51 protein-coding genes, 1 tRNA gene and 1 pseudogene (2 of these 53 only partly in view) are annotated in these 56,322 nt (G+C 64.2%); 27 read left to right on the top strand and 26 right to left on the bottom strand.

The genetic code is table 11. The annotated features are described in order from the left end of the window. From ACNJX9_RS02160 to ACNJX9_RS02145, 4 genes are all read left to right on the top strand, one after another. Positions 1–677 carry the 3' portion of a Crp/Fnr family transcriptional regulator gene (locus ACNJX9_RS02160; protein WP_439407665.1) on the top strand. The gene continues 34 nt to the left of window position 1, outside the view, so only the last 677 of its 711 coding nucleotides appear in the window; its start codon lies beyond the left edge, outside the window; the stop codon is at positions 675–677. A 194-nt stretch (positions 678–871) separates the two neighbouring features. After that, the gene (locus ACNJX9_RS02155) at positions 872–1,567 is read left to right on the top strand and encodes a Crp/Fnr family transcriptional regulator (RefSeq protein WP_439410237.1); all 696 of its coding nucleotides are present in this window, start codon (positions 872–874) and stop codon (positions 1,565–1,567) included. Between the two features lie 133 nt (positions 1,568–1,700). Then, the gene (locus tag ACNJX9_RS02150) at positions 1,701–2,087 is read left to right on the top strand and encodes an Hpt domain-containing protein (RefSeq protein ID WP_057740841.1); all 387 of its coding nucleotides are present in this window, start codon (positions 1,701–1,703) and stop codon (positions 2,085–2,087) included. A gap of 95 nt (positions 2,088–2,182) precedes the next feature. Beyond that, positions 2,183–2,431: a hypothetical protein gene (locus ACNJX9_RS02145; RefSeq protein WP_057740838.1), complete on the top strand. Its 249-nt coding sequence runs from the start codon at positions 2,183–2,185 to the stop codon at positions 2,429–2,431. A gap of 41 nt (positions 2,432–2,472) precedes the next feature. Here ACNJX9_RS02145 and ACNJX9_RS02140 read toward each other — a convergent pair whose 3' ends face one another. Continuing rightward, positions 2,473–3,093: a LuxR C-terminal-related transcriptional regulator gene (locus ACNJX9_RS02140; RefSeq protein WP_439407664.1), complete on the bottom strand. Its 621-nt coding sequence runs from the start codon at positions 3,091–3,093 to the stop codon at positions 2,473–2,475. 336 nt (positions 3,094–3,429) lie between these two features. Here ACNJX9_RS02140 and ACNJX9_RS02135 point away from each other — a divergent pair, with 336 nt between their 5' ends. The 3 genes from ACNJX9_RS02135 (at position 3,430) to ACNJX9_RS02125 (ending at position 6,852) form a co-directional block, all read left to right on the top strand. After that, a complete protein-coding gene (locus tag ACNJX9_RS02135; RefSeq protein ID WP_439407663.1) occupies positions 3,430–4,593 on the top strand; it encodes a hypothetical protein in 1,164 nt (387 codons plus the stop codon). A 337-nt stretch (positions 4,594–4,930) separates the two neighbouring features. After that, positions 4,931–5,350 carry a hypothetical protein gene (locus ACNJX9_RS02130; RefSeq protein WP_439407662.1) on the top strand — a complete coding sequence of 140 codons (420 nt, stop codon included), beginning with the start codon at positions 4,931–4,933 and terminating at the stop codon, positions 5,348–5,350. Between the two features lie 287 nt (positions 5,351–5,637). Then, positions 5,638–6,852 carry an EAL domain-containing response regulator gene (locus ACNJX9_RS02125; RefSeq protein ID WP_271619424.1) on the top strand — a complete coding sequence of 405 codons (1,215 nt, stop codon included), beginning with the start codon at positions 5,638–5,640 and terminating at the stop codon, positions 6,850–6,852. A gap of 10 nt (positions 6,853–6,862) precedes the next feature. Here the strand turns inward: ACNJX9_RS02125 and ACNJX9_RS02120 are convergent, their stop codons facing one another. Then, positions 6,863–7,723: a DMT family transporter gene (locus ACNJX9_RS02120; RefSeq protein ID WP_439410236.1), complete on the bottom strand. Its 861-nt coding sequence runs from the start codon at positions 7,721–7,723 to the stop codon at positions 6,863–6,865. 162 nt (positions 7,724–7,885) lie between these two features. Here ACNJX9_RS02120 and ACNJX9_RS02115 point away from each other — a divergent pair, with 162 nt between their 5' ends. Further along, positions 7,886–9,250, top strand: coding sequence for a PLP-dependent aminotransferase family protein (locus ACNJX9_RS02115; protein ID WP_439407661.1), 1,365 nt, complete (start codon positions 7,886–7,888; stop codon positions 9,248–9,250). On the opposite strand, the gene ACNJX9_RS02110 is transcribed toward ACNJX9_RS02115, so the two are convergent. The 7 genes from ACNJX9_RS02110 to ACNJX9_RS02080 all read right to left on the bottom strand — a co-directional run bounded on the left by ACNJX9_RS02110 (position 9,247) and on the right by ACNJX9_RS02080 (position 18,206). Next, on the bottom strand, positions 9,247–9,840 hold the full coding sequence (locus ACNJX9_RS02110; protein ID WP_439407660.1) for a GDYXXLXY domain-containing protein: 594 nt from the start codon (positions 9,838–9,840) through the stop codon (positions 9,247–9,249). The genes ACNJX9_RS02115 and ACNJX9_RS02110 overlap by 4 nt on opposite strands. Next, positions 9,837–11,108, bottom strand: a complete 1,272-nt coding sequence (locus ACNJX9_RS02105) for a DUF2157 domain-containing protein (RefSeq protein ID WP_439407659.1) — start codon at positions 11,106–11,108, stop codon at positions 9,837–9,839. The genes ACNJX9_RS02110 and ACNJX9_RS02105 overlap by 4 nt, the downstream gene beginning before the upstream one ends. A 293-nt stretch (positions 11,109–11,401) precedes the next feature. After that, positions 11,402–12,541 carry an FAD-dependent oxidoreductase gene (locus tag ACNJX9_RS02100; RefSeq protein WP_439407658.1) on the bottom strand — a complete coding sequence of 380 codons (1,140 nt, stop codon included), beginning with the start codon at positions 12,539–12,541 and terminating at the stop codon, positions 11,402–11,404. 277 nt (positions 12,542–12,818) lie between these two features. After that, positions 12,819–15,278 carry a S8 family peptidase gene (locus ACNJX9_RS02095; RefSeq protein WP_439407657.1) on the bottom strand — a complete coding sequence of 820 codons (2,460 nt, stop codon included), beginning with the start codon at positions 15,276–15,278 and terminating at the stop codon, positions 12,819–12,821. A 14-nt stretch (positions 15,279–15,292) separates the two neighbouring features. Further along, the gene (locus tag ACNJX9_RS02090) at positions 15,293–16,276 is read right to left on the bottom strand and encodes an AAA family ATPase (RefSeq protein WP_439407656.1); all 984 of its coding nucleotides are present in this window, start codon (positions 16,274–16,276) and stop codon (positions 15,293–15,295) included. Positions 16,277–16,514: 238 nt separating this feature from the next. Further along, positions 16,515–16,604 (bottom strand) — tRNA-Ser (locus ACNJX9_RS02085). A 432-nt stretch (positions 16,605–17,036) separates the two neighbouring features. Further along, positions 17,037–18,206, bottom strand: coding sequence for an ROK family protein (locus ACNJX9_RS02080; protein ID WP_439407655.1), 1,170 nt, complete (start codon positions 18,204–18,206; stop codon positions 17,037–17,039). A 337-nt stretch (positions 18,207–18,543) separates the two neighbouring features. On the opposite strand from ACNJX9_RS02080, the gene rplU reads away from it, so the two are divergent. The 3 genes from rplU (at position 18,544) to ACNJX9_RS02065 (ending at position 20,054) form a co-directional block, all read left to right on the top strand. Beyond that, positions 18,544–18,930, top strand: coding sequence for a 50S ribosomal protein L21 (gene rplU, locus ACNJX9_RS02075; RefSeq protein WP_057740817.1), 387 nt, complete (start codon positions 18,544–18,546; stop codon positions 18,928–18,930). A gap of 105 nt (positions 18,931–19,035) precedes the next feature. Continuing rightward, positions 19,036–19,305, top strand: a complete 270-nt coding sequence (gene rpmA, locus ACNJX9_RS02070) for a 50S ribosomal protein L27 (protein WP_057740814.1) — start codon at positions 19,036–19,038, stop codon at positions 19,303–19,305. Positions 19,306–19,460: 155 nt separating this feature from the next. After that, a complete protein-coding gene (locus tag ACNJX9_RS02065) occupies positions 19,461–20,054 on the top strand; it encodes a GNAT family N-acetyltransferase (protein WP_439407654.1) in 594 nt (197 codons plus the stop codon). Between the two features lie 58 nt (positions 20,055–20,112). Here ACNJX9_RS02065 and ACNJX9_RS02060 read toward each other — a convergent pair whose 3' ends face one another. Then, positions 20,113–21,027 carry a DMT family transporter gene (locus ACNJX9_RS02060; RefSeq protein WP_439407653.1) on the bottom strand — a complete coding sequence of 305 codons (915 nt, stop codon included), beginning with the start codon at positions 21,025–21,027 and terminating at the stop codon, positions 20,113–20,115. Between the two features lie 268 nt (positions 21,028–21,295). Here ACNJX9_RS02060 and ACNJX9_RS02055 point away from each other — a divergent pair, with 268 nt between their 5' ends. The 3 genes from ACNJX9_RS02055 (at position 21,296) to ACNJX9_RS02045 (ending at position 24,681) form a co-directional block, all read left to right on the top strand. Beyond that, a complete protein-coding gene (locus tag ACNJX9_RS02055; protein ID WP_439407652.1) occupies positions 21,296–21,778 on the top strand; it encodes a MaoC family dehydratase in 483 nt (160 codons plus the stop codon). An 85-nt stretch (positions 21,779–21,863) separates the two neighbouring features. Continuing rightward, positions 21,864–22,904: a GTPase ObgE gene (gene obgE / locus ACNJX9_RS02050; RefSeq protein WP_057740805.1), complete on the top strand. Its 1,041-nt coding sequence runs from the start codon at positions 21,864–21,866 to the stop codon at positions 22,902–22,904. Positions 22,905–23,046: 142 nt separating this feature from the next. After that, positions 23,047–24,681 carry an alkaline phosphatase family protein gene (locus tag ACNJX9_RS02045; RefSeq protein WP_439407651.1) on the top strand — a complete coding sequence of 545 codons (1,635 nt, stop codon included), beginning with the start codon at positions 23,047–23,049 and terminating at the stop codon, positions 24,679–24,681. Between the two features lie 98 nt (positions 24,682–24,779). Here ACNJX9_RS02045 and ACNJX9_RS02040 read toward each other — a convergent pair whose 3' ends face one another. Further along, a complete protein-coding gene (locus tag ACNJX9_RS02040; protein ID WP_439407650.1) occupies positions 24,780–25,748 on the bottom strand; it encodes a Bug family tripartite tricarboxylate transporter substrate binding protein in 969 nt (322 codons plus the stop codon). A gap of 168 nt (positions 25,749–25,916) precedes the next feature. Between ACNJX9_RS02040 and proB the strand changes: the two genes are divergently transcribed. Then, positions 25,917–27,038: a glutamate 5-kinase gene (gene proB, locus ACNJX9_RS02035; protein ID WP_057740797.1), complete on the top strand. Its 1,122-nt coding sequence runs from the start codon at positions 25,917–25,919 to the stop codon at positions 27,036–27,038. A gap of 18 nt (positions 27,039–27,056) precedes the next feature. Here proB and ACNJX9_RS02030 read toward each other — a convergent pair whose 3' ends face one another. Next, positions 27,057–27,353, bottom strand: a complete 297-nt coding sequence (locus tag ACNJX9_RS02030; RefSeq protein WP_220004953.1) for a type II toxin-antitoxin system RelE/ParE family toxin — start codon at positions 27,351–27,353, stop codon at positions 27,057–27,059. Then, positions 27,334–27,612, bottom strand: coding sequence for a type II toxin-antitoxin system ParD family antitoxin (locus ACNJX9_RS02025; RefSeq protein WP_057740794.1), 279 nt, complete (start codon positions 27,610–27,612; stop codon positions 27,334–27,336). The genes ACNJX9_RS02030 and ACNJX9_RS02025 overlap by 20 nt, the downstream gene beginning before the upstream one ends. Before the next feature lie 193 nt (positions 27,613–27,805). Here ACNJX9_RS02025 and ACNJX9_RS02020 point away from each other — a divergent pair, with 193 nt between their 5' ends. The 9 genes from ACNJX9_RS02020 to ACNJX9_RS01980 all read left to right on the top strand — a co-directional run bounded on the left by ACNJX9_RS02020 (position 27,806) and on the right by ACNJX9_RS01980 (position 36,246). Further along, on the top strand, positions 27,806–29,101 hold the full coding sequence (locus ACNJX9_RS02020) for a glutamate-5-semialdehyde dehydrogenase (RefSeq protein ID WP_439407649.1): 1,296 nt from the start codon (positions 27,806–27,808) through the stop codon (positions 29,099–29,101). Positions 29,102–29,124: 23 nt separating this feature from the next. Further along, positions 29,125–29,769, top strand: a complete 645-nt coding sequence (locus tag ACNJX9_RS02015) for a nicotinate-nucleotide adenylyltransferase (protein WP_439407648.1) — start codon at positions 29,125–29,127, stop codon at positions 29,767–29,769. A 198-nt stretch (positions 29,770–29,967) separates the two neighbouring features. Then, a complete protein-coding gene (rsfS, locus tag ACNJX9_RS02010; protein WP_057740788.1) occupies positions 29,968–30,324 on the top strand; it encodes a ribosome silencing factor in 357 nt (118 codons plus the stop codon). Positions 30,325–30,431: 107 nt separating this feature from the next. Next, positions 30,432–30,914 (top strand): 23S rRNA (pseudouridine(1915)-N(3))-methyltransferase RlmH, encoded by a 483-nt coding sequence (gene rlmH, locus ACNJX9_RS02005; RefSeq protein WP_057740786.1) that lies wholly within the window; start codon positions 30,432–30,434, stop codon positions 30,912–30,914. Between the two features lie 31 nt (positions 30,915–30,945). Beyond that, on the top strand, positions 30,946–32,334 hold the full coding sequence (locus ACNJX9_RS02000) for a murein hydrolase activator EnvC family protein (protein ID WP_439407647.1): 1,389 nt from the start codon (positions 30,946–30,948) through the stop codon (positions 32,332–32,334). Continuing rightward, positions 32,331–33,692 carry a S41 family peptidase gene (locus ACNJX9_RS01995; protein ID WP_439407646.1) on the top strand — a complete coding sequence of 454 codons (1,362 nt, stop codon included), beginning with the start codon at positions 32,331–32,333 and terminating at the stop codon, positions 33,690–33,692. Before ACNJX9_RS02000 ends, ACNJX9_RS01995 begins: the two co-directional genes overlap by 4 nt. 155 nt (positions 33,693–33,847) lie before the next feature. Continuing rightward, positions 33,848–35,065: a divergent polysaccharide deacetylase family protein gene (locus ACNJX9_RS01990; protein WP_439407645.1), complete on the top strand. Its 1,218-nt coding sequence runs from the start codon at positions 33,848–33,850 to the stop codon at positions 35,063–35,065. Positions 35,066–35,131: 66 nt separating this feature from the next. Beyond that, positions 35,132–35,638: an RNA pyrophosphohydrolase gene (locus tag ACNJX9_RS01985; RefSeq protein WP_057740778.1), complete on the top strand. Its 507-nt coding sequence runs from the start codon at positions 35,132–35,134 to the stop codon at positions 35,636–35,638. A gap of 107 nt (positions 35,639–35,745) precedes the next feature. Then, the gene (locus tag ACNJX9_RS01980; protein ID WP_439407644.1) at positions 35,746–36,246 is read left to right on the top strand and encodes an RNA pyrophosphohydrolase; all 501 of its coding nucleotides are present in this window, start codon (positions 35,746–35,748) and stop codon (positions 36,244–36,246) included. A gap of 10 nt (positions 36,247–36,256) precedes the next feature. On the opposite strand, the pseudogene ACNJX9_RS01975 reads toward ACNJX9_RS01980, so the two are convergent. The 6 genes and pseudogenes from ACNJX9_RS01975 to ACNJX9_RS01950 all read right to left on the bottom strand — a co-directional run bounded on the left by ACNJX9_RS01975 (position 36,257) and on the right by ACNJX9_RS01950 (position 43,327). Next, positions 36,257–37,926 (bottom strand): annotated as a pseudogene (locus tag ACNJX9_RS01975) (adenylate/guanylate cyclase domain-containing protein). Between the two features lie 227 nt (positions 37,927–38,153). After that, entirely contained in the window at positions 38,154–38,561 is a 408-nt protein-coding gene (locus ACNJX9_RS01970; protein ID WP_439407643.1) for a F0F1 ATP synthase subunit epsilon, read from the bottom strand. A 140-nt stretch (positions 38,562–38,701) separates the two neighbouring features. Next, positions 38,702–40,135: a F0F1 ATP synthase subunit beta gene (gene atpD / locus ACNJX9_RS01965; protein ID WP_057740772.1), complete on the bottom strand. Its 1,434-nt coding sequence runs from the start codon at positions 40,133–40,135 to the stop codon at positions 38,702–38,704. Between the two features lie 83 nt (positions 40,136–40,218). Beyond that, positions 40,219–41,091, bottom strand: a complete 873-nt coding sequence (locus ACNJX9_RS01960; RefSeq protein WP_271599614.1) for a F0F1 ATP synthase subunit gamma — start codon at positions 41,089–41,091, stop codon at positions 40,219–40,221. Positions 41,092–41,237: 146 nt separating this feature from the next. After that, positions 41,238–42,767: a F0F1 ATP synthase subunit alpha gene (gene atpA / locus ACNJX9_RS01955; RefSeq protein WP_057740768.1), complete on the bottom strand. Its 1,530-nt coding sequence runs from the start codon at positions 42,765–42,767 to the stop codon at positions 41,238–41,240. Then, complete coding sequence (locus ACNJX9_RS01950) at positions 42,767–43,327, bottom strand: F0F1 ATP synthase subunit delta (protein WP_057740766.1); 561 nt, start codon at positions 43,325–43,327, stop codon at positions 42,767–42,769. Before ACNJX9_RS01950 ends, atpA begins: the two co-directional genes overlap by 1 nt. Before the next feature lie 650 nt (positions 43,328–43,977). Between ACNJX9_RS01950 and ACNJX9_RS01945 the strand changes: the two genes are divergently transcribed. Continuing rightward, positions 43,978–44,484, top strand: coding sequence for a septal ring lytic transglycosylase RlpA family protein (locus tag ACNJX9_RS01945; protein ID WP_057740764.1), 507 nt, complete (start codon positions 43,978–43,980; stop codon positions 44,482–44,484). Positions 44,485–44,738: 254 nt separating this feature from the next. Here the strand turns inward: ACNJX9_RS01945 and ACNJX9_RS01940 are convergent, their stop codons facing one another. After that, positions 44,739–46,949 carry a primosomal protein N' gene (locus ACNJX9_RS01940; protein ID WP_439407642.1) on the bottom strand — a complete coding sequence of 737 codons (2,211 nt, stop codon included), beginning with the start codon at positions 46,947–46,949 and terminating at the stop codon, positions 44,739–44,741. A gap of 112 nt (positions 46,950–47,061) precedes the next feature. Here ACNJX9_RS01940 and ACNJX9_RS01935 point away from each other — a divergent pair, with 112 nt between their 5' ends. Together ACNJX9_RS01935 and ACNJX9_RS01930 are read left to right on the top strand one after the other, a co-directional pair. Further along, positions 47,062–48,027, top strand: coding sequence for a tyrosine recombinase XerC (locus ACNJX9_RS01935; protein WP_057740760.1), 966 nt, complete (start codon positions 47,062–47,064; stop codon positions 48,025–48,027). Between the two features lie 100 nt (positions 48,028–48,127). Beyond that, the gene (locus ACNJX9_RS01930; RefSeq protein WP_057740758.1) at positions 48,128–48,721 is read left to right on the top strand and encodes a DUF4337 domain-containing protein; all 594 of its coding nucleotides are present in this window, start codon (positions 48,128–48,130) and stop codon (positions 48,719–48,721) included. Positions 48,722–48,882: 161 nt separating this feature from the next. Here ACNJX9_RS01930 and ACNJX9_RS01925 read toward each other — a convergent pair whose 3' ends face one another. The 6 genes from ACNJX9_RS01925 to sucD form a co-directional block, all read right to left on the bottom strand. Then, positions 48,883–49,413, bottom strand: a complete 531-nt coding sequence (locus ACNJX9_RS01925) for a hypothetical protein (RefSeq protein WP_057740756.1) — start codon at positions 49,411–49,413, stop codon at positions 48,883–48,885. 34 nt (positions 49,414–49,447) lie between these two features. Beyond that, positions 49,448–50,848 carry a dihydrolipoyl dehydrogenase gene (gene lpdA, locus ACNJX9_RS01920; RefSeq protein ID WP_439407641.1) on the bottom strand — a complete coding sequence of 467 codons (1,401 nt, stop codon included), beginning with the start codon at positions 50,846–50,848 and terminating at the stop codon, positions 49,448–49,450. A gap of 57 nt (positions 50,849–50,905) precedes the next feature. Beyond that, positions 50,906–51,667, bottom strand: coding sequence for an SDR family oxidoreductase (locus ACNJX9_RS01915; protein WP_083513842.1), 762 nt, complete (start codon positions 51,665–51,667; stop codon positions 50,906–50,908). A 55-nt stretch (positions 51,668–51,722) separates the two neighbouring features. Continuing rightward, positions 51,723–52,967 (bottom strand): 2-oxoglutarate dehydrogenase complex dihydrolipoyllysine-residue succinyltransferase, encoded by a 1,245-nt coding sequence (gene odhB, locus ACNJX9_RS01910; protein WP_057740752.1) that lies wholly within the window; start codon positions 52,965–52,967, stop codon positions 51,723–51,725. Between the two features lie 151 nt (positions 52,968–53,118). After that, positions 53,119–56,076: a 2-oxoglutarate dehydrogenase E1 component gene (locus ACNJX9_RS01905; RefSeq protein WP_057740750.1), complete on the bottom strand. Its 2,958-nt coding sequence runs from the start codon at positions 56,074–56,076 to the stop codon at positions 53,119–53,121. Between the two features lie 135 nt (positions 56,077–56,211). Continuing rightward, positions 56,212–56,322, bottom strand: the end of a protein-coding gene (sucD, locus tag ACNJX9_RS01900; RefSeq protein ID WP_439407640.1) for a succinate--CoA ligase subunit alpha. It continues 774 nt past the right edge of the window; only the last 111 of its 885 coding nucleotides appear in the window; the start codon falls outside the window, past its right edge — the gene reads right to left on this strand; it ends in the stop codon at positions 56,212–56,214.

Here is a 56,322-nt window from a genome sequence, read left to right as displayed (position 1 = left end):
TGCAAATGCTCGATGCAGCAGATTTCGAGCTGTTGCGCCCTCACCTCGTCACGATTGAACTGGCCAGAGCAACTGTCTTGAGTGAAGCTGATGTGGCGCTGCGACATGTCTACTTTCCACATGACGGAGCCGTATCGATCACCGTAGGCCCTTCCGAAGGGCAGACCATCGAGGTGGCGATGATCGGACGCGATAGCATCGTCGCCGGCGGCGCAGCCCTCGCTGACGGAATCGCGCTGTCAGATGCGGTCGCGCTCTTTCCCGGGACCGCATCCGCCGTTGAAATCTCGGCGTTTCGCAACGCTGCTGCCGCGAGTGCCCGGTTCCGCGGCCTGGTTATCAGGCACGAGCAAGCCCTGTTCGCGCGCGCACAGCAATCCCTGCTCTGCAATACGCTTCATCCTGTCGAAGCGCGGCTGGCATGCTGGCTGCTGCGCGCCCATGATCTGTCCAACAAGAAAGGCCTCCCGCTGACCCAGGATACCCTGGCCCAGATGATGGGCGTACGACGTAACGCCGTTTCACTGGTCGCGCATGAGCTGCAACGCGCCGGAATCATCCGGTACAGCCGGGGCCAGATCGAAATCACTGATCTGTGCGCCCTGGAGGCGACATCCTGCGACTGTTGTTCCGCCGTAAGGGCTCATCACGCGCGGCTGCTGCGACTCCCGCCTTGAGGCCGTCGACAGCTCGACCCGTTGTATTCCGGAGTGCACACAAGCCATCAAAGAAACAAAACATCGCGCTGTCGGTAAGGTCTGTGATTGCCAACTTATCCTGCGGGGAACAAGATGGAACTTGTTATTGAGCGAGGAATCGATTTCGAACCAAGATTGCTTGATTGACGAGACGGGAGGCAGCTTTGGAAACGATGGTGCGCCCCTCCAACGGTCTCCTGTCGGCGCTGTCGACGGACGATTATGAACTGATCCGCCCATATCTGCGCACGGTCGATCTGCCGCATGACGCCGTGCTGGTCGAGACCGGCGAGACGCTCAAGCGCGCCTACTTCCCGCACCGCGGCGTGATCTCGCTGGTCGTGAAGCTCGCCAAGGGCGAGCATGTGCAAGTCGCCATGATCGGCCGCGACAGCCTGCTTGGCGCGCTCTCGACCATGGGCGATGCATGCGCGCTGAACACCGCCATCGTGCTCATTCCCGGCGTCGCATCGGTGATCGAGCTCGACCGGCTGCGCGTGGCGGCTGAGCAAAGCTCCAGCCTGCGAACGCTGGTGCTTCGCCACGGCCTCGCAGTCTACGCCCAGGTCCAGCAAACCGCCGGCTGCAACGCGGCGCATCCGGTGGAGTCGCGACTCTCCCGCTGCCTGCTGCACACCCATGATCTGTCGGGCGACTATCGGCTGCTGCTGACGCAGGAGGCCATGGCGCAAATGATCGGAGCGCGGCGCAACAGCGTGTCGCTGGTCGCCAATACTTTGCAGCAGGCCAATTTCATCCATTACAGCCGCGGACACATCCAGATCCTCAATCTGGACGGGCTGCGCCAGACGGCGTGCGAATGCTATGCCACGGTCAAAGCCCAGTACGATCGACTGCTCGGGCCCTGACGGCGCGCACCGAGCGGCGGATGGTAAAGCAAGTGCTTAACTCAGCCGTCAAACACCGCGCTTCTCGTGACCAGAACTGCAATCGGAATGACGTAAATCTCCCGGACGCCGCCAAACGGGGACCGGGACAACCATGTTCGACACCACATTCGCGCCTGCGCCTGGAACCGCGTCCCAGCGCGAGCTCGAACCGCTGCGCGAGGCCGGCGCGTTCGACGCGCTGGTGCGCGAAATCGGCGAGGACGGCGCCAGCGAGGTGCGGACGGTGTTCTGGCGCGAGACTATCGCGCGGCTCAAACTGTTTCGCACGCTGGCGCTCGACCAGCACCGGGCCAGGATCGGGCGCGAGGCGCATTCACTGAAGAGCACCGCCCGGACGTTTGGCTATGTCAGGCTCGCGTCGCTGGCCTCGCTGCTGGAAAGCACGGCCGATGCACTCGGCGCCGCTGAATTTGATGATCTTCTGCAGCAATTGGACGCGGCCTTTGCCGACGCAAAGGCGCAGGAATCGCGGGATTGACGGCCCCGGATACCTCGCCGTACTTATACGGTTTGCAATTTTCACGGATGACTAATCATAGGTGGCGATAGTCCCCGGAAACCAGGAGGGTTTCCATGTTCACCTATGAGACCGCGGATCAGAAAGAGGTCCGTCGCTTCCGCATCGCCCAGTTCAACGGCCGGATGGCTACGGTGAAGGCGGGCGAGTCCACGGTGACGGGTTTTGTCCGCTCCGTGCTGGAGCAGGAATCGACCATCCCGCCACGCTGGACCATCACCATCATCCCGAATACGCCGAAGGAAGAGCCGAAGATGCTGCGGCCGACTTCGCGTGTGCGCCCCTTCGCCGAAGATTATTTCTAGGCGCAGTGGCGCCGCCGCAGTGGGGGCGCCAGACGACACGCTCAATCGATCGAATGCAGCAGCGCAGCGCGGACGAGGTCGGCGGTGTTTCGTGCGCCGAGCTTGCGCATCGCTTCGGCCCGATGGCTCTCGAACGTCCGTGGGCTGATCTGCATCCGCAGCGCGCCCTGCTTGTTCGAAAACCCCTCGCTGATCAGCCTCAGTACTTCGCGCTCACGCTTGGTCAGCCGCTTGCCCGACAGGCTCGAGAGCTCGGAGCCTGCCTCGCGCGGTACTTGCAACGCGTGGCCGGCCTGCAGCTCGGGAACCTCGGTGATGGACGAAGAGGGCAAGCCGGCCTTGTGCGAGCCGGCGAGCTGCTTGACGACGCCGCAGACGCGCTCGGTCTGGGCCAGCGCATTCGCGACCACCTGCTGCAAATAGGCGCGTTCGCTCGAAGCGGGCGCAAGCTGGTCGCTGTGATGCTTGATTTCGCCCATATAGAGCAGCAACGCGGTCAGGGGGCCGTTGAGCTCGCGCGCGATGGCCGCGGCCATCTCGTCGGCCGCCTTGGCACGGGCGGCATTGAGACGGACGAAATCGAGCTCTTCACGCGCAGAAGCGCTGCTTTCGAACCTTTCCGACGGCCGCGAATCAGCAACCGTATCGTTCTGTGACCCCATGTGATTCGTTTAGCGGAACCCGAGGCCTTCTGTGGTTAACTTTTTGCTCCGTAAGACTACGGTGATTTTGTCGGTTTTGTGCTGGAATGCCGGCACAGGCACAATTTGTGCTTGTGTCAGGTCGCTCAAGCCGTCGTAAAAGTTGCTGAGCCTGCCCGTTTCGTAGGCAACCTCCAAAGACATCCTTAACGAGATCAGCACCGGCCGGCCCGGCGTCGCCCATTTTACGGATAAATTAACGGCGGCTTGCTTCTCTTGTCACAATTGAGAGCGCGCGAATGCCTCCATGCATCGGGCCGACAGGCCTGCTGGAAACGTTGCAAGAGACTGCGTGCAATGGACGAGATCGACCAGCTTTCGGAGTTCCTGCAGAAGCTGACGCCGTTGTCGCGCAGCTGTCTGCTGAGCGAGCTCGAGCGGCTTGAAGCCTGCGGCATCGACATGCCGGGCTCGGCGGAGATCCAGGCCAAGCTGCGCGCCGAATTCCGCAAGGATGGATCGAACCAGGCGCGCGCCACCAATCCATCGCGCTACTTCTTCGCACCGCTCGAGCTGCTGCTGATCGACGGTGCGCCCGAGCATGCCAATGCGGGACGGATCTCGCGCAACACGCTCACCCCGATCTGGGAATGGATCTGCCGCGACCTGCTGCCGACCATGGCGCGCGACTACGTCAGGGCGATCAACGACCAGGTCACCGCCAACAATCCCAAGGAAGTGCTGAAGATCGCAACGAACTTCCAGGGCAAGGTCGTCAAGGTGCTCGAGAACACGCTCGCCTCGCCGGAGAGCACGGAGTTCGCCCGCGCCAAGCTCGCGCAATACACGGCCTCGCGCACCGCCTTCGACGACGTGAAAAAGATGCTGCAGGTGCTGCGCGCCGGCGAGGCGCTGCCGAAATTCAACGCCAAGCTGCCCGACACCATCACGAAATTCGACGACGGCCAGATCGCGCAAATCACCGCGCAACTCGACGGCTTCAAGAAGTCCTATCCCGATGCGCTGCCGTTTGCGCTCGCATTGGTGGCGAGGCGCCTGAAGACGTTCTGGCGGCTCATATATCTTGCAACCAAGGGGGCCGCGACCAAGAGCGCGGACGAGGTTGCAGCGGCGCCCTATGCCTGCGTCGTTCCCATGGTGCTCGACCGGCTCGACGACAAGCGCCTCGCCTTGAGGATCGCGCTCCGCCATAACCGGTTCCTGGTCGCGCGCGACCTGCTCACCGAAATCTACGACGCCGAACATTCGCTCAAGGTCCGGATCGACGGCATCGAGCGATGCGAATGGGGTGTCCGGCTTCAGCAATTGATGGACGCGATCGCGGCGCTGGTGGCGGCCGAGGTCAGCCGCTTCCCCGCCAATGTCGGTCACATTCTCGGCTCGCGGCGGCTGCGCAGCCAGGACACGCTGGGCGGCAAGCTGAGCTATCTGGCCTGGAAGGGCCGCGACGCCGTGCAGGATGGAGCAGCGGCGTTTCGCAAATTGATCGGGGTGACCTGACTCCTCGAGATTCTATTCGGGCGTGTGCGGCAGCGTCAGGAAGCGATCGAGAAATCGCCCCGACATCACGAATCTGAACCACCAGTAGATCATCCGCCGCATCGACATAGCTGCAATCCCTGATAGCCCACCACCGGCCGCGCGCAGCAATAGCGCATGGGCGGCATCAGGCGTGTGAGGTGCTTCACACGCTTCTGCCGTCGGACCGGGCTAGTTGCCGCATTACCGTCACGCGCAGCGACGGAACTTGCGCGCATCGCGCGAAAATGAATTCATGGACTGGGCGTATCGCTTCTATCCTCCTGTCCATCGCATGCTGCATGGAAGGACATTGGCGATGAAATCGATCCGCCTGACATTGACCGTGATGACGTGGCTCCTGGGCGCGTTCGCGTCAACGGCGATGGCGCAGACGGCGCCGCCTCCGGGCGTTTCCGCGCCGACCGCCGACAATGCCGTCCTGCTCACAATCTTCTTCAAGCACGACCAGTCGCGTCCACTCAGTGAGCTCAACGCTCAGCTGGACAAGCAGGGCTTTCGCAAAGCCTTTCCACCCGCGGGCGTGGAGGTCGTGAGCTGGTACGTCATGATGGGCATCGGCCAGGTGGTCACGCTGCGCCTGCCGGCATCGCGCTTACGCGAAGTCAACCGCATCATCGAGGATACAGCGTGGGGTCCGTACCGCACGGAATTCTATCCGACCTATGACTACAAGGCAGTCGGCATGGCCGAACACGACAAAGCCACAGCCAATTGAGGCCGGCGTTATTCAATTGGGCGAAGTGCGCGCCGGCTTCGCCCAATTGCGGGACACCGGCTGCGCGCATCGGCGGTGCGCTCCTCGCAAACTCTCACCGGATTTAGCGCATAGCTGCACGCAGCGCGCAGGCGGATGTAAAAACTTCTCGAAGAGAATTCGGACAATTTTACAAATGTTGCGAGCTTTAACGTTATCAGGATAATTCAAGATTCCTGTGAAGCTCTCCATACTTTGACGCCCCACATTCCGTTAACTCGACTGCAACGAAACGGGAGCGGTCTGCGATGAACGATGGGATTGGTGAGCTCGCCGGGGGGCGGCTGAGGACCTTCGGACGACGGAAAATAATGCCGCGCGCATGCGTGGCCGACAGCAAGCGCCATCTGCGTGCCTTCATGAGCGAGGTGCTCGAGGATCTTGGCTTCGTCACCAGCGAATGCAGCGGTGCGAGCGAGCTGCAGGCGACGCTGGCCACCGATCTGCCGGACCTGATCCTGCTCGGCATCGCCGCCGACGGCATCGAGCCCGGCCAATTCCTGGAGGTTCTGGTGCGCGAAGGCTTCGACGGCAAGGTGCTCGCTGTCGGCGCACGCGACTCGATCATCGTGAAAGCCGTGCAGCAGGTCGGCGAGGAGTACGGGCTCACGATGCTGCCGCCGCTCACCACGCCCTTTGCCGCCGACACGCTGCGCGACCGTGTTGCGATGCTGCTGCCCGAGGAGCCGGCCCCGAGCCCGGCCGTGCATGTCGGCGAGGCCCTGCATGCGGGCTGGCTCGAGCTTTGGTACCAGTCGAAAATCGACGCGCGCTCGCTGGTTCGCCGCGGCGCCGAGGCGCTGGTGCGAATGCGCCACCCAACCTGGGGTGTGGTGCCACCGGCCTATTTCATCCCGGAGGAGCACGATCCGCATTTCCGCGACTTGTCGGAATTCGTGATCGAGCGCGCCGTGCAGGACTGGCACTATCTCCTGGAACAGCAGAGCGCGGTCGATCTGTCGATCAACCTGCCCGCGCCTTATCTCAAGGAGCCGCAGGCCGTGCGCGATCTCTGCCGCCGCATGCCGGTACATCCCGCCTTTGGCGGGCTGACGATCGAGATCGCCAGCAATGAAGCGATCCACGACCTCGCTTTCCTGACCGATATCGCGCGCGAGATGAGCTTCCACAATATCGGCCTGTCGGTCGACAATCTCGGCGCCAATTGGCCGGAGCTGATGGGACTGGACAAAATTCCCTTCATCAAGCTGAAGGCGGACCGGCAATTCGTCACGGGCTGCGGCAATGACCGCCTGAAGCGCACGGTGTGCCGTCACATCGTCGAGCTCGCGCGCGGCTACGGCGCCCGCGCCGTCGCGGAAGGTGTCGAGAGCCGGGCCGACCTGATGGCCGTGAACGAGCTCGGCTTCGACCTCGTGCAAGGCTATCTGTTCGGCAAGCCGATGCCGCTGAAGAAGTTTGCCAGAAGCGCGCAGACTCGGCCGGTGATGGCCCAGGGGTGAGACGAGACCCTCAGGCGTGTCGTCGCGCGAAGAAGACGCAGACGACCACGAGCGCGGTCGCGGCGATCATGCTCCATGCGACCGGCTCGTGCAGCAGGAAGCCAGCCAGCGCGAGCCCGAAGAACGGCTGGAGCTGTTGCAACTGGCCGACGCGCGCGATGCCCCCGATCGCAAGGCCGCGATACCAGAAGATGAAGCCGACGAACATGCTGAAGATCGAGACATAGGCGAGGCCGATCCAGGCAGGCAGACCGACGCCGTTCCATGCCTGAGGCCAGGTCCAGATCATGACAGGCAGCATCAGCGGCAACGCCAGCAGCAGCGCCCAGGAGATCACCTGCCAGCCGCCGATCCGGCGCGACAGCGCGGCACCTTCGGCGTAGCCGAGCCCGCACAGCACGATCGCCGCGACCATCAGCAAATCGCCGGTGAGCGACGCCGATCCGTCATTCGACAGCGCAAAGCCCGCGACCGTGGCGCTGCCGAGGATGGCGAACAGCCAGAACAGCGGCCGCGGCCGCTCGCCGCCGCGCAGCACGGCGAAGATCGCGGTCGACAGCGGCAAAAGGCCGATGAAGACGATCGAATGCGCCGAGGTGATGTGCTCGAGCGCGAGCGCGGTCAGCAGGGGGAAGCCCAGCACGACGCCCACGCAGACGATGGCGAGCGAGGCGAGATCCTTCCGCTCGGGCCAAGCCTGACGCAGCAGGCCGAGCACGGCCGCACCGATCAGCGCGGCGATGATCGCGCGCGACGAGGTCAGGAATAGCGCGGAGAAGCCGCCGACCGCGACGCGCGTCGCCGGCAGTGAGCCGCTGAAGATGATGACGCCGAGAAGCCCGTTGCCCCAGCCGCTGCCCGCAGATTGCATGTCCATCTTACCTTTTTGGGCGACGACCTTCGGTCCGGGCCGATGGCAAAACCAGCGACAATCCCATACAATCCCGCAAAACTGTATGGGCATGGAAGGTCATACACCTTGGATGGCGGGGCGCAGACAAAGGGGCGTGGCGGCACGCGGACCGTCGACGTGATGAGCGCGATCCGCGCCAAGGTGGCCGGCCGCGCACTCAGTGCCGGCGACCGGCTGCCATCGATCCGGAGCCTGGCCGCGACGATGGGTGTTTCGCCATCCACGGTGGTCGAAGCCTATGATCGCCTCGCCGCCGAAGGGCTGGTCCGCGCCCGCCGCGGCTCTGGCTTCTATGTCTCGCCGACTGTCACGCCACCGCTCGCCTTGACCGAGGCCGAGCCGCGCCGCGACCGGGCCGTCGATCCGTTCTGGGTCTCCCGGCAATCGCTCGATACGGATGCGGGCGTGCCGAAGCCCGGCTGCGGCTGGCTGCCGCCGGAGTGGATGCCGGACGCGGCGCTACGGCGTGCCACCCGCGCGCTCGCCCGCAGCGACGCCAGCGTGCTGACGAACTACGGCTCGACCTCCGGCTCGCTGGCGCTGCGCCGGCTGCTGCTCACGCGCCTCGCCGAAGACGAGATCGAGGCCTCGATCAATCAGCTGATGCTGACGGGCTCCGGCACGCAGGCCACCGATTTGATTTGCCGCTTGCTGCTGCGTCCCGGCGACGCCGTGCTGGTGGACGATCCCTGCTATTTCAATTTCCGTGCGTTGCTGCGCGCGCATCAGGCGAGGATCGTGAGCGTGCCCTATACGCCGTCGGGCCCCGATGTCGTCAGCTTCGAGCAGATCCTCGCCGCCGAACGGCCGCGGCTCTACATCACCAATTCAGCACTGCACAATCCGACCGGCGCGACGCTGTCGCTTCCGAGCGCGCACCGGCTTCTGACCCTGGCTGCCGCACACGATCTCACCATCATCGAGGACGACATCTTTGGCGATTTCGAGCCGGAGCGATCGCCGCGCCTGGCCGCGCTCGATGGATTGAACCGTGTGATCCGCATCGGCAGCTTCTCCAAGACACTCTCCGCCTCGGTCCGCTGCGGCTACATCGCCGCGCGGGCCGATTGGGTCGAGCATCTCGTCGATCTCCAGGTCGCAACCAGCTTTGGCGGCCCGAGCCCGGTCGCGACCGAGATGATCGTAAAAGTCCTGGTCGGCGGCAGCTATCGCAAGCACATGGACGAGCTCCGGCAAAAGCTCACGCGGGCCCGTCGCGACGTGGCGCGAAAACTCGGCACGCTCGGCATCGAGCCCTGGCTGATGCCGCGCGGCGGCTTCTTCCTGTGGTGCCGCCTCTCCGACGGACAGGATGCCACGGCGGTTGCGCGCGCTGCGCTCGAAGAGGATGTGGTGCTGGCACCGGGCAATGTGTTCAGCGTGTCGCAGACCGCGCAAAACTTCCTGCGCTTCAACGTAGCGCATATGAATGATCTGCGCATGTGGGATGTGCTGCGGCGGGCGGTAAAGGCGCAAGCTGGTTAATACCACGGCTCCTCATAAACAGGCTCGCCGTCGAGCAGCAACCGCTTGATCGCGGCGCGGCCCGAGGGGAGCACGGCGGCGACGATTCGCAGCTTCTGCTGGTTGCGGGCCTGCTCGAGCTTCCTGCCCTCGCCTTCCGGCACGAAATAGCTTTCCAGGCCGTATCGGATCGTCAGCCTGTCGCAGAAGATGCGGCCGGTTGAGCCGCAGGAATAGCTGACGCGGCCGCGGATCAGCACCTCGGGCGCCGTGACCGCGACAGGAGCCGCATGCACCGAGACGGCCCGATAGAGGCCATCGGCATCAGGCGCCAGCTTGACGAACACGACCGGATTGCGCTCGGCGGACGGCTGGCCTGCGAGCGCACCTGCCGGCAGTTGCGTGATGTCGTAACCCAGCGTGACGTAGTCGCCGCGCAGCAGATCGCGGGGATCGACGGGGCGGGTCTGCAAGGTCACCTCGCGGCCCTCGCGCAGGATCTGCGTGCGATCGGCGACCATCAGGATCAACAGCGCGCATTGCAGCAGGATCGCGACGCCGAACAGCACGGCTTTCGGGATGCGCTGCCAGAGTGCGGAGAGCTTCATCATCGCCCGGCCCTCGGCAGCATGCGATTGAGCGCTGAGGCGAACACGACGGCGATGACGCCGGCCGCCGCCAGGAAGGCCGAGCGGCGCAGCAGCGAGCCCTTCACGGCCCAGGTGATGCCCGCGATGACGCCGGCGATGCCGAGCCAGCCGGCGACGATGCGCGGCCGCACGTCATCGAGCACGCCTGACACGACGAGGCACAGCATGGCAGCGAGCAGCGCGGCATAGGCGAACCAGGGCTCGCCGGCTGCGGATGCCGGCCAGATCGGCGCGGCGACCAGGACCAGGCCGATCGCACAGGCCGCGAGGATTTCACCTGCGCGCCTTGTCACGCCGGCGGAGGCGAGCGCAAGAACCACGCCGGCAATTCCGCACAGGATCGCCCATGGCGGCTGCGCTGGCGCCGTGCCGGTTCGGAAGCGGAAGATGTCGTCGATCGTCGTCACCTCCAGGGAGGCAACGAGGCCAAGCGCAAACGCGCCGTAGATCGACAGCACGCTGCCAAGCCGCTGCGCCCGCGGCGAGGCGTGAGCTGCGATCGCAAGGCCGGCGCCGAACAGCAGCGCGGCTCCATTCGCCAGCACGAATGCCGGCTGCATGCCATCGAGATCGAAGCGCAGCGCTGTCGCGATCCACCACGGCAGCGCTGCGATGGCAACGAGATGGGCCGCGACGCGTGAATTCCAGGCGAGCGCAACCGCGGCGGCGATCAGCCAGAGCAGCAGGAACGGAAGATGCAGGACATCAGGCGCGTCATAGGCGCGCATGCAGGTCCAGATGCCGGCGGCGACGAGGGCGACCGCAAGCGCGCCGCGCGAGCCGGTCAGCAGCGCCGCGGCGAATGCGCCAATCGACCACAGCAGCATGCCGCCAGCAAAATCGTCGCCGAGATGATACATCTGGCCGACCAGCGCGATGCCCGCGCCGAAGATGATGGCACCGATGCTGGCGCAGAGATCGGCGAGAACAGTGCGGCCCGCCGCGGCGAACCACGCGCCGAGGCCGCCGGCAACACACATGCCGGCGAGCAGGATCGCGAACCGCGATAGGCGCGCGATCTCGGTCCAGTGCGCGGCGACGAAGGCGAGGAACGCGGCCGAGATCAGGAGGCCGCCGACGATGGCAACGACGACGGCGATGTTGATGCCGGATGAGAGCGGCGGCAACGCATTGCGGATGGCGCCAGCTGCCGCCGGCGCGATCACGCCATCGGCCTCCCATTGCGCAAGGTCGGCCTCGAGGCGCTGCCGGTAAGCTTTGTCGAACATCGTCGTGGATCACATCGTCGTGGATCAGCCGGCCGACTGCCGGCCGCGGGCTATTGGTCGGAGCGCGGCGGCGGCGGGTTCAAACGGCCACGGCGCCTGCGGGCTTTGGTCGTCGAGCGGCAATCAACGCGAAAACAACCCCATGCACAGTAGCCAGCTCCCGTCAGAACAAGGGCTTTTGCCAACGTCTACGGAATTTCAGAAATTTGCGCTTGTTCCGTCGGGCAAAACAGGTGCATGATGGCATCGTGGCGGGAGGTTCGACAGGCGGGGCGCGAAATCCCAGCATCCGCTCAGGCGAATTGAGAATATCGGGACAGCTGAAAGAAGGGTTCGGCTTGGTAGGACGGATCGGTGGCAAGGCGAGCGAGCCTTTGCCCGATGGCGGGCGCGAACTTCGCACCATGGCCTGAACACGCGGAGCAGACGATGAGGCGGGACTCCGGCCAGCGATCGATGATGAATTCATCGCCCGCGTCCAGCCTGATGTCGGCGGGCGCGGTGTTGGTGTAGAGGCAGACGTCGCGATCGACGATGGGCCCGGCCGCGCCGGGGACGAGCGCGGCCAGCGCTTCGCCGATGGGGCAGATTTCGGCATCGGTGGCCTGCGGACCCCAATCGTCGGGGCCGACCACGGGCCCGTGGTTGTGAGGCGCAGCCTTGACGCCGCGCTGTTCGAAATCCGGAAAGCCGTAGACGATGTCATCAGGACCCCGGTCCAGAATGAAGATCGGGAAACGACCTGAAACCACAGTGTCGGGGCGGGCGGGCGCGAACCAGCCGACCGCCTGTCGGGTCACGTGAAGCAGCGCGCCTAGCCGCGGGAGTGCGCGACCGATCCATGGGCCCAGCGCGAGGATGGCGCGCTCGGCGAAGAACTCTTCGCTCGCCGTGCGGATCGAGACGCCGTCGTGGCGCGGCGTGAAGCTCGCGCGTTCCGGAATCACGCGATTCGCGGCGCATGATCGCATCAGTTTCATGACTGTAGCGGTGTGCAGGATCGCGCCACCGTCCTGCACCACGACGTCCCAATCGTCAGGCAGGTTGAAAGCCGGAAATTCCTTGTTCGCGACAGCAGCGGTCATCATCGGATCCGGACGCCCTGTCGCGATCGCGGCCGCGCGCGAGGACGCCACCATGGCGGAGCCGGGGCGGCCGGCCTCCAGGATAGGGGTTTCCGTCAGAACCGTTTGACCGCTTTCGGCCTGCAACCGGATCCAGCCGGCATGAGCCTCGTCGCTCAGGCTGGTGTAGTTGGGGTTTTCGAAATTGAAGCGACGGAAAATGCGACATGACCCATGCGACGAGCCTCGATCCGACCCTGCCGCGACCGGATCGAAGCCGAGCGCATCGACGCCGGCATCCAGCAATGCGCCCAGCGCTGCTCCGCCCATCAGCCCCAGACCCAGCACGGCGACTTCGCATTTTCGCATGAAGGCCTCGCGAGCGATTGCAGTGACGCGGAGATCATCGTGAGGATTTCGCGGGTTTGCAAGGTGTACGGGAGGGCGATTGCGGCACGATGGCCTGCTCGCGGCAACCGCACTGGCGCACGCTGGTGACACGGAGTGATTGCGATGTTGTGAGGCTTGGAGCTAGGGTGATGTCCGCTTGGGGGAGAACGAGAATTGACTGTGGACACCGCGGAGTTTCAAGAGGCGATCCGTCTCTTGTGCGGATCTGCGATCAACAATTGAGGCTCCTACTACTTCACGCAGCTGGTATCGGAACTTCAATCTTGGTCGCAATTGCCGCATAAATATCTACGTTTGCCCCAGGAGCTCTCACTGACACGACTAGCGCATACCGCGCGGAGCGATCCCATCGCTGAAGCCCGGGCTTTTCTTTCCACCACCCGCTAATGGGAAACACGCCGATTGCATCCCGTTCAGCGAGCTCAGCCGCACTTCCGCGCCATATATCCGAATGGATCGATCCTTTATCGCGAATCGCGCCGAGTACCCAATTATCGCCGCCTGCCGCGGCTGCAGACTGCCCTTCCTCTTCCGCCTCTGCAGCTTTGTTGATGCGTTGGCGAAATTGCTGGAGGCTTTCTAACGATCGCTTCACCGCGAAACGCAAGGAATGAGACGAATAGCGGTGTCGTCTCGTCCACCCCCGCTCACCAGGATTAGGCTCGACGAAATAGGACAGAGTGATCCGCAGCTCGACATTTTGCTCTCCCAACGCGAGCAACTCGTCCCGGGGCCATGGCAGGCGGTGGAGGTTCATGCTGCGAGACTTGATCGTGGAGCCATCCTTCCGAAACGGCAGCAGTGCGTCTTCGACCATAAGAGTCGCATCGTCCGTCGCGCTCATCACTGCGCGACCGATATCCGGTACGCCCCATCCATATCGGCGAAGCATAGCTACTTTTTGTGACTGCGCAGCCCCCTCAATCTGTGCGCGCATTGCCGACGTCCATTCGGCTGAGTGTACCGCGAGAGCTCGCACAGTTTCCTGCCAAAGCTCGGGACGCGCGACCAATACGCGGGCGCAAAGATGCGAGCCCAACGCCGCGGCCGCGCTTGTGTCGCCGAACGCCTCGAAGAGGCGCATTTGCGGGCGGTAGTGCGTTGTTAGGAGCTGAAGATCATCAATCGCAGAAGCCGGATTGACACCATCATGAGCGAAGTTACCGCCCTCGAAGACGACGTCTGGTCGGATTGGCCACTGACGATCCCAAATGCCAGACGTTCGGCTTGCCGGCGATAAGTCGCCCGCCGGGGCTACTGGCTGCCAGCCATCAAAATCGGGATGAAATATGCCGATCTTGTCGGTATACGCGCCGACAACCAGCGGATTCCACGCCTGAGCGGGGCTCTCGATCTCTTCAAGGTCATTACGGTCGGGATATTCCTCGGCCGAGATGTCCCCTCGCAGATTCCCTGCAGCGAGCACCATGAGGCGCCGACGGTCACCTCCACCATAGCAAAGCTGGTCGATGGCCGCCGACCACGACGATGGGCGACCACGACCGAGACCGACTTCGCTCGTCACCGCCATGCAAAACACGCGGCGACGATGTGGAGCCTGCGCCTCAGCCCTGCCGATGCCCCGCTCGGTAATTGCGCCATAAAGTTCGGGATCGTTCTGGGCAGCCGGCGGCAGGATCTTCACCGTCTCCAACCGATGGCGTAGCTCGACCTGACCACCTTGGCTCAGCGCCTCTTCGAGATCCCCATAAAGCGCGACGCCTGACATCGACGTACCATGTCCGTTCCAGTACGCGCTGTCGCCTACACCCCAATCGTTGTCATAGGCATGCTGGTCAGCTGCATTCAAACCGGGCTCAATCAACGGATGCGCTCGGGTCGCCCCGCTGTCGAGGAGGCATACTGCTGGTGCCACCGCGTCAGGTACCTCGACGCGGTCGGTGAGATCGCCCACCCACTCTGCCTGTTCAATCGGCCGCATTTCGAGAAAAAGTGTCGGTGTGTCCTTGGCAATGCGCAATTCCGCAACGGCGTCACTGTTATCGACGAGACTGGCCATCGCTTCTTCAGTGGCGAGCGCGAGAATCACCTCGCGCTCCGGAAAGCTGATGGCATGTTCCTTTAGCGCCACGTTTAGGCGTTGCGCGACATCCCGAAGCGTCTCCAGGCGACCGTCACGAACCCAAACCTCCCACCACGCTTGGTGACCAGCCGTCGGGAACAGCGCCATGTCATCCGTAAAAAGCGAGCGAACGGCGCCTAGGCGGACATCCTCGATGCGAGCGATCAAAACTTCGTTCCGAGGCTTTCCCGATTTCGAGTTCTTGTCTCTATACGTCTCGACCTTTTTGGCAAAGAACTCAGCCGAGCGCTCAGGCACGAACACGGTGGCGGATACCATCTCCGGATTGTCGGCCGCGGGCCTAACGGCGACGAGTTCAATCGCCGCGGGCTTGTTCTCAAGACCCTCAACGGCGCCCCGTTCCGCTGCTGGAATCTCAAACTCAAGATAAAACCCTCTCTCGCCCTCAGCGACGGCAGGGTCGCGAGCCCCAAGTTTCTGTCGAGCCTGCCGGACGGCGGTCCCAATCGCGCGACCGAGTTTTTCTGCGTGCTGCGCTCTTACCCGGGCTGGAGGTAGTCCCGTGATAACAATGCGCGGTGAAGTATATGGCTCGGATTCACCGCCACCTTCCAGATGAAAATGCGGCCGATTGCGCGGCGGTCGAGCCATTTAGCGACTGCACCTCAATTTATGACGGCTTTACGCTCCGCCACTGTCGAAAGCAGCGTCGAAGTCTCTATCTCATTTGAGTCTTCGAGCACGGCGATCTTTGCCGCCTCGTCTGCCGCGCGCGATACTTCCGCCTGGCTTAAGCCCGCGGTGGCTTCTAAGACTGATGACCAATGAATGTCCGACAGGTTAAACCCTGTCAGATGAGCTTCCAATATGCCGCGCGCGATCTCCGGGTCCGGCAATCCATAATTAATGACGTCGTCGAAGCGACGGAAAACGGCCTTGTCGAGCATTTCGGGATGATTCGTCGCGGCAATAATCAGACTCGGTCCGTCGTCGTTTTCAAGGAACTGAAGAAACGAGTTAAGCACACGTCGGATCTCGCCGACATCGTTCGACTGAGAACGTTGGGATCCGATTGCATCAAACTCATCGAAAAAGTAAACGCCACGCTGAACCGCAATGGCATCGAACACGAGCCGCAAACGCGTGGCCGTCTCTCCCATGAGCTTGCCGATTAAGCCCTGGTACAGGACGGTGAATAGCGGAAGCTTCAATTCGCCAGCGAGAGCCGAAGCCGTCATCGTCTTCCCCGACCCGGGGGGACCTACGAGCAGCAGCTTGCGGCGTGGCTGCAGACCACGGGCGCGCAGGCGCTGCTGCTGACGCTGTTCAGTCAGAACCCGCGCTAAGCGAGCCTCCAAATCCGGCGCCAGCACCATGCTATTGAGGCGAATGTCAGAATAGCGAGCCGAGAGCAGATTGCTGAGTTCGCCCTTCGGCTGAGCAAGCGGGACCGGGCCTGCGCCGCGACGCCCTACAGTCGCCCCCTTCCCTTTGGCAATGTCAATTAGCTCGCGCAGCTCTTGGGCGAGCTTGCCGTGGCCTTGTCTTGCCTGATGCGCCGCCAGTTGGGTCGCAATGGAAAGGAAACGATCCTCATCACCATCGATGTGGCTCCTGAGCAAAGCGACGATGTGGCGAGCGGTCGTCATATCCTACTGCGTGTTCCTTGCTCAGAGCAGCTCTCTGACCACAATGATGACCGAGAAATACCCTATAGTTAGAAAGTCCGGTCAATCCGATCCGGCTATCTTACTTCCACACATTTAATTTACGAATCGAACAATTCTCCAGTGCACGCCATACTAGCGACTGGTCGTTAAGGTTTTCGAGCGCTGCGGCAAGCTTGCGGGTGCGTAAAAGCCCCAGTTCAGTCACTTACCGTGGGTCTGGCGGAGAGGGAGGGATTCGAACCCCCGATAGGCTTGCACCTATGCCGCATTTCGAGTGCGGTGCATTCAACCACTCTGCCACCTCTCCTGAAGGTCGCCATAGTGAGGCAGGGCCCCTGTGGTTGGGGGCGTTCATAAGCGAGGATGGCGGGCCAGACAAGGCGCGAGAGGGGAAAATCCGCTGCCTGTTTCAGCCCCGCTGCCGGCTAGACCCCCAAAAGCGCGCCGAGATTGGGTTGAATCAGGCCGATCCTGGCTCGGTGCACCTCTCCCGCAAAGCAAGCGGGAGAGGCGAAGAAGAAAACGGGATGGGACCGCCAGACGCGGTAAACCACTGGCGGTCCCGTGCCGCTCATCAAAAAGCAGGCCAGGAAGGGCGGCTTCGCAGGCCTGCGTGAGTCGACGGTTCCACCTTAGCGTGCGTTTCGGTAACTGCAACGTAAAGTTGTCCTTAACCTAACCAGTCAAGGTTACCCTGGTTGACGCGTTTTCCTGACGCGAACCGGTGTCCAAACGCTGGTTAGTCCGCCTTGGCAGAGTCCTTGTTGTTTTCCTTGTTGTTTTCTTTGGGCTTTTTCTTCCCCTCCGCAGCATCCCGGTCCTTGCCATTGTCTTTACCTTGGCCGCTGTCGCGGCGGCGGTTGGTGAAACGGGCGTTGCCAAGGCCGGTGCCGATGGTGAGCACGCCCCAGCGATCGACGTCCTGCATGAACGGCACCTCGGAGAGGCCCTGAACCACGCCGTCATTGTGCATCAGAATCGCGGTGTCGTGCTCGCCGATCATGGGGATGCCCTCGATCAAGCTCGCCGGCAGGTTGAACTTGCTGCTCTCCCAATTGCCCGGCAGGTTCTGCGCCCCTTTTTCGATGGACCCGTCCGCGTTGATCACGCCGGGACAGGCGATGCCGATGAAGGGCGCGAGCTTGAAGCCATCGGTGTCGGCTTCCGTGATCAGCCCCTTCAGCATCTTGGTGAGCCGCTTCACCGCGCCCTCGCGCGTCGGCTCGTCGTCGGCATGCCGCCACAGCTCTGATTTCACCACCTTGGCCTTCGAAAGGTCTTTTGCCTTCTTCCAGCCCGTCTCGACCAGGCCGCAGCGAATGTTGGTGCCGCCGATATCGACCGCGAGGATGCTGTCATAGGCTTCGAAAATCCATGACGGCGCCAGATGCAGCGCGCCGATCAGGCCGGCTTCATCGGGGTGATGCCGGATCGGCACCATGTCGATCTTGAAGTCTTCGGCTTTCAGGATGATCTCGGCGCGCGCGATTGCGAGCTCCCCGAGGCGCGAATCGCGAAAGCCGCCGCCGACCACGATGCGCTCGGTCTTGGCCCAGGCCTTTGTCTTCAGGAACCGGCGCGTGACATAAGCGAGTTCCTGGGCGAACTCCTCGATGGCGCTGTGCACCACGGCGGAAGCCTCGACGTCGTCGCTGATCAGGATGGAATCCAGCGTCTTCTTGCTGATGTTCTCCGACGGCTCCTTGCCGAACGGGTCCTCGCCGGTCTTGCGCAGCGGCTTGCGCCAGCGCTCGAGGATCTCGCGGAACGCGCCCTTGCTGGCGCGGTCGCCGAGAAAACCGTCGTCGTCCTTCAGCTCGATATTGAAGCTGTCGATGTCGACCGATGGCAGCCGCTCGCCGCCGTGATTGGCGATGCCCGTGGTCTTGACCAGTTCGTCCGTTGCCATGAAATGCCCTTGCCCGCGTTTTCGGATTTGGAAAGACAACGGCGAGGGAACCGGTTGGTTGCTCGGCTGCGGCAATTCGGGCGGCAGCAATTCGGGCGGTCTGGCCAACTGCTTCAAATCCGGGCCTTTTTCGCCCGCTTTTCCTTGACTCTTGCCCGATGGCAGCTATAAGTCCGCACAACCGGCGCGGGGCGTTTCTCGCGCCGCATGTTTTTGCGTGGGTTTTCAAAGGGATAATCCCCGCCCGCACAAAACGCATTAACCCATAGCGACTGACAAAAAGCCGGCCCCTGGCAGATAGTCATGAGGCCGGGATTGAACACGAAGGAAAAAAACGATGTTCGCAGTCATCAAAACCGGCGGCAAGCAATACCGCGTCGTGCCGGATGATGTCCTGGAAGTTGGCAAGATCGAAGGCGAAGTCGGCTCGATCGTGCAGTTGAATGAAGTTCTGGTGCTCGGCGGCGACACGCCGGTGCTGGGCGCTCCGACGGTGGCCGGCGCCTCCGTTGCGGTCGAGGTGCTCGACCACAAGCGCGGCCCCAAGGTCATCGCGTTCAAGAAGCGCCGCCGCAAGAATTCGCGCCGCAAGCGCGGCTATCGCGACGAGATCACGGTGCTCCGCATCTCCGAGATCCTGGCCGACGGCGCCAAGCCCACCAAGGGCCCGCGTCCGAAGAAGGAAAAGGTTGCCAAGGCGCCTGCAGCGGAAGCTGCCGAGTAACTTAAGACCGATCACGCCAATTCACGAATTGAGGCGTGCGACGTTTTGAAATGATTCCGTCAAGGAATTGACCTAAGAAGATACGCAGGATTTCGGAGACGAGCCATGGCTCACAAAAAAGCAGGCGGTTCATCGCGCAACGGTCGCGATTCAAAGGGTAAGCGCCTTGGCATCAAGGTGTTCGGCGGGGAGCACGTGATTCCCGGCAACATCATTGCGCGTCAGCGCGGCACCACCTGGCATCCCGGCCTCAACGTCGGCATGGGCACGGACCACACTCTGTTCGCCAAGATCGAGGGTCGTGTTGAATTCCAGGCCAAAGCCAACGGACGCACCTTCGTAGCGGTGCTCCCGCTCGCAGAGGCGGCTGAATAGACGGTGGATCATATGGAGTCCGCCGGGTCCTTGACCGAACCGGCGGAGTCCTAGAGATCCTTGAGATCGAAGGCTCCAGGGGAGGCAGGGAAACCGGCCTCCCCTTTTCGTTTGTCGTGTTCACTTTTGATTTTGTGACTTTGACGGAGCCGGACATGTTGCAGGATTTCTCGAGCGTGACCTTGGCCGAGGCGAGACCTGGCGTCGTCGCCACCGAGCGGCTGACCTTGCGGCGGCCGACCCTTGCCGACGCCCACACCATCGCCCGCCTCGCCAACGACCGCCGTGTCGCTGAAAACACCCGCCGCCTGCCCCATCCCTATTCGCAGGACGACGCCGTCGCATTCATCAGGCACATTGCCGCGCTCGAAGCCGAGACCGTGTTCCTGATCGAGCACGACAGCGGGCCGATCGGCATGGTCGGCATCGACCGCTCCACGCCTGACAATGCCGAGCTCGGCTATTGGCTCGGCGTCGAGCATTGGGGCCGGGGCTTTGCCACCGAGGCCGCGCGCGGCGCCATCGACTTCTTCTTCGAGGAGTTCGAGGACGACCATCTCTATGCCGGTGCGCGCGTCACCAATCCGGCCTCGCGCAACGTGCTGGAGAAGTGCGGCTTCCAGTGGAGCGGCGTGCAGCTGCATCGCTTCCTGGCGCTGGGCTCGTCGACCCCGGTCGACTGCTTCCGCCTCTCCCGCGGCGTGTGGTCGTCGCTGAAGAGCTGGAGCAGCGCGAGACGGGTGAGGTAGGGGCCAACTCTCACCACGCGTCGTCCCGGCCTTCGCCGGGACGACACCGAGGTTGTGGTTACACCGGCGGATTGACCTCTTCGCTTGCGCGGCCGAGATCGCGTTCGCGCAAATAGATGTAGAATCCCGCGCCTATGATGATCGCGGCGCCGATGATGGTGGCGATGGACGGCACGTCGCCGAACACGACGAAGCCGAAGATCACGGCCCAGACGATCATGGAATATTGATAGGGCACCACGACGCTCGCCGGCGCGAGCTTCAGCGAGCGGTTGACGCAGAACAGCGCCGTCACCGAGATGCATCCCGCCAGCACGAAGAACACCAGGCTGCCTGGCGTCGGCGGCACCCAGTGGAAGGCCGACAGCACGGCCCCCAGCGACAACGTGCCGATGAATTGCGAGGACGCCATCACGATGTCGGGCGTCTTGCGCAGGCTGCGGGTGATCAGCATCAAGGTTGCAAAGGAGAGACTGCCGCCGAGCGCGATCAGCGCCGGCAGGCTCACCGTCTGCACTGATGGCCGCAGCGCGATCACGACGCCGCAGAAGCCGACCAGAATCGCGGTCCAGCGCCGCCAGCCGACCTTCTCGCCGAGAAAAATCGCCGACATCGCGGTGACGAAAATCGGGCCGGCGAGATAATAGGTGATGACGTCGGCGAGCGGCAGGTAGACCGTCGCCAGGAAGAAGGCGGCGACCTCCAGCGTCGACAGCACGACGCGAAACAGCTGCAGGCCCGGCCGCTCCAGATGCAGGAACTGATGACGCTGCCGCCAGATCATCGGCGACAGCAGCAACAGCGCCGCGCAGGCGCGCAGGAACAGGAGCTGCCCCACCGAATACGTTCCGACCAGGAATTTGCCGATGGCGTCGCCGAACGAGAACATCGAGATCGACAGCACCATGAGAGCGATGCCGGCAAGGCGCGCCGAGCGGTCGTCATAGGCGGAGAGTTTCTTGAAGAAGGGCATCGGCGCGTGTCAGAGGGAGACCGTCATTGCGAGGAGCTCTTGCGACGAAGCAATCCAGACTGCTCCCGCGGAGACAGTCTGGATTGCTTCGCTTCGCTCGCAATGACGAGCGGAGAGAGAGCGTCGGAAGCCGGCGAATAGTGTCGCTTGCGTTGGTTTTAATGACGTGGACGCGTGGGACAAGCCCGCACAAGCCGAATTGAACGGATTGTCGCACCCGTCGCATCGCGGTAGCGATAAGCACCTCACCGAGACAAGAGCTTGCGTCATGATGGATTTCGACCCGGCCCAGCACCGCATGATGCCAGCGCAACGCTGGTTTGAGGATTTCGTGGTCGGCGAGCGCTTCGTGCTGCCGAGCCGGACCCAGACCAGCGCGGTGTTCGCGGCCTTCCAGACCGCGAGCGGCGACACCCACCCGGTGCACTATGATGTGGAATATTGCCGCGCCCGCGGCATGCCGCACCTGCTCGCCCACGGCTTCCAGACGCTGATCCACACCGCGCCCGGCGCCGGGCTGTTTCCATTCATGGTCGAGGAGTCCCTGGTCGGCTTCCTCGAGCAGTCGAGCCGGTTCCTCAAGCCCGTCTTCGCCGACGACACGATCTATCCCGCGCTCGAGGTCACCGAGCTCGTGCCCGGCCGCACGACCGGCACGGTGACGCTTCGCAGCACGGTGTTCAACCAGCGCAAGGAGCTGGTGCTGGAAGGCACGCAGAAATTCCTGATCCGGCGCCGGCCGGCTGGTTAAGCGAGGGCCTAAATCGCTCAAATTTCGGCCGATTTGCGGGCAAACGCGGGTTGCCCCGGGTGGCAGGCTGGCCTACCTATGGCCCATGAAATTCCTCGACGAAGCAAAGGTCTATATCCGCTCAGGCGACGGCGGCAACGGCTGCGTGGCGTTCCGCCGCGAGAAGTTCATTGAGTTCGGCGGTCCCTCCGGCGGCAATGGCGGCCGCGGCGGCAACGTGATCATCGAGGTCGCCGACGGCCTCAACACGCTGATCGACTACCGCTACCAGCAGCACTTCAAGGCCCAGAAGGGCGAGAACGGCATGGGCTCGGACCGCCACGGCGCCAACGGCAAGAACATCGTGCTGAAGGTCCCCCTGGGCACGCAGATCTTCGACGAGGATCGCGAGACGCTGATCCACGACTTCACCAAGGTCGGCGAGAAGTTCGTGCTGGCCGAGGGCGGCAATGGCGGCTTCGGCAACGCGCATTTCAAATCCTCGACCAACCGCGCGCCGCGCAACGCCAATCCCGGCCAGCCGGGCGAGGAGCGCTGGATCTGGCTGCGGCTGAAGCTGATCGCCGACGCCGGCCTCGTCGGCATGCCCAATGCCGGCAAGTCGACCTTCCTCTCCAAGGTCAGCGCCGCGCGGCCGAAGATCGCGGACTATCCCTTCACCACGCTGCATCCGCAGCTCGGTGTCGTGAACGCCGACGGCCGCGAATTCGTGCTCGCCGACATTCCCGGCCTGATCGAAGGCGCGCATGAAGGCACCGGCCTCGGCGACCGCTTTCTCGGTCATGTCGAGCGCTGCCGCGTGCTGCTGCATCTGGTCGACGCGACAAGCGAGCATGCCGGCAAGGCCTACAAGACCGTGCGCAAGGAGCTCGACGCCTATGGCGGGCTGCTGACCGACAAGATCGAAATCGTCGCGCTGAACAAGATCGACGCGGTCGAGCCGGACGAGCTGAAGAAGCAGAAGGACCGGCTGAAGCGCGCCGCAAAGAAGACGCCGCTGCTGATCTCGGGCGCGACGGGCCAGGGCGTCAAGGAAGCGCTGCGCGCGCTGGTCGATGTGATCGGCGAGGCCCCGGTGTCAGCCAAGGCCAAGAGTGCGGCCGAAGCGGAGCCGTGGTCGGCGTAGAGGGCGATGCTCTCTCCACACCTCTCCCCAACGGGGAGAGGTCGATTTGCGCTACGCGCCGACCTCTCCCTGTGGGAGAGGTTGTCTTCGCGCCCTCGATAGAGCAGCATCCAGAAGGTCGAGAAGGGGGCGGAGGCAAAGCATGGCGCGCGCGAAGAACGTTCTCTGGATCATGTGCGACCAGCTTCGCTACGATTATCTCGGCTGCACCGGTCATCGGACGCTGAAGACACCGAACATCGACGCCATGGCCAGGCGTGGCGTGCTCTTCACCAAGGCTTACGTGCAGTCGCCGATCTGCGGGCCCTCGCGGATGTCGTTCTACACCGGCCGCTATATGCGCTCGCACGGCTCGCACTGGAACGGCTGGCCGCTGCGCGTCGGCGAGCCCACGCTCGGCGATCACCTGAAGAAGATCGGCGTGCGCAACGTGCTCGTCGGCAAGACCCACATGGCGCCTGACCTCGAAGGCATGAAGGCGCTCGGCATCCCGCCGGAATCCGTCATCGGCGTGCATGTCGCCGAATGCGGCTTTGAACCTTACGAGCGCGACGACGGATTGCATCCGAGCGGCCGGCCACGCCCGAGATACGACGAATATCTGCGAAAGCAAGGTTTTGAGGCCCCCAATCCGTGGGAGCATTGGGCCAATTCAGGCGCAGCCGAAGATGGCTCGTTGCAGAACGGCTGGCTGCTGGTGCATGCCGACAAGGCCGCGCGCGTGCCGGACGAGCATTCCGAGACGCCCTACATGACGCGGCGCGCGATGGATTTCATCAGCGAGGCCGAGGCCGATGGCCGGCCATGGTGCCTGCATCTGTCCTACATCAAGCCGCACTGGCCCTACATCGCCCCCGAGCCCTATGCCAGCATGTATTCGACCGAGGACATGATCCCGGTGATCCGCTCGATGCGCGAGCGGCAGAACCCGCATCCGGTGTTCGGGGCCTACATGGACATGCGCTACTCCCGCAACATGGCGCGCGACGAGGCGAGAGAGAAGGTGATCCCGACCTATATGGGCCTGATCACCCAGATCGACGACCAGATGGGCGTGCTGATGAAGTTTCTGCAGGCGCGCGGCCTCCTGGAAACCACCATGATCGTGTTCACCTCCGATCATGGCGACTATCTCGGCGATCACTGGATGGGCGAGAAGGACCTGTTCCACGAGCAGTCCGCAAAGATCCCGTTGATCATCATCGATCCGTCGAAAGAAGCCGACGCGACGCGCGGCACGCACTGCGATGCGCTGGTGGAAGGCATTGATCTCGCGCCGACCTTCGTCGATTATTTCGGCGGCAAGGTGCCGGGCCACATCCTCGAAGGACGCTCGCTGCTGCCGCTGCTGCGCGGCGAGAGGCCAGCCGATTGGCGCAAGGTGGCGTTCTCGGAATACGACTATTCCATGCAGGACGTGCGGCTGAAGCTGAACCAGCCGATCGAGCGCTGCCGCCTGTTCATGGTGTTCGACGGCCGCTGGAAATACATCCACGCCTCCGGCTTCCGCCCGATGCTGTACGACCTCGAAACCGACCCCGACGAATATGTCGATCGCGGCGACGATCCGGAATGCGCTGCGATCATCGCGCGGCTCCAGGCCGAGCTGTTCGACTGGGCCCTGCATCCGAACGATCACATCACCACGCCGCGCGAGAGGATCGCGAACTATGCCGACAACCAGCTCCAGGTGAAGGGCGGGATCCTGATCGGCATCTGGGACGAAGCGGAGCTTGCCGCGATCAAGGACGGCATCGCCCAGCGCGCGAAGATTTGAGACGCGCCGTCATTGCGAGCGCAGCGAAGCAATCCGGAATCTCTCCGCGGAGGGGCGCTGGATTGCTTCGCTGCGCTCGCAATGACGGGAGGAGAGACTCAATTCTCGATCCTGTATCCCGTCGCCGTCACGATCGGCTGCCAGAACGCCGTGTTGGCGGCGAGCTCCTTGGTCAGGCCATCCGCGCTGCTGCCGACTGGAATCAGCCCGATCGCCGTGAGCTTCTCTTTCACCTCAGGCTTGGCAAGCACCGCACTCGCGGCGGCACCGAGCTTGCTGGCGAATTCCGGCGGGCTGCCGGCGGGAAGCCACATGCCGTACCAGGCATCGGCAACGAGATCGATGCCGCTCTCCTTCAGCGTCGGCACCTCGGGCGCAAACGGCGAACGCTCGGCGCTGCTGGTCGCGATGATCTTGACGCCCTTGGCGCGATGCTGCGGCAGCGCATCCGCCAATGTCGTAATGCCGAACGAGATATGACCGCCGATGATGTCATTGAGGATCGGCGCGCTGCCGCGATAGGGCACGCGCGTCAGGGCAATGCCGAGATCCTTCTCCAGCTTCGAGCCGGCGAAGTGCGGAATGGTGCCGTTGCTCGGCACGCCGAACGAGGTCTTGTCGGGATGCGCCTTCAGCCAGGCGACGAATCCCTTGAAGTCAGCGACATCCATGGCCGGGCCAACCACCAGCGCAAACTCGAACCGCGCCAGCAGCGACACCGGCATGAAATCCTTCGCCGTATCGAAGCTCGGAATCGTCTCCACCATCGGCAGCAGGTACATGGTCGGCCCCGTGGTCACCAGCACCATGCTGCCGTCGGGGCTCGCGCCCTTCACCGCCTTGATGCCGATCAGGCCGTCGCCGCCGGTGCGGTTCTCGACCACGACGGTCCGCTGCAGCATCGGGGCGATTTCCTGCGCGATCAGCCGGCACAGCGTGTCGCCGCCCGCCCCCGCCGCGAACGGGAAGATGATTTTGGTGAGGCCAGCCTGCGCGTGCGCCTCACCCGCCTGCTGCGCCAGCAGCGGCAGACCGAGACATCCGGCGATGAATTTACGGCGATCCATTCGTTTCCCGTCCCGTCCGTGATTGGTTGGCGGCATTAGAACCGGGCTGGCCGGCAAGACAAGGCCGACCTTCGCCGTTTACCGTTCTGCCCGCCTTGCGCCGGCCATCGTCCTGCTGCAAAAGCGGGCCTCACCCGAACAATTTCCGTAGCGCCAAAACATACGCACATGGCCAGTCCCGAACTCAGTCAATTCCGCCGCATCGTCGTCAAGGTCGGCTCTGCGCTGCTGGTCGATTCCGACAGGGGCGAGGTGCGTGCCTCCTGGCTCGCCGCGCTCGCCGACGACATGGCCAGGCTGCACAGGGAGGGCCGCGACGTCCTCGTGGTCTCCTCCGGCTCGATCGCGCTCGGCCGCAGCCGGCTCAAGCTGCCGCGCGGCCCGCTGAAACTGGAGGAGAGCCAGGCCGCCGCGGCCGTCGGCCAGATCGCGCTGGCGCGGATCTGGTCGGAGGTGCTCGGCGCCCACGGCATCGGCGCCGGACAGATCCTGGTGACGCTCCAGGACACCGAGGAGCGCCGTCGCTATCTCAATGCCCGCTCCACCATCGGCAAGCTCCTGGAGTGGCGCGCCATCCCCGTCATCAACGAAAACGATACGGTCGCCACCACCGAGATCCGCTACGGCGACAATGACCGCCTCGCCGCGCGCGTCGCCACCATGGCGAGCGCCGATCTGCTGGTGCTGCTGTCCGACATCGACGGCCTCTACGACGCGCCGCCGAAGAACAACCCGAACGCAAAGCTGATCCCGGTGGTCGAGAGCATCTCCTCGGAGATCGAGGCGGTGGCTGGCGACGCCGAGTCCGAGTTGTCGCGCGGCGGCATGCGCACCAAGGTCGAGGCGGCCAAGATCGCCACGACTGGCGGCACGCATATGTTGATTGCGTCGGGCAAGATCGAGCATCCGCTGCAGGCGATCGCCAATGGCGGCCGCTGCACCTGGTTCCTGACTCCGGCCAATCCCATCACGTCGCGAAAGCGCTGGATCGCAGGCACGCTGGAGCCGAAGGGCACGCTGACCATCGATGCGGGCGCGGTGACCGCGCTGCGCGCCGGCGCCAGCCTGCTGCCGGCCGGCGTGATCAAGGTCGAGGGCCAGTTCGCCCGCGGCGATGCCGTCATCGTCCGCGGCCCCGACACCAGCGAAATCGGCCGCGGCCTGATCGCCTATGACGCCGAGGTCGCCGAGCGGATTAAGGGCCGCTCCTCGCCTGAGGTGATGACCATCCTCGGCATCAGCGGGAGGTCCGAGATGATCCACCGCGATGATCTGGTGGTGGGCGGGTAAGGGCGAACCGGCCGCCAACTATTGCATGTCGTCGGCGCCGATATCCTGCCGGCCGTGCATCACTCGGACAACTTCAACACCGTCAGCTGTGGGTATGTAGAAGATCAAATAGTTGCCGACCGGAAAACTACGCAGCTCGGCGCGCAATTCGCTGCGATCGCGGCCGGCAAATGGTGTGCCTGCCAACATATTGAATGTTGCGTCGATGCGATCAAGCAGCGCGTCGGCCGCTCGCGGATTATCTGCGGCGATATAATCCCAGATCGCCGTAAGGTCGATTTCTGTTTGCGGACTCTTAAGCGGTCTTTTTGCCATTCTTGGCCGCCAGACGCTTCCGACCTTCTGACTTGATCCGCTCGAACATGTCACCGACTTCTTCCATCGGTCCGCTGTCGAACCCCTTCTGGATTTCCTCCCGTAGCGCTTCCAGCTTGATCTTGCGCCGCTCTTCGCGCTCCTCGACCAACCGAAGGCCTTCGCGCATCACCTCGCTCGCGGTGGCGTAGCGGCCGCTCTCGACCAGATTGTCGATCAGGTCCTCGAAATGCTTGCCGATGCTGTAGCTGCTTGCCATGGGACCGCTCCGTTATCAGATAATGATATTTATTGATATTTGGTCGCCTGGCAAGCACCTGTCCAGCTTCGGGCCTGACCAGGCCATTGGCCGACTCGGCAGCACCAGCCGGGCCCCAGCCATACCCTCCCCACCCTTCGCAAAAGCGGGATTTCCGTGCTAGGACACCGCCTTAGCAGAAGGTTGAACTCCCATGGCCGCCCCCCTCAAAGCCGTTGACGGCAATGCCGATCTTCAGGCGCTGATGTCCGATCTCGCTAGCCGTGCCCGCGCCGCCGCGCGCGTGCTGGCGCTGGCGCCGCCGGAGCAGAAGAACCGGGCGCTGGAGGCCATGGAACGAGCGATCCGCGCCAACGCAGCTGCGATCCTCGCCGCCAATGCCGAGGATGTTGCGGAAGCCCGTGCCTCGGGCGATGCGACCTCCGCCTTCATAGATCGCCTGACGCTGACGCCGGCGCGAGTCGAGGGCATGGCCGAGGGCATCGCAATCGTGCGCGGCATCACTGACCCCGTCGGCATCGTCACCGAGAGCTGGCAGCGACCCAACGGCATGACCATCGAGCGCGTGCGTGTGCCGCTCGGCGTCGTCGGCGTGATCTTCGAGAGCCGTCCCAACGTTGCGGCAGATGCCGGCGTGCTCTGTTTGAAATCAGGCAATGCCGTGATCCTGCGCGGTGGCTCGGATAGCTTTCGCTCCTGTCGCGCGATCCACGAATGTCTCGTCCAGGGCCTGCGCGAAGCCGGCCTGCCCGAAGCTGCGATCACGCTGGTGCCGACGCGCGACCGCGCAGCGGTCGGCATGATGCTGTCCGGACTGAACGGCTCGATCGACGTGATCGTGCCGCGCGGCGGCAAGAGCCTGGTCGCGCGCGTCGAGCAGGAAGCGCGCGTGCCCGTGTTCGCGCATCTCGAAGGCGTCAACCACGTCTATGTCGATGCCAGCGCCGACCTCGCCATGGCGAAGGAGATCGTGCTCAACGCAAAAATGCGCCGCACCGGCGTCTGTGGCGCCGCTGAAACGCTGCTGGTCGATCGCGCCGCTGCTGGCAAGGCTCTGAAGCCGCTGGTCGAGATGCTGCTCGAGGCCGGCTGCGAAGTGCGCGGTGACGATGCCGTGCAAGGGACGGATGCGCGCGTAAAGCCTGCCAGCGAAGACGATTGGGACACCGAATATCTCGACGCGATCATCGCCGCAAAGGTGGTCGACGGCGTCGACGGCGCGATCGCGCATATCCAGGACCACGGCTCGCACCACACCGATGCGATCGTGAGTTCGGACGAGGCTGCGGCGAAAAAATTTCTCAGCGAAGTCGATTCCGCGATTGTGCTGCACAACGCCTCGACGCAGTTCGCCGACGGCGGCGAGTTCGGCTTTGGCGCCGAGATCGGCATCGCCACCGGCCGCTTCCACGCCCGTGGTCCTGTTGGCGCCGAGCAATTGACGAGCTTCAAATATCGCGTTCACGGCACCGGACAGACGCGGCCGTAAGCGATGTCGCGAGGCGCGGGGCATTGAGTCAAAATTTCGTCGTGCCGCCCTTCGTGGCGCAAGCGGTCCCGCCCCATACCGGGGGCATGCGCATCGGCCTGCTCGGCGGCTCGTTCAATCCGCCGCATCAGGCGCATCGCGCGATCAGCCGCTTCGCACTTACGCGATTGCAACTCGATCGCGTCTGGTGGCTGGTGACCCCAGGCAATCCGCTCAAGGAGAACGGCAATCTGCACGAGCTCGGCGAGCGCATGCAGGCGGCGCGTGACGTCGCTGATGACCCGCGGATCGAGGTGAGCTGTCTCGAATCCGTCATTCGCACCCGCTATACTATCGACACGATCAACACCTTGCGCCGCCGCTTCCCGGGCTTGCGCTTTGTCTGGATCATGGGCGCCGACAACCTCGCTCAATTCCATCGTTGGCAGGACTGGCGGCGCATCGCCGCCCAGGTCCCGATGGCAGTGATCGACCGTCCGCCGCAGAGTTTCCGCGCCCTCGCCTCCCCCGCCGCCCAGGCGCTCGCGCGCTATCGCCTGCCGGAGATTGAAGCCGCCTCGCTTGCGGATCGGCCGGCGCCGGCCTGGGTCTTTCTGACCGGATTGAAGCTCAACCTCTCCTCGACGGGCTTGAGGAACCCGGACGGAAGCTGGAAAGGTACGAAGTGAGACGCAATGTGGGGATTTACGGGCTCTCTGGCATATTGAAACCCTTAACCCCACATGATGTAGTGTAGCCAGTGGACGCCGGATTCGGCGTTCGCGATACAGTGAAAGGAATGGTCCCTGACCACGTCTGTATTGTCCAAGTCTGTTTTACCCAAGGTTGCCAAGCCTACGCGTAAAACATCGACCCAAGCTGCGGCCTTGAAGGCGCAACCCGACGCCGACAAGACGCTGAGCCTGATCCTCTCCCGCCTCGAGGATATGAAGGCGGAAGAGACGGTCACCATCGACCTTCGCGGCAAATCGGCGTACTCCGACTACATGATCGTCACCACGGGCCGTGTGAACCGGCACGTTGGCGCGATCGCGGAGAACGTGACGAAGAGCCTCAAGGAAAGCGGCATCAAGAACATCCATGTCGAGGGCTTGCCCAATTGCGACTGGGTGCTGATCGATTCCGGCGATGTGATCGTGCACGTGTTCAGACCCGAGGTCCGTGAGTTCTACAACCTGGAGCGGTTGTACACGCAGGGCCCAGGGGCGGCGAAGGCGATCTAGGCTCGACCGGTCGGCCTGCTTGGCCGATTTCGAATCGGCTGACGCGCATGCTAGCGTCGTGCGCGCGCGGAATGCGCGCGGTCATGAAAACACGACTCTGAAGCCTCATGCGTGTTGCAGTCATTGCGGTGGGCCGGCTGAAGCAGGGCCCCGAACGGGAGCTTGCCGACCGCTATTTCGAGCGGTTCGACGAGGTTGGCCGCAAGCTCGGATTCCGCGAGCTGACCATCCACGAAATCCCCGAGAGCCGCGCGCGCGACACCGCAACCCGCATGGCCGAGGAAGCCGCGGCGATATCGGCGCACATTCCCGAAAAATCGATTCTGGTGGCGATGGACGAGCGCGGCCAGAACCTCGATTCCACCGTATTCGCACGGAATCTCGGACGCTGGCGCGACGAGGGCGTCGGTCATACTATCTTCGTGATCGGAGGGGCGGACGGACTTTCGCCCGAATTGCGCCGTAAGGCCAAGCTCACGATCGCGTTCGGCTCTGCGACCTGGCCGCATCAAATGGTCCGCGTCATGCTTCTGGAACAGCTGTATCGGGCCGCCACCATTCTGGCCGGCCACCCCTACCATCGCGCGTGATTCGCGCCACAACGAGCACCTTGCGCAACAGATGCGAGCGCCGATCCTCAATTTGCTGCTGATGGCGAGCTGCGCCGGCGCAAGCCTCTTCGCTGAAGAAAGCCTCGCGCAAGCTCAGATGCAAGGTCAGGCAATCGCACCGGCGCCGCAGACCGCGGCGATCTCACCCGACGCGATCAAGCAGCGCGAGCAGGAGCTGGAAGCCGCGCGCGCCCGGCAGAAGAGCGCGGAGGAGGCGCAGGCCAAGCTGAAGGCCGAGATCGCCTCGCTCGGCCAGGACCGCACCCAGCTCAATCAGCAATTGATCGACACCGCCGCCAATGTCCGCACCGTCGAGACCAAGATCGACGAGGCCGAGGCGCGGCTGAAGACGCTGAACGGCCGCGAGCAGCAGGCGCGCGCTTCGCTCGATTCGCGCCGCGCCGACATCGTCGAGGTGCTGGCGGCCCTGCAGCGCGCCGGACGGCGTACGCCGCCGGCGCTGCTGGTGCGGCCGGAAGATGCGCTGCAATCGCTGCGCACCGCGATGCTGCTCGGCGCCGTCGTGCCGGAATTGCGCGGCCGCGCCGAGACGATCGCAAGCGAGCTCGGCGAGCTTGTTGCCTTGCGCAAGACCATCGCGAGCGAACGCGACCAGCTCGCCTCCGACCGCGACAGGATCCGCAGCGACCAGACCCGGCTCACCGCCCTGGTCGAGGAGCGGCAGCGCCAGCAGGCCTCGCGCGAAAAGGACCTCGACGCCGAGAATTCGCGCGCCATCACGCTGTCAAAGCAGGTCGGCGACCTCCAGGGGCTGATCGCCAAGATGGAGCAGGACCTGCAAAGTGCCGCCAAGGCGGCCGAGAAGGCCGCCGAGGCCGCCAGGCAGGCCGAGGCCGACGAGGCCAAAGAGGCGAAAGCTGCGGCTGCAAATGCGGCGGCCAATGCCAAACCGGGCCCGGCCATTTTCAAGGACCGCTCCCGGACCAGCCCGGCGATCCTGTTTGCCTCGGCCAAGGGGCTCCTGCCGCTGCCGGTTAACGGTAACAAGATCAGGGACTTTGGCGGTTCCGACGGGGTCGGCGGGGTCCAGAAGGGCATTTCGCTGGCCACCAAGCCCGGCTCCCAGGTCACGACCCCGTGCGACGGCTGGGTGGTCTATGCCGGCCCGTTCCGCAGCTATGGACAACTCTTGATCCTCAATGCCGGGGGCGGGTATCATGTCCTGATCGCCGGGATGGAGCGCATTTCGGTAAACATCGGACAGTTTGTGCTCACGGGGGAGCCGGTCGCGACCATGGGGTCGACATCTCAAGTCGCCTCCATTCTCGCCACCAACGCGAGTCAACCTGTGCTGTATGTCGAGTTCCGCAAAGACGGCACTCCAATCGATCCAGGCCCATGGTGGGCCGCAAATGAAGGCGAGAAGGTTCGCGGATGATGCGCAAGACTTCAGTTATCCTCCTCAGCGCGGCCACCGGTGCGGCGCTGACGCTGTTCGTGACCCAGCCGCGCGCGGTGTTCATGGGCTCCAGCGCGCGAGCCGCGACAGCGGACACCTATCGCCAGCTCAACCTGTTCGGCGACGTCTTCGAGCGCGTGCGCTCCGACTATGTCGAGAAGCCCGACGACACCAAGCTGATCGAATCCGCGATCAGCGGCATGCTCTCGGGCCTCGATCCGCATTCGAGCTACATGGATGCCAAGAGCTTCCGCGACATGCAGGTGCAGACCCGCGGCGAGTTCGGCGGTCTCGGCATCGAGGTCACGATGGAAGACGGCCTGATCAAGGTGGTCTCGCCGATCGACGATACGCCGGCCTCGCGCGCCGGCGTCATGGCCAACGACATCATCACCAATCTCGACGATGAAGCGGTGCAGGGCCTGACCCTGAACCAGGCGGTCGAGAAGATGCGCGGCCCCGTCAACACCAAGATCAAGCTCAAGATCATCCGCAAGGGCCAGGACAATCCGATCGACGTCACCCTGGTGCGCGACAACATCCGCGTCCGCTCGGTGCGCGCGCGCGTCGAGGCCGACGACATCGCCTATATCCGCATCACCACCTTCAACGAACAGACCACCGAAGGCCTGAAGAAGGAGGTCGCCAACCTCTCGAGCCAGATCGGCGACAAGCTGAAGGGCTACATCATCGACCTGCGTAACAATCCGGGCGGCCTGCTCGAGGAAGCCGTCACCGTGTCCGATTCGTTCCTGGAGAAGGGCGAGATCGTGTCGACCCGCGGCCGCAACGCCGAGGAGACCCAGCGCCGCACCGCGCACACGGGTGACCTCACCAAGGGCAAGCCTGTCATCGTGCTCATCAACGGCGGTTCGGCCTCGGCGTCGGAGATCGTCGCCGGCGCGCTGCAGGACCACAAGCGCGCGACCATCGTCGGCACGCGCTCGTTCGGCAAGGGCTCGGTGCAGACCATCATCCCGCTCGGAAGCGGCAACGGCGCGCTGCGCCTCACCACGGCGCGCTACTACACGCCGTCGGGCAAGTCGATCCAGGCCAAGGGCATCGTGCCCGATATCGAAGTGCTGCAGGACGTGCCTGATGAGCTGAAGGCGCGCACCGATACCAAGGGCGAAGCTTCGCTGCGCGGTCACCTCAAGAACGACGGCGACGAGAAGACCGGTTCGCAATCCTACGTCCCGCCGGACGCCAAGGACGACAAGGCGCTCAAGATGGCCGACGACTTGCTCCACGGCATCAAGAACAGCGCCTCCGCAGCGCCGACGCCTGGCAGCGACAACAAGGCCGCACCCGCGGACAAGCCCAAAGCGGCGAACTAAGCCAGTAAACTAGCGCACCTATCCGATCTGACGAAAGGGCGGCTTCAGGAAGCCGCCCTTTTTGCTTGGGAACTCCTGGTCTCCCCGGCCTATCCCGGCCTGCCGCCGCTTGACCTCGACGTGGTATCGTCGGGTCGAGTGATTCGGGATCTCGCATGACTGAAACGGCCGATGATCTGAGCGCCCCGCTCGGACAGGACAAGCCGCGCCGGAAACGGCGGCTGCGGCTGCCGTTCACCGCCATGCAACTGATCGCCGTCATGCTCGGCCTGTTCCTGGTCACCTTTGCCGGCTTTGCCATCTTCAACAAGGACCCGCTCGGGGGCGAGCCGATGATGCGGATCGCGATCCGCGATCCCAAGGCCACCGACGAGAAGCCTGTCGCCTCCGGTCATGGCCAGGAGATCAAGCAGGAAGGCAAGCAGGAGACCAAGGAGGCGCCGAAGCAGGCCGGCGAGCAGAAGACCGTCACCATGATCGACGGCTCCACCGGCGCACGCCACGACGTGGTGATCGGCGCGGGCGAGGCTGGCGACAAAGGCGAGGCGGCTTCCGCAGCCCCACCCGTCATGAACGGGGTCGATTCAAAGCTGCTGGAGAAGTCCCGCTACGGCATGATCCCCGCGATCTCGGGCGACCTCAAGCCGTTCAACGTCTATGCCGCCGAGGCCGACCGGGCCAAGGCCGCGAAAATGCCTGTGGTGGCGATCGTGATCGGCGGCCTCGGCGTCGGCGCCGCCAAGACCACCGACGCCATCATGAAGCTGCCGGGCGCGGTGACGCTGGCCTTCACGCCTTATGGGTCCGATCCCGCCAAGCTCGCCGAGCGCGCCCGCGCCCAGCGCCACGAGATCTTCCTGCAGATCCCGATGGAGCCCTACGACTTCCCCGACAACGATCCCGGCCCGCAGACGCTGCTGACCTCGCTGACGGCAGACCAGAACACCGACCGCCTGTACTGGCACCTCAGCCGGATGCAGGGCTATGCCGGCCTCACCAATTTCATGGGCGCCCGCTTCATCGCGACGGACGCGGCGATGCAGCCGATCATCCGCGAGGCCAGCAGGCGCGGCCTCGGCTTCTTCGATGACGGCTCCTCGCCCCGCAGCATCGCCTCACAGGCGGCCGGGAGCCTCGCGGTGCCGTTCGGCAAGGGCGACATCGCGCTCGACGCGGTGCCGACCCCGACCGAGATCGACCGCGCCCTCAACAAGCTGGAATCGACGGCGCGGGAGCGGGGCGTCGCCATCGGCACGGCCTCGGCCCTGCCGGTCTCGATCGAGCGGATCGGGACCTGGATCAAGACATTGAACGACCGGGGTATTCTATTGGTGCCATTGACATCCGCGATGCTGAAATCAAAATCCAGCTAAATCAAAGAATTGGTACGGCAGGGCTTCCCGATGGCCCGGCCGGCAGCACGCGAGAGGTTTGGCGGAATGGCGCGTTATGAGGATCTGCCCTACCGAACCTGCGTCGGCGTGATGCTGCTCAACAAGGAAGGCCTGGTGTTCATCGGTCGCAGAGCCGGCGGCATCGAGCATGTCGACGACAACCATGTCTGGCAGATGCCGCAGGGCGGGGTCGATCCCGGCGAGGACAATTGGGAAGCCGCCAAGCGCGAGCTCTATGAAGAGACCAGCGTGCGCTCGATCGAGCGGCTCGGCGAGGTGCCGGACTGGCTGATCTACGACATCCCGCGCACGGTCGCGGGGCGCGCCTGGAAGGGCCGCTACCGCGGCCAACGCCAAAAGTGGTTCGCAGTGCGCTTCACCGGCAAGGACAGCGAGATCAATGTCGCCAATCCCGGCGGCGGCGGCCACAAGGCCGAATTCGTCAGCTGGCGCTGGGAACCGATGAAGAACCTCCCCTCACTGATCATCCCGTTCAAGCGCCCGGTCTATGAGCGCGTGGTGAAGGAATTTTCCGCGCTGGCGGATGGTTGATCCTTATTGTCGTCCCGGGGCGATGCGACAGCATCGAACCCGGGACCTCGAGATTCCGGGTTCGATGCTACGCATCGCCCCGGAATGACGACGAGAGACATTTGCAAGTGACCACCGAAAAACCCTACCGCCCCAATGTCGGGATAGCGCTGTTCAACGCCGATGGCCGCGTGCTGATCGGGCACCGCTTCAAGGGCGACGGCCCCGAGATCATCCTGCCCGGGCTCGACTGGCAGATGCCGCAGGGCGGCGTCGACGAGGGCGAGAACCTGCGCGATGCGGCCATGCGCGAGCTGTGGGAGGAGACCAGTGTCGTCAGCGCCTGCTATCTCGGCGAGACCGACTGGTTCAGTTACGAATTCCCGCCCTATGACGGACCGCAGACGCACCGGCTGGCGAAGTTTCGCGGCCAGCGCCAGAAGTGGTTCGCACTGCGCTTCACCGGCAGGGACGACGAGATCGACCCGCTGACGCCGCGCAATGACCAGCCTGCGGAGTTTGACGCGTGGCGGTGGGAGCAGCTCGGCCGCGTCGCCGACCTCGTGGTGCCGTTCCGCCGCGAGGTCTACCGGGCGGTGGCCGAGCAGTTCGCACCCTTCGCCAGATAGCCCCGCTGTATCAATTCATCGGCCCGACCGCGAAGGGGCCGATCGCGATGACGTGGCAGTCGCTGTCGTGCCTGGCGCAGTCGGCGAGTGCGGTGTTGACCGCGGTCTGCTCGTCGGCGGCCTTGAGACCAAGGCCGGGGCGGCCGGCGGTGCCGACGGCGACCGCATTCCAGCCCGTGGCGTCGCCGAGCTTGCGCACGATCTCGTCGCGCGCATCGGCCACGATCGAGGGATTGGTCGCGGCGTGGAACAAGCCCGTGACCCTGAGCAGGGTCGGAATCGGCACGACGAAGACGTCGTCGACCGCCACGATCATGCAGGCCGAGCCCGCGATCGCGCCGCAGGACTCCAGCGCGCGCCGCGCCGAATCGTCAACCGTCGTGCCGCCAAGCCCCATGAAATATTGTCCGGCGGGACCGAGCGCTATCGTGCGCGATTTCGCCGCCGTCATGTAGATGTTTTCGAGCCGGGTCTTGAACTGATCACGCAGCATCGGAAAATCTTTCGGCACGAACGCGCGCTCGGTGATGGCGTCGTGCCGATACCAGGGCTTCGGCGGCATCGGCGGCTCCCCATGGCCATAGATCACCTTGTTGCCGACGGCATAGAGCTCGCAGCGCCGCTGCGATTGGGCGGCGTCCGCGCGCTTCTGGCATTGGTCGAGCGCGGCGTTGCGCGCCTCCTCCTCGGTCGGCTTATTGAGCGCGGAGCCGAAGAAGCCGCCGATGTTCAGGGCGTAAGCCTTGTAATCCCCGGCGGCCGCATATCGTTGCTGAGAAATGCACGCTGGCGCTCGCCGATGAACGGCACCGCGTCCACCGCGATCTTGCCGGTGGAGGCAGCGGGCGGTGACGACATCGGCGTCGGTGTCGCGGCAGCCGCTTGGGTCGGCGTCGATGTCGGCACCGGCGAAGGCGCCTTCGCCGCCATCGTGGGCGTCGGGCTGGGTGACGGCGCAGTGAGCGAACCCGGCGCGGTTGCCGCGGCAGTGGACGTCGCGGGACTGGACGTGACCTGCGCCGTCTCGAGCTTGGTGAAATAGAGGAAGCCGCCGACGCCGATGGCGACAACGGAGACCACGCCGACCACCAGCGGCCACATCCAGTTCGGCGCAGGCGCAGCCTTGATCGTTTTCTTCAGCTGCGGTCTTGCGTAAGTCCCGTCCTCGCGCCGCATCGCGACCATGTAGGCGTGCACCGGCGTCGGGATGTTCTTCACTTCCTGTGCGCCGATATCGGCGAACTGCACCGACAGCTTGTTGGCGACCTGCTCATGCACGGCGCGCGAGATGCAGATGCCGCCGACCTCCGCGAGCCCCTCGAGCCTGGCCGCGATGTTGACGCCGTCGCCGAGCAGATCGCCGTCGCGCTCGACGACGTCGCCGATGGTGATGCCGATGCGGAACGACATCTGCCGGCTCGGCGGATAGGCCATGTTGCGGGTTCGCAAGGACTCCTGGATGTCGATCGCGCAGCGCACCGCGTCGACCGCGCTCGGGAATTCCGCGAGCACGGCATCGCCTGCGGTGTTGAAGATGCGGCCGTTCGCCTTTGCGATGAAATCGTCGATGACGGAGCGATAGGACGCCAGGCGCCGCAGCGTCTCTTCCTCGTCTTCCGCAACGAGCCTCGAGTAGCCGGCAATATCGGCCGCGAAAATCGCCGCGATCTTGCGCTTCATCTGCGACCTGCCCTGGAACCTCTTCGCCGCGGCAGAATGCCGCTATCGCCGGCGCGGTGCAACAAAGTTTCAGCGCCCGCCACGGTCTGTGACGAGCGCTGATTTTGCTGCGGAAATTTGAAAGGCCGGCGCCGCGGGGCGTGACCGCGAACGCGGCGCGCGGTATCGCAAGTGCGACGCCGGCGATCGCAAGTGCGACGCCGGCGATCACAAGTGCGACGTCGGCGTTAGTGCATCGCGGTCGTGTTGAGCTCCTGCTGGATGCTCTTGTAGTGGTCGAGCCGCGCAATCGCGAGATCGAGCTCGGAGCCTTCGTGCTCCGACAGCTTCTCCTGCATTTCCGCGATCTTGTCGGCGAACTGCGCCCGATCGAGCTCGTCCAGCGAGGTCGCGACGTCGGCGAGCACGGTGAGACGATCGTCGGAAACTTCCGCCAGGCCGCCGAGCACGATGACCTTCTGCTTCTGGCCACCGGCGATGATGGTCAGGATGCCCGGCCGCACCGCAGCCACGAAGGGGGCATGCCCGGCGAGCACGCCGAAATCGCCTTCCCAGCCGGGGACGTCGACCTGGTCGACCTCACCCGAGAAGGCGAGCTTTTCCGGAGAGACGAGATCGAAGTGGAAGGTGGCCATGGTGTTTCCGCTTGCTTTGCTGGTCACCCGCGGGCTCGACCCGCGGGTCCATCCATCAAAATTCTCTTTCGATGGATCGCCGGGACTTCAGTTTGAAGACGCGCTTCGCGCTTTAGCCCGGCGATGACGAGGTGAAGAGCTTAGGCGGCTTCCGCCGCGAGCTTCTTGCCCTTCTCGACCGCCTCTTCGATGGTGCCGACCATGTAGAAGGCGGCTTCCGGCAGGTGATCGTACTTGCCTTCCACCAGGCCCTTGAAGCCCTTGATGGTGTCGGCGAGGTCGACGAACTTGCCCGGCGAGCCGGTGAAGATTTCGGCGACGTGGAACGGCTGCGACATGAAGCGCTCGACCTTGCGGGCGCGGGCCACGGTCAGCTTGTCCTCTTCCGAAAGCTCGTCCATGCCGAGAATGGCGATGATGTCCTGCAGCGCCTTGTAGCGCTGCAGCACCTGCTGGACCTGACGGGCGACCGCGTAGTGCTCCTCGCCGACGACCAGCGGGGAGAGCATGCGCGAGGTCGAGTCGAGCGGGTCCACCGCCGGATAGATGCCCTTTTCAGCAATCGAGCGCGACAGCGTGGTGGTCGCGTCCAGATGCGCGAACGAGGTCGCCGGCGCCGGGTCGGTCAAGTCGTCGGCCGGAACGTAGATGGCCTGCACCGAGGTGATCGAGCCCTTCTGCGTGGTGGTGATGCGCTCCTGCAGCGCGCCCATGTCGGTCGCGAGCGTCGGCTGATAACCCACCGCCGAAGGAATACGGCCGAGCAGCGCCGACACTTCCGAGCCGGCCTGGGTGAAGCGGAAGATGTTGTCGACGAAGAACAGCACGTCCTGGCCCTGGTCGCGGAAGTCTTCCGCGATGGTGAGACCGGTGAGCGCGACGCGGGCGCGGGCGCCCGGGGGCTCGTTCATCTGGCCGAACACCAGCGCGCATTTCGACTTCACGCTCGGATCCGGATTCTTCGGATCGGCGTTGACCTTGGACTCGATGAACTCGTGATAGAGGTCGTTGCCTTCACGGGTGCGCTCGCCGACGCCGGCGAACACGGAGTAGCCACCGTGCGCCTTCGCGACGTTGTTGATCAGCTCCTGAATCAGCACGGTCTTGCCGACGCCGGCGCCGCCGAACAGGCCGATCTTGCCGCCCTTGGCATAGGGAGCGAGCAGGTCGACGACCTTGATGCCGGTGACGAGAATTTCAGCCTCGGTGGACTGGTCGGTGTAGGTCGGCGCTTCCTGGTGGATCGCGCGCAGGCCTGCGGTCTTGACGGGACCGGCCTCGTCGATCGGCTCGCCGATGACGTTGATGATGCGGCCGAGCGTGCCTTCGCCGACGGGAACGCGGATCGGAGCGCCGGTGTCGGTGACTTCCTGACCGCGGACCAGACCTTCGGTGGTGTCCATCGCGATGGTGCGGACGGTGGACTCACCGAGATGCTGGGCGACTTCGAGCACCAGGCGGTTGCCGCCATTCTTGGTCTCGAGCGAGTTGAGAATGGCCGGGAGGTGGCCTTCGAACTGCACGTCGACGACGGCGCCGATGACCTGGGTGACGCGACCGACCTGGGCTGCCATTGAATGTCTCCTTCGATCCGAACTTCTGAGCCGCGATCAGCCTGACCGCGATGTTGCGTGTGATGGGTGTCGATGCGCCGTGATCAGACGGCCTCGGCGCCCGAGATGATTTCGATCAGTTCCTTGGTGATCTGCGCCTGACGCGTGCGGTTGTAGACCAGCGTCTGCTTGCGGATCATCTCACCGGCGTTGCGCGTCGCGTTGTCCATCGCGCTCATCTGCGCGCCGTAGAACGAGGCGTTGTTCTCGAGCAGCGCGCGGAAGATCTGGACCGCGAGGTTGCGCGGCAGAAGACGGGTGAGAATCTCGTCCTCTTCCGGCTCGTATTCGTAGGACGTCGTGCTGGCGGGAGCGCCTTCCTCGACCACCAGCGGGATGATCTGCTGGGCGGTCGGGATCTGCGCGATCACCGACTTGAAGCGCGAGTAGAACAGCGTGCAGACGTCGAACTCGCCGGCCTCGAAACGCGCCAGCACCTTCTTGGCGATGTCCTCGGCATTGACGAAGCCGAGCTGGCGTACGCTGCGCAGATCGAGATGCTCGACGATCTGCTTGTCGAACTGGCGGCGGAGCTGCTCGTAACCCTTGCGGCCGACGCAGAAGAATTTCACTTCCTTGCCCTGGTTCATCAGGGCCAGCGCGCGCTCGCGGGCGAGGCGCACGATCGACGAGTTGAAGGCGCCCGACAGGCCGCGCTCGCCGGTGCAGACCAGCAGCAAATGAACCTGGTCGCGGCCGGTGCCGGCCAGCAGCGCAGGGGCGCCGGGCGACCCCGCGGCAGCGCTGGCGATGTTGGCGATCACCGCGCTCATCTTGTCGGCATAGGGACGGGCGGCTTCCGCGGCGGTCTGCGCGCGGCGCAGCTTCGAGGCCGCGACCATCTGCATGGCCTTGGTGATCTTTTGCGTCGCCTTGGTGGAGGCGATGCGGACGCGCATGTCTTTAAGTGACGCCATTCTTCGTTCACCCCGGCGGTTCGACGCGATGTCGGACCGCTAGCCTGTCCCTACCGCGATGCCCGGCCGGGCGCCGGGCACGCTTCTTGTTGTTGTGCCTTTCGCGAAACGATCATGGCCGGCGAACCGGCCATGACGGCTCGTGATTACGCGAAGCTCTTCGCGAAGCCTTCGACCACAGCCTTCAGCTTCGCGGCAACGTCGTCGGAGAGATCGCGGCTGTCGCGGATCGCGTTGAGAATGTCGACATGCTTGCCGCGCAGCAGCGAGAGCAGGCCGTCCTCGAACGCCTTCACCTTGTTGAGCGGGAGCGGATCGAGATAGCCGTTGGTGCCGGCCCAGATCACGCAGACCTGCTCTTCCATCTTCAGCGGCGAGAACTGCGGCTGCTTCAAGAGCTCGGTGAGGCGCGAGCCGCGGTTGAGCAGGCGCTGGGTCGAGGCGTCGAGGTCGGAGCCGAACTGCGCGAACGCCGCCATTTCGCGGTATTGCGCGAGCTCGCCCTTGATCTTGCCGGCGACCTTCTTGGTGGCCTTGGTCTGCGCCGACGAACCGACGCGCGACACCGACAGACCGACGTTCACCGCGGGACGGATGCCCTGGAAGAAAAGGTCGGTTTCCAGGAAGATCTGGCCGTCGGTGATCGAGATGACGTTGGTCGGGATGTAGGCCGACACGTCGTTGGCCTGGGTTTCGATCACAGGCAGCGCCGTCAGCGAGCCCGAGCCCTGGTCCTTGTTCAGCTTCGCCGCGCGCTCGAGCAGGCGGGAGTGCAGATAGAACACGTCGCCGGGATAGGCTTCGCGGCCCGGCGGGCGGCGCAGCAGCAGCGACATCTGGCGGTAGGCGACGGCCTGCTTGGACAGATCGTCATAGATGATGACCGCGTGCATGCCGTTGTCGCGGAAGTACTCGCCCATGGTGCAGCCGGTGAAGGGCGCGATGTACTGCATCGGCGCCGGATCGGACGCGGTGGCGGCGACGACGATCGAATATTCGAGCGCGCCCTGCTCTTCCAGCACCTTCACGAACTGCGCGACGGTCGAACGCTTCTGGCCGACCGCGACGTAGACGCAGTACAGCTTGATGTTCTCGTCGGGCTGCGCGTTGAGGGGCTTCTGGTTCAGGATGGTGTCGAGCGCGATCGCGGTCTTCCCGGTCTGGCGGTCGCCGATGATCAGCTCGCGCTGGCCGCGACCGATCGGGATCAGGGCGTCGATCGCCTTGAGGCCGGTCGCCATCGGCTCGCTCACCGACTTGCGCGGAATGATGCCGGGCGCCTTGACGTCGACGCGCATGCGCTTCTCGGCCTGGATCGGGCCCTTGCCGTCGATCGGGTTGCCGAGCGCGTCGACGACGCGGCCGAGCAGACCCTTGCCGACCGGCGCGTCCACGATGGCGCGGGTGCGCTTGACGGTCTGGCCTTCCTTGATCTCGCGGTCGGCACCGAAAATAACGACACCGACGTTGTCGGTTTCGAGGTTCAGCGCCATGCCGCGGGTGCCGTTCTCGAACTCGACCATTTCACCGGCCTGGACGTTGTCCAGACCGTAGACGCGGGCGATACCGTCGCCGACGGACAGCACCTGTCCGACTTCGGAGACTTCAGCTTCCTGGCCGAAATTCTTGATCTGGTCCTTGAGGATCGCGGAAATTTCCGCGGCGCGGATGTCCATCAGCCTGCCTCTTTCATCGCGTGCTTGATCGAATTGAGTTTGGTGCGAAGCGAGCTATCGATCATGCGGCTGCCAAGCTTCACGACGAGGCCTCCGATGATCGAGGGATCGATCTTCACGTTGAGCGCGACGTCCTTGCCGGTCACCGACTTCAGGGCAACCTTGAGAGCGTCGAGATTCTTGTCCGACAGCGCTTCCGCGACCGTGACGTCAGCGGTCGCCTCGCCCTTGAACTTGGCGACGAGGGCCCGATAGGCGCGGATGACGTCAGCCACCGCGAACAGGCGGCGGTTGGCGGTCAGCACTTTGAGGAAATTGGCGGTGATGCCGGCGATGCCGGCCTTGTCCAGCACGGCCGAGAGGGCCTTGGACTGGGCGTCAGCCGCGAAGACCGGGCTGCGGACGAGGCGCTTCAGATCGGCGCTTTCGTTCAGCAGAGCCTCGAACTTGTCGAGGTCGGCCTTGACCTCATCGACCACTTTCTGGTCGCGGGCCAGTTCAAACAAGGCCGTTGCATAACGGCCCGACACACCTGAAACGGACGTATCTTCTGCAGCCACAGACGCGCTCTTTTAGCTGTCAAATTCGCAAGGGAAAAACCGTCGCCACAAAGCGGCGCCTAGCGATCCAAGCCCTTGGAATTCAAGCGGGACTTCGATTTTCGACCAGCACGGGAAGTGCCGGGCTCGTTAAAATCGCGGCTTTGCTAACATAGCAGGCGCGCACGTGCAACATGACGCCAAATTAAAGGCACGACCTTCTGTCGCCAGTTCGTCGCACGTTGCGGCCCACCTCACCGCGATCATTGCGACGACCTGCCATGCCACGGAATTGCCGCGAACCTTTCGTCGGCGGCGTGCCCTTTCGTTCCTGCCGTCAGCGCATAGCGGCCATGAACACGGATCGCTGAGCCGTGTTCAGGTGCGCGCCGTTCCCGCCCGCCGAATACTTACCCAATTCTAAATGCGAAGAGTAACAAACTTGGTTTTACAGTATTCGCGAGTAATCGATCAGTTAACGAATCATTAAATGGAAAGATTACGGAACTTTGGGTGAATATCGATTCAGATCACGAGATATTTCATGACGACATTGATCGGATTTACTGCCCAATTCACGCCTCATTGCGAATCGAAACGCCAACTCGCTCACAAACTGATGGGGGCTCCACTTGCCACATATGTGGCATTACTAGCGTAGGGACCATTAAATGCTGTCATTGAAGACGCTGGGAACTGTGACCCGGCCGCGTACGGCGATTGCTTTCGTCGCTGCAACTCTCTTCGTCGGTGGAACTGCCACCGAAGCTTCCGCCAAATCCAGGCATCACCACCGGGGTTCTCACCACCACAGCCACCAGGCCCAGGCTGACACCGTCGCGAATTCCGGTTGGTTCAACGCCAATGCGTCGATGACGCCGTCGCAGGGCACCGGCCACAGCTTCTCCGGCATGGCCTCCTATTACGGCAACGAGTCCGGCAGCCGCACCGCCTCCGGCGCGCGCTTCAACCAGAACGCCATGACCGCGGCGCACCGGACCCTGCCGTTCGGCACCAAGGTTCGTGTGACCCATGGCGGCCAGAGCGTCATCGTCACCATCAATGACCGTGGCCCGTTCGTGCGCGGCCGTGTGCTCGACCTCTCCACGGGTGCAGCCCGCGCCATCGGCCTCACCGGTGCCGGCGTCGGCCGCGTCACCGCGGAAGTCGTCTCCTAACGGCGCGAGAAGCGCCTTCGGCCCGCTTGCGCAGTTTTCATCAGTTTTGCTGCGCGAATGAAACAAGCCCGTGGTCTTGGGGGACCACGGGCTTTTTGTTTGACTTCGTCGCCAATATTGACCCGTCATTCCGAGGCGATGCGCAGCATCGAACCCGGAATCCATCGTGCGACAGAGTTGGTGGATGAATGGATTCCGGCTTCACGCTACGCGCGCCCCGGAATGACGACGGAGGATATGGCCGCGGCTTGGCCTTACAAAAAGCTCTGCGGATCGACGTCCACCTCGAGCTTCTGGTTGCCGGTCGGCTTCGGGCACACCGCGAGCCAGTTGCGCAAATAGTCCGAGAGATCGAAGCCGCGGGCCGATTTGACCAGGATGCGGAAGCGGTAGCGGCCCTTGATGACGGCGAGCGGGGCTTCGGCGGGGCCGAGCACGACGACGCGCTCGTCGCGCGGCGCGAGTGCAACGAGCTTGCGGCCGAGGCCCTCGGCGCTCGGACGATCGCCGGCGGAGATGATCAGGCTGGCAAGGCGCCCGAACGGCGGATAGAGCGTCTTCTCGCGCAGATCGATCTCGCTGTCGTAGAAGGCCTCGCGGTCGCAGGCGATCAGCGCCTTCATGACGGGGTGATCGGGCTGGTGGGTCTGCAGATAGCCGACGCCGCGGCCCTGCTCGCGGCCGGCGCGGCCGATCACCTGGTTGAGCAATTGCCAGGTGCGCTCTGCCGCACGCGGATCGCCGTTGGAAAGGCCGAGATCCGCATCGACCACGCCGACGAGATTGAGCCGCGGAAAATTGTGGCCCTTGGCGACGAGCTGCGTGCCGATGATGATGTCGACGCGGCCTTCCGCGATCTCGGCAAGCTCGCTGCGCATCGTCTCGATCGAGGTGATGAGATCGCTCGACAGCACCATGGTGCGCGCTTCCGGGAACAGCGCCGCCGCTTCCTCCTGCAGGCGTTCGACACCGGGGCCGACGGCCACCAGCGATTCCTCCGCCGCGCAATGTGGACAGGTTGGCGGCCGCGGCATCGAGAAGCCGCAATGATGGCAGACGAGGCGCTGGCGAAAGCGGTGATCGACCAGCCAGGCATCGCAGATGGTGCAGGCGAAGCGATGGCCGCAGGCACGGCACAGCGTCAGCGGCGCATAGCCGCGTCGATTGAGGAACAGCAGCGCCTGCTCGCGCTTCTCGATGGCTTTTCTGATCTCGCCTGCCAGGCGCGGCGAGATGTAGCGGCCTCGCGCGGGCGGCTCGCGCCTGAGGTCGATGGCCTCGATTTCAGGCATGTGCTGGCCGCCGAAGCGCGAGGGCAGCGCGATGCGCTGATAGCGGTTCTTGCGCGCATTGACCTCTGACTCGACCGAGGGCGTGGCGGAGGCCAGCACGATCGGGATTTTGGCGATATGCGCGCGCACCACTGCCATGTCGCGGGCGTGATAATGCACGCCCTCGTCCTGCTTGTAGGCCTGGTCGTGCTCCTCATCGACCACGATGAGGCCGAGATTGGCGTAAGGGAGAAACAGCGCCGAGCGCGCGCCGACCACGACCGGCGCGGTGCCTTCGGAGATTGCAGCCCAATTGCGCGCGCGGGTGCGCGGCGTCAGCTCGGAGTGCCATTCGATCGGGCGCACGCCGAAACGTTGCGCGAAGCGATCGAGGAACTGGCCGGTCAGCGCGATCTCCGGCATCAGGATCAGTGACTGCTTGCCGCGGCGGATGGTTTCCGCCACGGCCTCGAAATAAACCTCGGTCTTGCCGGAGCCGGTGACGCCGTCGAGCAGCGCGACATGGAAGGTGCCGTTGGCCGCGAGCGCGCGCATCGCATCGACGCCGGCGCGCTGCAGCGGCGAGAAATCCGGCCGGCCGAACTCCGGATCGGGCGCGGGCGGCGGGGGCGGCGGCGGCATCGGCTCGACCGTGAGCGTGCCCTCATCGACGAGGCCGTCGATCACGCCGGCGGAGACGCCGGCTTCCTTGGCAGCCTCGGACTTGCCGTGCAGCAGCCGGTCCGACAGCACCTCGATGACGCGCGAGCGCGCCGGCGTCAGCCGCCGCGGGGGATCGCCTGTCAGCCGCACGCCGGCGCGGACCCGTTCGGGGCCGAGGCTCTCGCCCATGCGCAGGCACATCCGCAGCACCATGCCGCGCGGGCTCAGCGTATAATTGGCGACCCAGTCGACGACGGCGCGCAGCTCGCCCTTCAGCGGCGGGACGTCGAGCTTCTCGCTGACCTCCTTGAGGCGATTGTGCAGGCGCGGATCGGGATTGGCGTTCTCGCCCCAGACCACGGCGAGCACCTCGCGCGGCCCCAGCGGCACACCGACGAGATCGCCGGCCTTCAGCTCCATGCCCACAGGGACCTTGTAGGAATAGGTCTGGTCGAGCGCGACAGGCACCAGCACGTCGACCATGCGGGTTGCGGTGGCGGGGGCGGTCGAGCTGCGCGAGGTGTGATCCATGAACGGAGAATCGGAACCTTGTGACGTTCAGGCTAGCGCTGTCGAGCCGCCTTAGCGAACAGTAAACTGGTGGGATGCGATATACTGTGCGGAATCACCACGTCCAGAGCGCATGAGCAAAGCGGCCGCCCCCCACATCGAGCTCGCCAGCGCCGATCCCTCGATCGCGCAGGAGATGGCGCGCTGGCTGTCGCATCTCGGCGCCGAGCGGCGGCTGTCGCCGAAGACGCTGGAAGCCTATGGCCGCGACCTCAGGCAATGCCTGGATTTCCTGTGTAGCCATTGGGGCGAGCGCGTGACGCTGGAACGGTTCGCCTCGCTTGAAGCCACCGACGTGCGCGCCTTCATGGCGATGCGCCGCGCCGATGATATTGCCGGCCGTTCACTGATGCGCGCGCTGGCGGGCCTGCGCTCGTTCGGCCGCTTCCTCGAGCGCGAGGGCAAGGGCAAGGTCGGCGCGCTCTCCGCGATCCGCGCGCCGAAGGTCGCAAAGACCTTGCCGAAGCCGCTGCCGATGGCATCGGCAAAGCGCCTGGCTGACGCCGACGAGCGCGCCGGCGAGGAACGTGAGACCTGGATCCTGGTGCGCGACGCCGCGGTGATGGCGCTGCTCTATGGATCGGGCCTGCGCATCTCCGAGGCGCTGGGGCTGAAGCGCCGCGAGGTGCCGAAGGCCGGCGAAGGCGACGTTCTGGTCGTCACAGGCAAAGGCAACAAGACGCGCATGGTGCCGGTGCTGCAGAACGTGCTGGCGCTGATCGACGAATATGTCGCGATGTGCCCGCATGCGTTGCCGCAGGAGGGACCGATCTTCGTCGGCGCGCGCGGCGGTCCCTTGAGCCCGCGCATCATCCAGCTCGCGATGGAGCGGCTGCGCGGCGCGCTGGGCTTGCCCGACAGCGCCACGCCGCACGCGCTGCGGCACTCCTTCGCCACGCACCTGCTCTCGCGCGGCGGGGACTTGCGCGCCATCCAGGAATTGCTCGGCCATTCCTCGCTGTCGACCACGCAGGTGTATACCGGGATCGATTCCGAGCGGCTGCTGGAAGTCTATGCGAGCGCGCATCCGCGCCGATAATTACTGACATCAAGCTGTCATGGCTCGCTCCTGGCAAGCATGCCTCTTGCGCGAGCCGCGCGGTTCGGTCAATCGTTGCGGAGCCGCGACAGGAGGGATCATGAGCGCACACGAAAGCATGGAGCACGCCGAGCATGCCGAGCACGCATCGGGCGAGAACAAGAAGATCGCCCTGCTGATCGCGGTGCTGGCACTGTTCCTGGCGATCTCGGAAACGCTCGGCAAGGGCGCCCAGACCGAGTCGATCAGCAAGAACGTCGAGGCTTCCAATCTCTGGGCGTTCTTCCAGGCCAAGAGCATCCGCCGCACCGTGGTGCAGACCGCCGCCGAGCAGGGCAAGCTGACGCTGGGTGCTGCCACCGACGATGCCATGAAGGCCGCGGTGCAGAAGCAGATCGACGATTGGACCAAGACCGCGGCGCGCTACCGCTCCGAGCCCGAGACCGGCGAAGGTACCGAGCAGCTCGCCGAAAAGGCCAAGCACGCCGAGCACGAGCGCGACGAGGCGACCGCGAAATATCATCATTTCGAGCTGGCCTCGGCCGCGTTCCAGATCGGCATCGTGCTGGCGTCGGCGACGATCATCACCGGCATGCTGCCGCTGGCCTGGATCGCCGGGCTCTTGACGATCGCTGGCCTCGGCATGACCATGCTCGGCGCCTGGGCGCCGCATCTCTTGCATCTGCATGGGTAGGGGGAAACACGACTCTCGCCGCGTCATTGCGAGGAGCTCGCGACAAATTGCGCAGCAATTTTGCGCGGATGCGACGAAGCAATCCAGACTGCCTCCGCAGAGAGATTCTGGATTGCTTCGCTTCGCTCGCAATGACGGAGGATAGAGCGGTGACCGCCGCTCTACCGCGCTTCGTGCACGCTCTTGCGGAAGCGCTGGATCAAACGGAGCGTGCGCGAGGACCAGCCTTCGCCGTCGCCCTTGATCAGCTCGCGGATGCGCCGCTTGATCGGCTCGACGAGTTCGGTCGCCTTGGCACGCAGCCGCAGCACCAGCTCGTAGAGGCGCTCGAACCAGTGCATCTCCAGCAGCTTGTCGCGCGTGACGTCGAATACGAAGGCGGTGACGCCGACGCCCAGCATTTTTGCGAACAGGAACGTGGAGACGCCGGTCAGCCAGTATTGATGCGTGAGCAGCCACAGGCCGATCAGCTTGAGCGGAAACAGCGGGATGATCGGCACCACGAACACGATCAGCGTCATCGCCGGGGACAGTGCATCGACGCGGTCGGCCAGCCACTCCTTCACGCGGGCGAGCGGGATCAGTGCGACCGCCCGCGCGACGACAGGCTCGAGATGGTCCCACAGCCAGGCTTCGATCAAAAAGATGATCGCAAGCAGGACCCAGACCGGTTGAAGAAGGCGGCGTAGCATGTGATGTCCCGCCCGATTCGGCCCTGGGCGTGACCTACATATGGATGGCCCGCTTGCCGACTGCAAGCGCGGCTTCCTTGACGGCCTCGGAGCGGGTCGGATGCGCGTGGCAGGTGCGGGCGAGATCCTCCGCACTGCCGCCAAATTCCATGAGAACGCAGGCCTCATGGATCATTTCGCCGGCTTCGATGCCGATGATGTGCACGCCGAGCACGCGGTCGGTCTTCGCATCTGCGAGAATCTTCACGAAGCCGTCAGTGGTCTGATTGACCTTGGAGCGGCCGTTGGCGGTAAAAGGAAACTTCCCGACGGTGTAGGCGACGCCGGCCTGCTTGAGTTCTTCCTCGGTCTTGCCGACGGAGGACACTTCCGGGGTGGTATACACCACCCCCGGGATCACGTCGTAGTTCACGTGGCCGGCCTGGCCTGCGATGATCTCCGCAACCGCGACGGCTTCATCCTCGGCCTTGTGCGCGAGCATGGGGCCGGCGACGACGTCGCCGATGGCGTAGACGCCCTTCAGGCTGGTGGCGAAATGCGGATCGATCTGGACGCGGCCGCGCGCATCGAGCGCAACGCCGGCTTCCTTCAGCCCGAGGCCCTCGGTGTAGGGCACGCGGCCGATGCAGACCAGCACGACGTCGGCTTCCAGCGTCTCGGCGGCACCGCCGGCGGCAGGCTCGATGGTCGCCTTCAGCGCCTTGCCTGAGGTGTCGACGGCGGTGACCTTGGCGCCAAGCTTGAAGGCAAAACCCTGCTTCTCGAGGATGCGCTGGAATTGCTTTGCGATCTCGCCGTCCATGCCGGGCAGGATGCGATCCAAAAATTCGACCACGACGACTTCGGCGCCGAGCCGCTTCCACACCGAGCCGAGCTCGAGGCCGATCACGCCGGCACCGACGATCAGGAGCTTGCCGGGCACCTTGTCCAGCGACAGCGCGCCGGTCGACGAGACGATGCGCTTCTCGTCGATCTCGATGCCCTTGAGGCGCGCGATGTCCGAGCCGGTCGCGATCACGATGTTCCTGGTCTCGATCAGCTGCGACTTGCCGTCGGCGGAGACCTCGACCTTGCCGGTGCCGAGGATCTTGCCGGTGCCCTTGAGCACGTCGACCTTGTTCTTCTTCATCAGGAACTCGACGCCCTTGACGTTACCGTCGATGCCCTGCTGCTTGAAGTTCATCATCGCGGGAAGATCGAGCTTGGGCGACGACACCGACACGCCCATCTTGGCGAAGGAGTGCCCGGCTTCCTCGAACATCTCGGAGGCATGCAGCAGCGCCTTCGAGGGCATGCAGCCGACGTTGAGACAGGTGCCGCCTAGCGTCGCGTTCTTTTCGACCACGGCGACTTTCATGCCGAGCTGGCTGGCGCGCACCGCGCAGACATAACCGCCAGGTCCGGTGCCGATGACGACGAGATCGTAGGGTGCCATGAGAGAAAGTCCCGTAAGTTTAGCGTGATGAGGATGTGTCAGCGTCCGCGCGGCGCGTCAGCGTCCGCCGGACACATCGAGAATGGCTGAGGTGACGTAGGAGGCATCGTCCGACAGCAGCCAGACGATGGCATTGGCGATTTCGTCCGCAGTGCCGACGCGCTTCATCGGAACCATATGGGCCAGGCGATGATGTCGGTCGGGCTCGCCGCCGGAGGCGTGAATTTCGGTGTCGATCAGGCCGGGGCGGATCGCGGCAACGCGAATGCCTTCGCTAGCGACCTCATAGCCGAGGCCGATGGTGAAGGAATCGACCGCGCCCTTGGACGCGGCATAATCGACATAGGTGTTGGGCGCGCCGAGCTTGGCGGCGACCGACGACAGATTGACGATGACGCCGCCCTTGCCGCCATGCTTGGTCGACATGCGCTTGACCGCCTCGCGCGCGCAGAGGATGGAGCCGGTGACGTTGACCGCCAGCACGCGCTGGATGCGCTCGGCCGTCATCTCGTCGACGCGCACCCCGCTTCTACCGACAATGCCGCCATTGTTGACGAGCGCGCCAAGCGTGCCGAATTTGTCGGCCTGCTTGAACAGGTCGATGATGTCGCGTTCCTCGGCAACGTCGCACTTCACCGCGATCGCCTTGCCGTTGCTGGCCTCGATCGTAGCTACCACTTCGTCGGCAGCCTTCTTGTTGCTGGCATAGCCGACCACGACGCGATAGCCGCGCGCGGCGGCCGCAAGCGCGGTGGCGCGACCAATGCCGCGGCTGCCGCCGGTGATGACAACGACTTTATCGGTCACGTCCGCCTCCATCATTCGACAAACGCCGTCGCCCATGCAGGCGACGGCGTCTTCAAAGCATCGGGGATCAGAGATCGAGCACCAGGCGTGCCGGATCTTCCAGGCTCTCCTTGACGCGAACCAGGAAGGTGACGGCTTCCTTGCCGTCGATGACGCGGTGGTCGTACGACAGCGCCAGATACATCATCGGGCGGACCTCGATCTTGCCGCCGACGACCACCGGGCGATCCTGGATCTTGTGCATGCCGAGGATGCCGGACTGCGGCGCGTTCAGGATCGGGGTCGACATCAGCGAGCCGTAGATGCCGCCGTTGGTGATGGTGAAGGTGCCGCCCTGCATCTCGTCGATCTTGAGCTGGCCGTCACGAGCGCGGCGACCGAAATCGGCGATGGCCTTCTCGATGTCGGCGATCGATTTCTGATCGCAGTCGCGCACGACGGGCACGACGAGCCCCTTGTCGGTGCCGACGGCGACGCCGATGTGATAGTAATTCTTGTAGATCAAATCGGTGCCGTCGATCTCGGCGTTGACGGCCGGGACGTCCTTCAGCGCCTGCACGACGGCCTTGGTGAAGAAGCCCATGAAGCCGAGCTTGGAGCCGTGCTTCTTCTCGAACGCATCCTTGTAATGCGCACGCAGCGCCATGACGTTGGTCATGTCGACCTCGTTGAAGGTCGTCAGCATGGCCGCGGTGTTCTGCACGTCCTTGAGGCGGCGCGCGATGGTCTGGCGCAGGCGGGTCATCTTGACGCGCTCTTCGCGCGCGGCGTCATCGGCAGGCGACGGCGCGCGGACCTGCACGGCGGCGGCGGGCTGGTTCACCGGGGTCGGCGCGGAGGCCGCACGCTCGATCGCAGCGAGCATGTCGCCCTTGGTGACGCGGCCATCCTTGCCGGAGCCCGGAACGGTCGACGCATCGATGCCGCTCTCGGCCGAAATCTTGCGCACGGACGGAGCGAGCGGCGCATCGGCCGGCGGTGCTTTTGGCGCAGCGGCGGCAACCGGAGCGGCAGCGGCAGGCGCCGGAGCAGCTGCAGCAGGCTTGGCGGGTGCGGCGGCGGACTTGGCAGCACCGGCGCCATCGGTGATCTGGCCGAGCAGCGCACCGACTGCGACGGTCGCGCCATCGGCGGCGATGATCTCGCTCAGCGTGCCGGCCGAGGGCGCCGGGACCTCGATGGTCACCTTGTCGGTCTCGAGCTCCACCAAGGGCTCGTCGACGGCGACCGGGTCGCCGGCCTTCTTGAACCAGCGGCCGATGGTGGCCTCGGTGACGGATTCGCCGAGCGTCGGCACACGAATTTCAGTCATGGTCTTTTCCTTAAGGAGATCGCCGGTGCGGTCGAGAATTTTCAGGTGCCATCGCCCGCAAAAAGCAAGCCATCCAGCAGGCCGGACGTTCGCAGTCGCGACCTACTGAATGACCCGCCTTTCGGCGGGACATGACGCAGTTCAAAAAAGTTCAGCTCAGTGCTTCGTCCAGGAACGCCTTCAGCTGCGCCTGATGCTTGGACATCAGACCCGTGGCGGTCGCGGCGGAAGCGGCGCGGCCGACATAACGCGGACGCCGGCTCGCACCGTTCACCTGGTTCAGCACCCATTCCAGATAGGGCTCGATGAAGTGCCAGGCGCCCATGTTGCGCGGCTCTTCCTGGCACCAGATCACTTCCGCCTTCTTGAAGCGGGACAGCTCGGCCACCAGCGCCTTCAACGGCACCGGATAGAGCTGCTCGACGCGCATCAGGTAGATGTCGTCGATGCCGCGCTTCTCGCGCTCCTCGTAGAGGTCGTAATAGACCTTGCCCGAGCACAGCACGATGCGGCGGATCTTCTCGTCCGGAACGAGCTTGATCGGCTCGTTCGGCAGCATCTGGGCGTCATCGTAGAGAATGCGGTGGAAGGTCGTTCCCTTCGCCAGCTCCTCAAGACGCGAGACCGCACGCTTGTGACGCAGCAGCGATTTCGGCGTCATCATGATCAGCGGCTTGCGGATCTCGCGATGCAGCTGACGGCGCAGCACGTGGAAGTAGTTCGCCGGCGTGGTCGGGTAGACCACCTGCATGTTGTCTTCCGCGCACATCTGCAGGTAACGCTCGAGGCGCGCCGAGGAATGCTCCGGTCCCTGGCCCTCATAGCCGTGCGGCAACAGGCAGACGAGGCCGGACATGCGCAGCCATTTGCGCTCGCCCGAGGAGATGAACTGGTCGAAAACGACCTGCGCACCATTGGCGAAGTCGCCGAACTGGGCTTCCCACAGGGTCAGCGTGTTCGGCTCGGCGAGCGAATAGCCGTATTCGAAGCCGAGCACCGCTTCTTCCGACAGCAGGGAGTTGATGACCTCGTAATGGCCCTGCTCGTTGCCGAGATGGTTGAACGGCGTGTAGCGGCTCTCGTCCTCCTGGTCGATCAGGACCGAATGGCGCTGCGAGAAGGTGCCGCGCTCCGAATCCTGTCCGGAGAGGCGGACGTGGTGGTTTTCGGAAAGCAGCGAGCAGAACGCGAGCGCCTCGCCGGTCGCCCAGTCGATGCCGTTGCCGCTGTCGATCGCCTTGGCACGATTATCGAGGAAACGCTGGATGGTGCGGTGAACGCGGAAGCCGTCCGGCACCTTGGTGATCTTGCGGCCGATATCCTTCAGCGTCGCGATGTCGACGCCGGTGACGCCGCGCCGCGCATCCTCTTCCTGGTCGGCGATCTTGAAGCCGGCCCATTTGCCGTCGAGCCAGTCGGCCTTGTTCGGCTTGTAGGAGGTGCCGGCCTCGAACTCGGCATCGAGCCGCGCGCGCCAGTCGGCCTTCAGCTTGTCGACCTCGCCCTCGGTGACCACGCCCTCGGCGATCAGGCGCTTGGCATAGAGCGACAGCGTCGACGGATGCGCCGCGATCCGCTTGTACATGACCGGCTGGGTGAACGCCGGCTCGTCGCCCTCGTTGTGACCGTAGCGGCGATAGCACCACATGTCGATCACGACCGGCTTGTGGAATTTCTGCCGGAACTCGGTCGCGACCTTGGCCGCGAACACCACGGCTTCCGGATCGTCGCCGTTGACGTGGAAGATCGGCGCGTCGATCATCTTCGCGACGTCCGACGGGTAAGGCGACGAACGAGAATAACGCGGATAGGTGGTGAAGCCGATCTGGTTGTTGACGATGAAGTGCACGGAGCCGCCGGTGCGGTAGCCCTTCAGGTCCGACAGGCCGAAGCATTCCGCCACCACGCCCTGGCCCGCGAATGCCGCGTCGCCATGCATGAGCAGCGGCATCACCGAGATGCGCTGGTCCGGCGGATCGCCGTGCTGGTCCTGCTTGGCACGCACCTTGCCGAGCACGACGGGATCGACGATCTCGAGATGCGAGGGGTTGGCGGTCAGCGACAGATGGATGCGGTTGCCGTCGAACTCGCGGTCCGAGGAGGCGCCGAGGTGGTACTTGACGTCGCCGGAGCCTTCGACGGCGTCGGGGTTGGCCGAACCGCCCTTGAACTCGTGGAACAGCGCGCGATGAGCCTTGCCCAACACCTGGGTCAGCACGTTGAGGCGGCCGCGATGCGGCATGCCGAGCACGATTTCCTTCACGCCGAGATTGCCGCCGCGCTTGATGATCTGCTCGAGCGCGGGGATCAGCGCTTCACCGCCGTCGAGGCCGAAGCGCTTGGTGCCGGTGAACTTGGTGTCGCAGAACTTTTCGAAGCCTTCGGCTTCGACCAGCTTGGTGAGGATGGCGCGGCGGCCTTCCCGCGTGAACGAGATTTCCTTGTCCGGCCCCTCGATGCGCTCCTGGATCCACGCCTTCTGCGCGGCATTGCTGATATGCATGAACTCCACGCCGAGCGTCTGGCAGTAAGTGCGCTCGCAGATCGCGGTGATCTCGCGCAAGGTGCCATATTCGAGGCCGAGCACGTGATCGAGGAAAATCTTGCGGTCGAAATCGGCTTCGGTGAAGCCATAGGTGCGCGGGTCGAGCTCTTCGCGGTTGCGCTGGGCTTCGATGCCGAGCGGATCGAGCTTGGCGTGGAAGTGACCGCGCATGCGATAGGAGCGGATCAGCATCAGCGCACGGACGGAGTCGCGCGTGGCCTGGAGCAGGTCGGCGGAGGAGATGTCGGCGCCCTTGGCTTGCGCCTTGGCGGCGATCTTGCTGCCGACCGCCTTCTCGACTTCGGCCCAATTGCCGTCGAGCGCGGAGGTCAGGTCGTCCTTGGGGGTCAGCGGCCAGTTGTCGCGCTCCCAGGACGGACCTTCGGCGTTCTTGAGGACGTCAGCCGGCTGGTCGTTGAGGCTCTTGAAGAATTCCTGCCACTCGGCGTCGACCGAGGACGGGTCCTTCTCGTAGCGGGCGTAGATTTCGTCGATGTAGGTGGCGTTGGTGCCCTGCAAAAATGATGACAGGGCAAAGGCTGCGTTCGCGTCCTGGCGAGACATACTGGGTTCCTGGCGATTTCGGTTCGCGCATAACAAACGGCGCTGGCGCCGAGCTCCCCGACAGGGCTCGCCGCGACAGGCACCCTTTACCCCATTTGCTGCGAAACTTCGCCCGGAAAAGCACGAAGGAGTGAATTAGCCTTTCAACTTTTCGGCAAGCGTGTGGCCGAGGCGTGCCGGCGACGGCGACACTGTAATACCTGCGGATTTCATCGCTTCGGTCTTGGAACCGGCGTCGCCCTTGCC

Origin of the sequence: Bradyrhizobium sp. BLXBL-03 (assembly GCF_051853015.1) — a bacterium.
Taxonomy (GTDB): Bacteria; Pseudomonadota; Alphaproteobacteria; order Rhizobiales; family Xanthobacteraceae; genus Bradyrhizobium; species Bradyrhizobium manausense.
This window is presented reverse-complemented; position numbering and strand designations above follow the sequence as displayed.

Bases quoted from the DNA above. Each gene is read 5' to 3' on its own strand.
- ACNJX9_RS02105 (WP_439407659.1), bottom strand. From the start codon at position 11,108: ATGTTCGACAAAGCTTACCGGCAGCGCCTCGAGGCCGACCTTGCGCAA.
- ACNJX9_RS02100 (WP_439407658.1), bottom strand. From the start codon at position 12,541: ATGCGAAAATGCGAAGTCGCCGTGCTGGGTCTGGGGCTGATGGGCGGA.
- odhB (WP_057740752.1), bottom strand. From the start codon at position 52,967: ATGACTGAAATTCGTGTGCCGACGCTCGGCGAATCCGTCACCGAGGCC.
- ACNJX9_RS02150 (WP_057740841.1), top strand. From the start codon at position 1,701: ATGTTCGACACCACATTCGCGCCTGCGCCTGGAACCGCGTCCCAGCGC.
- ACNJX9_RS02040 (WP_439407650.1), bottom strand. From the start codon at position 25,748: ATGGATCGCCGTAAATTCATCGCCGGATGTCTCGGTCTGCCGCTGCTG.
- ACNJX9_RS02145 (WP_057740838.1), top strand. From the start codon at position 2,183: ATGTTCACCTATGAGACCGCGGATCAGAAAGAGGTCCGTCGCTTCCGC.
- ACNJX9_RS01960 (WP_271599614.1), bottom strand. From the start codon at position 41,091: ATGGCGTCACTTAAAGACATGCGCGTCCGCATCGCCTCCACCAAGGCG.
- ACNJX9_RS02080 (WP_439407655.1), bottom strand. From the start codon at position 18,206: ATGGCAACGGACGAACTGGTCAAGACCACGGGCATCGCCAATCACGGC.
- obgE (WP_057740805.1), top strand. From the start codon at position 21,864: ATGAAATTCCTCGACGAAGCAAAGGTCTATATCCGCTCAGGCGACGGC.
- ACNJX9_RS01945 (WP_057740764.1), top strand. From the start codon at position 43,978: ATGCTGTCATTGAAGACGCTGGGAACTGTGACCCGGCCGCGTACGGCG.
- ACNJX9_RS02130 (WP_439407662.1), top strand. From the start codon at position 4,931: ATGAAATCGATCCGCCTGACATTGACCGTGATGACGTGGCTCCTGGGC.
- rlmH (WP_057740786.1), top strand. From the start codon at position 30,432: ATGCGTGTTGCAGTCATTGCGGTGGGCCGGCTGAAGCAGGGCCCCGAA.
- ACNJX9_RS02020 (WP_439407649.1), top strand. From the start codon at position 27,806: ATGGCCGCCCCCCTCAAAGCCGTTGACGGCAATGCCGATCTTCAGGCG.
- ACNJX9_RS01930 (WP_057740758.1), top strand. From the start codon at position 48,128: ATGAGCGCACACGAAAGCATGGAGCACGCCGAGCATGCCGAGCACGCA.
- atpD (WP_057740772.1), bottom strand. From the start codon at position 40,135: ATGGCAGCCCAGGTCGGTCGCGTCACCCAGGTCATCGGCGCCGTCGTC.
- ACNJX9_RS02155 (WP_439410237.1), top strand. From the start codon at position 872: ATGGTGCGCCCCTCCAACGGTCTCCTGTCGGCGCTGTCGACGGACGAT.
- ACNJX9_RS02060 (WP_439407653.1), bottom strand. From the start codon at position 21,027: ATGCCCTTCTTCAAGAAACTCTCCGCCTATGACGACCGCTCGGCGCGC.
- ACNJX9_RS02055 (WP_439407652.1), top strand. From the start codon at position 21,296: ATGATGGATTTCGACCCGGCCCAGCACCGCATGATGCCAGCGCAACGC.
- ACNJX9_RS01940 (WP_439407642.1), bottom strand. From the start codon at position 46,949: ATGGATCACACCTCGCGCAGCTCGACCGCCCCCGCCACCGCAACCCGC.
- ACNJX9_RS02095 (WP_439407657.1), bottom strand. From the start codon at position 15,278: ATGGCTCGACCGCCGCGCAATCGGCCGCATTTTCATCTGGAAGGTGGC.
- ACNJX9_RS01925 (WP_057740756.1), bottom strand. From the start codon at position 49,413: ATGCTACGCCGCCTTCTTCAACCGGTCTGGGTCCTGCTTGCGATCATC.
- ACNJX9_RS02000 (WP_439407647.1), top strand. From the start codon at position 30,946: ATGCGAGCGCCGATCCTCAATTTGCTGCTGATGGCGAGCTGCGCCGGC.
- ACNJX9_RS02135 (WP_439407663.1), top strand. From the start codon at position 3,430: ATGGACGAGATCGACCAGCTTTCGGAGTTCCTGCAGAAGCTGACGCCG.
- atpA (WP_057740768.1), bottom strand. From the start codon at position 42,767: ATGGACATCCGCGCCGCGGAAATTTCCGCGATCCTCAAGGACCAGATC.
- ACNJX9_RS02030 (WP_220004953.1), bottom strand. From the start codon at position 27,353: ATGGCAAAAAGACCGCTTAAGAGTCCGCAAACAGAAATCGACCTTACG.
- ACNJX9_RS02125 (WP_271619424.1), top strand. From the start codon at position 5,638: ATGAACGATGGGATTGGTGAGCTCGCCGGGGGGCGGCTGAGGACCTTC.
- rplU (WP_057740817.1), top strand. From the start codon at position 18,544: ATGTTCGCAGTCATCAAAACCGGCGGCAAGCAATACCGCGTCGTGCCG.
- ACNJX9_RS02065 (WP_439407654.1), top strand. From the start codon at position 19,461: ATGTTGCAGGATTTCTCGAGCGTGACCTTGGCCGAGGCGAGACCTGGC.
- proB (WP_057740797.1), top strand. From the start codon at position 25,917: ATGGCCAGTCCCGAACTCAGTCAATTCCGCCGCATCGTCGTCAAGGTC.
- ACNJX9_RS02115 (WP_439407661.1), top strand. From the start codon at position 7,886: ATGAGCGCGATCCGCGCCAAGGTGGCCGGCCGCGCACTCAGTGCCGGC.
- ACNJX9_RS02045 (WP_439407651.1), top strand. From the start codon at position 23,047: ATGGCGCGCGCGAAGAACGTTCTCTGGATCATGTGCGACCAGCTTCGC.
- ACNJX9_RS01995 (WP_439407646.1), top strand. From the start codon at position 32,331: ATGATGCGCAAGACTTCAGTTATCCTCCTCAGCGCGGCCACCGGTGCG.
- ACNJX9_RS01935 (WP_057740760.1), top strand. From the start codon at position 47,062: ATGAGCAAAGCGGCCGCCCCCCACATCGAGCTCGCCAGCGCCGATCCC.
- ACNJX9_RS02110 (WP_439407660.1), bottom strand. From the start codon at position 9,840: ATGATGAAGCTCTCCGCACTCTGGCAGCGCATCCCGAAAGCCGTGCTG.
- ACNJX9_RS02090 (WP_439407656.1), bottom strand. From the start codon at position 16,276: ATGACGACCGCTCGCCACATCGTCGCTTTGCTCAGGAGCCACATCGAT.
- ACNJX9_RS01905 (WP_057740750.1), bottom strand. From the start codon at position 56,076: ATGTCTCGCCAGGACGCGAACGCAGCCTTTGCCCTGTCATCATTTTTG.
- ACNJX9_RS01970 (WP_439407643.1), bottom strand. From the start codon at position 38,561: ATGGCCACCTTCCACTTCGATCTCGTCTCTCCGGAAAAGCTCGCCTTC.
- ACNJX9_RS02025 (WP_057740794.1), bottom strand. From the start codon at position 27,612: ATGGCAAGCAGCTACAGCATCGGCAAGCATTTCGAGGACCTGATCGAC.
- ACNJX9_RS01915 (WP_083513842.1), bottom strand. From the start codon at position 51,667: ATGGAGGCGGACGTGACCGATAAAGTCGTTGTCATCACCGGCGGCAGC.
- ACNJX9_RS01985 (WP_057740778.1), top strand. From the start codon at position 35,132: ATGGCGCGTTATGAGGATCTGCCCTACCGAACCTGCGTCGGCGTGATG.
- rpmA (WP_057740814.1), top strand. From the start codon at position 19,036: ATGGCTCACAAAAAAGCAGGCGGTTCATCGCGCAACGGTCGCGATTCA.
- ACNJX9_RS01990 (WP_439407645.1), top strand. From the start codon at position 33,848: ATGACTGAAACGGCCGATGATCTGAGCGCCCCGCTCGGACAGGACAAG.
- lpdA (WP_439407641.1), bottom strand. From the start codon at position 50,848: ATGGCACCCTACGATCTCGTCGTCATCGGCACCGGACCTGGCGGTTAT.
- ACNJX9_RS02120 (WP_439410236.1), bottom strand. From the start codon at position 7,723: ATGCAATCTGCGGGCAGCGGCTGGGGCAACGGGCTTCTCGGCGTCATC.
- ACNJX9_RS02140 (WP_439407664.1), bottom strand. From the start codon at position 3,093: ATGGGGTCACAGAACGATACGGTTGCTGATTCGCGGCCGTCGGAAAGG.